The following is a 48846-nucleotide window of genomic DNA, read 5'->3' on the forward strand; positions in this document are numbered from 1 at the left end:
ATACTATCCCGCCCTGTTGTGAATGCAGATCTTCAGCAGTTCAGACAGGAGTTTTACCAACGATACGGAGATGCAGAGGTACCGCTGGCCCTTGCGCTGGACCCCGACTGGGGAATCGGGTATGCCAGTCCGGGCGGACAATCGGCAGAAAGCAGCGTGTTCATCGACGACCTGCATGCCGGTAAACGCAAGTCTGCTCCGAAATTACAGGCAGATGCCATTCAGGAGCTGGTGCTCCGCAAATACATCGCCTGCCTGGAAAATGGGGAAGATTGTATTACATTATCGGTTACAGATCTGCAATCAGCGGCAGGGTTGTCTAAAGAAGCCGTTTATTCCCAGAGCATGTACGTAATAGGCAGCCTGCTGAAAAATGGACCGGGAGAACAAGATTACTGCTTTGATCTGCAAAACCTGTGGGGTCCGTCTGCCGCGAATCTTTTCAGCCGCTTCACTTACAGGAATGAGGAGCTGCACCGTCTTACCACAGCGATGTTGCAGGCAGAAGAAGAGCGTTCTCCGGATACTATCTTTGCGGAGATTGTTCACCTGCCGGAGGCGCGTGTTGGCAATATATTACTACGGCCGCATCTGAGAAGATATGAAATACCTTACATGGGCAAATCCGGTCTTGATGACGCGCATCAGTTACCATTGGATGATCTTCTGGTAAGTGTGCATCACAATGAAATTATATTGCGCAGTAAGAAACATGGCAAACGCGTTATTCCCAGGCTTGCATCTGCCCATAACTTTGATACGCCCAGGAGTTTGCCCCTCTATCGTTTTCTCTGCGACCTGCAAACGCAAGGACTATACGGCCCGGCCTTCTGGGACTGGGGACTCCTCTCCCAGGTGAAACATCTTCCAAGGGTGGTATTCAAAAAACTATTGCTGAAAAAAGCCTGCTGGCAATTTGATGAAAAAGACCTTGCCATATTAGGAAAGGATCAGCAGCGGATAAAGTCACAACTGCCGGCATTCAGGGCAAAGTGGAAGCTCCCCCGTAAGATCTCCGTGGTAGAAAGAGAAGACCATGAATTGTACATCGATCTGGAATCTTCCGCAGGATTGGATTTACTCGCGGATCTGCTCAAAAAAAGCAAGTCGTTGCATATAGAAGAATTCCTATTCAACGAAGAACATGCTTTTGTGAAAGACGTGAACGGAGATCCGTATTCCAATGAGGTTATCATCCCTGTAACGGTATCTGCCGCGATGCAGTACAACAGCGATCTTACAGCTACGCCTTCGGTATCCGGTATCAAGCGTAATTTCTTTCCTGGTAGCGAGTGGCTGTACTTCAAAATATACTGCGGTACAAAATACGCGGAAAAGATCCTGAGAAACCTTATCCTTGATTTTGTTGAGGAAGCGTCACAACAAGCCGGATTCGATAAATTCTTCTTTATCAGGTATCACGATACTGCTTCTCATATCCGGATCAGGTTTTATAATGAAGATATCAGCAGGCAAGTCACTTTACAACAGCGCTTTCTGTCGTTACTCGAGACACAGCGGCAAACCGGGTTAATACATGACATGTCTATTCATGCTTATACCAGGGAGTTGGAGCGGTACGGCGAAAAAACCATGTCTCATATAGAAAGCCTGTTCTATCACGACAGCCTGACAGTGCTGAGACTACTCAGGTTACTGGGAGAAGTAGAAGATGCCGAAGAATACAGGATGCTGTTTGCACTGCGCGGTATCCATATGTTTCTGGATGATTTCGGCTTATCTCTTACGGATAAATATGCACTGATAAAGGAAATGCAGTTGAACTACTTCCGGGAATTTGGAGGAAAGCCCGCATTGCAAAAACAACTGAATGATAAGTACCGAACATGGCAGCGGAAAATAGCTTCTCATATGAACCCCGATGAAGATGAAGACAACGGCATTGAAGAAGCAACCACTTTGTTTGCGGAGCGGTCTGTCTTAAGCCTCCCTGTGATCAATGATATTTATCACGTATATGCGGCTACACACCTTGACAGCAAGCAGGAAGTGATGAAAATTCTTGACAGCTGCATACATATGTTCCTGAACCGGTTGTTCGTAAGCCGGCAACGGAAGTTCGAACTTGTCGCGTATCATTTCATGGAGCGATATTATTACTCCAGGCAAGTGATTGAGAAGCAAAAGAAAGAAAAGGAACTCGTCAAACAATCTTAAATACGCCAATACAGAACCCGCTACCTCAGCGGGTTTTTCAACCCCACTTTATCATCCCCCGAAAAACCGGGGGATAAAAACCACTCCATTCAAGGATTGTCTCACTGTTGATTTAGATTTACCTTTGATTCCGTATAGCGATTAACCGGTAATCAATATATGTTTAATCTGAAAAACCATTTTTTAAAAAAGATTTAAAGCAGACGGGAAACTGCGTGTATTAAAGAACTGATAGCATTAACCAACAAGGCACAATGAGAAAGTAACCCAACACATTTGTTCACCCGAAATCAATCATTTTATGAAAAAACTGTTTATCGCTGGCATCAGCATGCTTGCCCTGTTTTCATTACAACCAATACAGGCGCGACCTAATCATCCAACTCCTGTCAAGAAAACGGAGTCTACCCGCAGGTTCAGTAACTACCTCTACACAACCAGTGATCGTTGCGGGTTCTGGTTTGGCAACAGTGTCAGGCTAAAGAATAATGATGCATCCAGAGGCTACCTCGTAACGATCCGTGCTGACTGGCGATCAGGTATCCAGTCAGGATCTCAACAGTGGGTAGTATATAACTATGCGGGCGGAGATGTATACATTGGATGTACACAGAATGGTCCTTCACCGGGAGCAGGCATACCAACTGACTGGACGTTTACGGTTGTTGGCGAACAATAAGGTTACTGTATTTAAAAAGTCAGATAGATTCTGATCATTCATCTCAACTGGATTTCAGCATATCCGTTACTGATTTATTACCTGAGCTGTTCATTCAACCCAACGATGATTCCTTCAGGACCGCGGAGATATGCGAGCTTGTATGTGTCCTCGTATTGCACCACTTCGCCAACCAGTTCGGCGCCATGGGATAGCATGTGTGCGACTACTTCATCGATACCCTCGACAGCCAACATGATGCGGCGGATTCCTAGTTCGTTCACCTGAGCCTTCTCTGGCCCGGTTCTGATCGGTTCCGGTGTGTGGAATTTATCCAGTTCAATCTGTCCGTGTCCATCCGGCGTGCGCATAAACACAAGGGTGGCACGGACATTCTGTAGGTCAATGAGACGATCTACTGTAGGCCCCTCGACGATCGTTTCACCTCCCAACCCGAATCCTAAATGGAGAAAGAAAGACTTCACGGCTTCAAGGTCGTTAACGACAATGAGGACATTATCCATTCGTAATAACCTGTTTTTTGTCATCGCTGTAAGTTTTTTTATCAGTGTAAAATGGGAAATATTACTATTAAAACATAGAAGATCAGGCAATAGCACATTTATTGATACCTTGATTTTTCTGCTACAAATATCTACAACAATTTCATACTAGTTGCTGTGCGTATACGACAATCATAGGGTTTAAAACGACACCTGAGTCTACAGGTAAGCGACTTTTATTTTTCGCCCTTCTTTTGTTCCACGCGGGCCTGGGCAATATTATATTCCAGTTCCGGGTCAATATTCAGTGTTTCCACTTTTCGCTCTCTTTCCGTCAGCAGTTCATGGTTGGCGGCAAGCCAAGCCAGTTTCTTTTTCCCATAGCTTAACCTGGTGAACCCGTCTATGTCAATACTTAACAAAATGACAAAGACCTGCTCCGCCAGCAGGTCTTGTCATTTTGTTGGTGATCCTTATAATTACCGGATATTTGTATCTATCCAGTTAAATATACGCGTATAAGAAACAGACAACGCACCGGGCTGACAATGCAGATAACCGGTATCTTCTTCTGTGAAGAGAATAAAGTCTTTAGGACAGGTAAGTGCATTGTACAACTTTTCCGCCTGCCCTCTTGAGAATTCTTCTCCGGTGCCATCCACTACCAGCGTATGACAGGTAATATTTTTGACACTGTTTTCAATGGTGTAATGTTGTAGCTTCAGCAGCAGCACAGATGGTTTATTGACGCCATGTTTCCACATCTCGTCAATGATGCCCCATCTCACAAAAGCATTTTCTTCCATGCAGGCTTTCATCTTCTCATCAAACAGATCGTAATCTCCTGCGTGGAATATGGGCATTAATCCGGGAATTAAGTAATTCAGCGAGGTGTATATACTCTCTGTCCAGCTTAGTACACCGGGGTTGGCTACACAGAGCTTAATTCTCTTCTCGGATGTCACGGCCCTAGGCGCCAAAAACCCACCCATACTGAACCCCATCAGCACGCTCCTGTTGATATCCACCTCCCGGTATCCTTCCAGGAAATCAAGTACCGGCGTGATTACATGTTCCCAATCCGGCCGGAAAGGGATGCCCTGCAAACGGATTACCTTCCCTTGTCCGGGCCCGTCAAAAAGCAGGCAATGGTATCCGCGTTTTACCGCATACGTTGCAATCCATAAATTATCTTCTGCCCAGGCATCGCGTCCTGAATGAAAAATTATAACAGGCGCCTTCTTATGGTGCTTTACGGGCGCGCGCAGAAAATAACCGGGCAGACATGTACCCTCATAAGGTATTGATACGGATTCATAAGGCACGGCCAGGAGCGTCAGCGCCTTATTGTAATGTTCTATCACCTTATGTGACAGCTGCTTAACAATAACAGCAGCGGGATCGGGATAACGGTGGAGCGCTGCCCGGTAATATGTAGAGGCTCTTAAGTAGGACTCTCCAGCTGTAAGCTGATGATGACTGCTCAGACAGCTATCGCCCAAAGCACTTAATCTGTCCGCCGTTTGGGTCCATTCATCAGACCAGCTGTATTCGTTTTTTTCATCGATGCGGGAGGCCGTATCAAAACATTCCCCTATATCAGACAACTTTTGCCAGGTGCCTCCCAGGTAAAAAAGAAATACACTTTCAAGTACCGGGTCATTGAAAAGGCCCAGTGGATACCACGATTTTTTGGGGGTTGCTACTTTAGTTTCCATATAAAATGTTTTATAAAAATGTATGGCACGGCCAGGTATGCAGCATACCATGTGGGTCATAACTAAATAAATCTGGTTATTTTTTGCTTAATGCATAGGCTTGTATAAACCCGGATCCTTCACATGTGTAAAGCTCCTGTTCTTTGGGGAAAGCAGGAACAAATATCTGATGAGCTGACTACATTCAGCCATGAGTTGTTAAATAAAAAGGTCAGCACGGTTGTTACCTTGCTGACCCTGAAAAGTAGAATGAGTATGAAGTCACTGCGGAAAACGCAGGAACGTTGATGCCTGTCTAAGGCTATATTGAGGGAAAGTAAGAGATGGTTATCTGAAAATGAATCCTTCCTTAAACGGATCTTCCGGATCAAAATAAAAGGTATGCTGTCCTGTCACAAAAGCCGTTCCGCTCACTTCCGGTATTACAGCCTGATGGTTGCCGAAGGTGGTGAGCTCTCTCACTGCTACGCCCATTGTGCTGCCTGTGATACTTTCAATTACGATTGTTTCATCAGGCTTTAATTCGCCTTTCGCATGATGTAATGCAGCACGCGCACTGACACCGGAACCGGTAGCAGAGCGGTCTACCTCTCCTTCCGCGAAGATGCATACATTACGGCTATGGTGTCCTTCCTGTGAGGCTTTCCCGGTGAAAATGGTACCGTACAGAAAGCTCAGGTCATTTTCAAACGGATGCCTGATATCAAAATTGTTCATGACGGCGTATTTAATCCTGCGGCCATAATCAATCAGCTGATTATAGTACGAAGCATCCAGGCCGAGCTGCAGACTCTCTGCCGCTACAAATGCATAGAACGCGCCGCCATAGGCCACATCAAACTTTACGTTACCGATACCTGGCACCATTACTTCCTGATCAGACAAATACAGAAAGGAAGGCACGTTGCGGAAGGCGACGTTACTTACTTTCCCGTTCTCCATGGTGGCATGTGCGGATATTTTACCGGCAGGCACGTTGATCGTCAGTGCCGGGTTCAGTCCTTCTTTTCTCACCATACCTGTTTCCAGCGCCAGTTTTGTCAGCGCAATGATGGCGTGCCCGCACATGGTGCTGTATCCTTCATTGTGCAGGAAGAAAACATCCATATCCGCGTCGGCGGAATCAGTGATCACAGCGCCATACATATCTGCATGTCCGCGTGGTTCCCACATGGTACCGGTACGGATGAAGTCAAGGTGTTCTTTGAAGTATCTCCTCTTTTCCAGGACGGTTGCACCTTCTATAGCAGGCAGACCGGAAACAAAAACACGTAAGGGTTCGCCACCGGTGTGCATATCTATCGTACCTATCTTTAACCATTGGGCAGGCGCCTCCCAATGCAGATTATTCAGCAGCATTTGCATGGTATATGAAATTGATTGATTAAGGAGAAGGGATAAATAGAAATGATGCTGGTTAAAGACGGATGTTCGTTCCGATGTTTTGTACCAGGGCTGTTTCGTACAGGGCTCTTGCCATGAACAGGTCGAAAAGAGCCATGCCGGCAGATTTGTATGCAGTAGTACGGGTTACGTCTATCTTAACTTCCCCGGTTAAAAGTTTACCGATAGTGAAAACATCCTCCTCCTGCAAAATTCCTTTGCTTAACGGATTAATAATATCGCCGGTTTCAACTTTAGCAAATGCCGAATCAATTGCCAGTTTCCCCGATAAACGAAAAACATTATCCGGCAACTCCTGCATATTGGGTTTATAAGAACCGATACTGATAAAATGTTTGTTCTCCAGCAGGTGTGCATCATCCGGCAAAACCGGGGTGGCAGCGCGGCTGGCGGCAACAATCACCGTTGTTTGTTGCAGGATGGTAACAGCATCACTACAAGGAATCACCTCTACAGACGGATGATATTTCCGGAGCTCCGAGATCAATGTGGCCATACCGGCTGCTGATCTCTGCAGGCAGTATATCTTTTTCACCGGGCGTACAACACAGGCGAAAATGGCCTGCTGTATACCCTGTACACCGTATCCGATTAGTCCGATGGAATCAACATCAGGAGGCGTCATGTACCTGATGCCAATTGCACCCAGCGCGCCGGTGCGCAACGCTGTCAGCTTTGCGGCATTCATAATGGCCACCGGGAAACCCGTACGTGCGTCATTCAGTAACATTGCGCCATTGGTTACTGCCAGTTGTTGTGTGCTGTTGCCAGGCACAACGGATACGAGTTTGGTACCAAAATAGGTATCGGAAAAAGAGGGCATAGACAAGAAAGTATTCTCTCCCCAGTCAATGTGCATACGTTTGGGGACTATACAGGCACCCTCCTCGATGGCTACCAGTGCAGTCTCCACTGTCGTTATTACCTTATCCGGTGAAAGAAGGTCCGCAATTTCATGATCGTTTAGTACCAGCATAGCAAATATATAAGGGGGAATCAGCTTCACAATGCTACACCTGATTCCGGCCGTGTAAATGTATTGACTATTGCCATCGGGTCCGGCATCAATGTTAACCACTTCTTTGCTAAAATTAACCCGCCGTGGCGGCACATCTCATGGTTGGCTATCCGGGAATAATAAAAGATATTTTTGTCTTTTATTATTCCCGACTTATCTTTGTGCCGTCATTAAATCATCAGGGGATATATGGCCATCTTTTCCAAGACATGCGAATATGCGATGCGCGCGGTTTTCTACGTTGCGCAGCGATCTCATGAAGGATACCGGGTAGGTATCAGGGAAATTGCGGAGCATATTAACTCTCCGGAACCCTTCCTCGCTAAAATCCTTCAGAAGCTTAGCCGGGAAGGGCTGATCCAGTCCGTCAAAGGGCCTAACGGTGGTTTTTACTTTGACACCGCCTCGCTGAACAGGCCACTGGCAGATATTGTGACAGCTGTTGATGGTGATGAAATATTCACCGGATGCGGATTAGGGCTCACCTACTGTTCCGAAAGCAATCCATGTCCACTGCATGACGAATTTAAGAAAGTCAGAAACCAGATCACGCACATGCTGAATAACACCTCTATCGGTAAATTCAATATGGGCCTGATTAAAGGAAAGTTCACCCTGAATAAGTAGTTTTTTTTACAACAATAAAGGATAAAAAAGTCTTTTATTATTCTAAATCAATATAAGATGACAAGGGAACAAATACAGCTTGTAACGGCTACGGTACCAGTGCTCAGAGAGCATGGCGTATTACTGACCACTCATTTCTATAACCGCATGTTTACCCATAACCCGGAGCTGAAACATGTATTCAACATGGGCAACCAGCAGAACGGAAAGCAACAGACAGCACTGGCCATGGCCGTACTCGCCTATGCAGCAAACATTGAAAATCCTGCCGTACTGATGCCGGTGGTGGACAGTATCGGACATAAACATACCAGCCTTGACATTCGTCCGGAACACTATGCTATTGTAGGCAAACATCTGCTGGCGTCTATCTCAGAAGTTCTTGGAGACGCAGCAACACCCCCGTTACTGGAGGCATGGGCAGCAGCCTACCAGCAGCTGGCAACGATCATGACCGGCCATGAGCAGGACCTCTATGCAAAACAAGTAAGCAAAAATGCGGGATGGACAGGCTGGAAACCTTTTCTCGTAAAACAGAAAGTAAGAGAGTCTTCCGAAATCACGTCCTTCTACCTCTATCCTGCTGATGGTGGCGCTGCAGCGGATTTTCTTCCTGGTCAGTATATCAGTCTGCGTCTGTTCCTGCCGGAACTGCGTCTGTTGCAACCCCGTCAGTATAGTATTTCCTGCGCCCCTAATGGTCAATATTACCGCATCTCAGTAAAAAGAGAAGCCGGCGCCAGTCATCCGGACGGGCTTATCTCTAACCACCTTCACGATCACATCCGGGAGGGAGACATGGTGGAATTATCAGCACCAGCGGGCACCTTTACACTGAAGGACGACACCTCCCGCCCTAAAGTATTTATCAGCGGCGGCGTAGGCCAGACACCCCTGATAGCTATGCTCGAAGCGCTTGCCGGCAAACAGGCAGATATACCTGTTACATGGGTACATGGATGCCGCAATGAGGCAGTGCATGCCTTCAAAGACCATCTGGCACAACTCGCCGGTTCCTACTCCCATCTTAACCACCATATTTTCTACGATCAACCGGAAATACAGACGCAGCACACCGGTTGGGTAGATCTTGCCAAAATTAAAACAGCCGTATTGCAGACAGATGCAGACTATTATATCTGCGGGCCTGCGCCATTTATCGCCACACATTACCGTTTCCTGGCAGAAAACGGCGTGGATACGGCGTTCATTCATTTCGAAGAATTCGGGCCAGCTTCCCTGCAATTAAACAACTAGTTACCCCCAATAGAGGAAGGGAGCCTTTTACTCCCTTCCGTTTATGCGTTTGCGTTACATGCTGTTCAATCAGATTTTAAAATGATTATGCCATACAGATGCCCTGCCGGACTATGTTGATACCTGTTTTATATATAAGCGAATCGTCGCAAACTACCTGTATATTGGCGCAATCCCCCCTAACGCAGGAAGCATACCTGTATTAACTTTGTTCAACCGCTCATTTAAAAGCGAACAGACATGAAGAATATCAACAGCACCGTTGCCGGACTTGAGCTGGCTCAAATCGGCTGGGTGGTTCCGGACATTTACGCCGCTGTAAAATTTCTTGGGGGCGCCCTGGGCATTGCCGGCTTTCCTGAACCAGCACACATCCGTGCACAGGATCTGGATATGACCTATCATGGTAAAGTCGTTGCTGCCGAATGGCTGACTACGCAGACATATAACGGAGGCGCCTTTATTGAACTCATTCAGCCACTTTCCGGTCAGAGTATGTTTCATGATTATCTCGCCAAATATCCCGCAGGCGGCACACAGCACCTTGCGTTCCGCCTGCCGGTCAGCGACTTTGAACGAATCACTAACGAACTGCGTGAACAAGGGTATGCCGTCATCAGCGAAGTGGACCATCCCATTGCACGGATGGCTTTCTTCGATACCTACCAGACGCTGGGTGTTGCCACCGAAATTATGGGCATTACACCGGAGGGATGGAATGCTATCAAACAAATGGAGAAGGGCGGATGAGCAAAAGATATCTTAGTTTATATGGATAATATATAGCCGCAGTCATCGAGGAAAAATATCCCCACAACATTACTTCCTGCAATAATTTTTCGCGTGGAAACACTTTATTTAAAGTAGTATCCAATAAAGATGTATTAATCACGTTTAAGAAACAAACCCGTGTAAATAACCTATTTGCTAATTGATTTTTGTATCCGATTGAGTGGGTCTTTTATTATGTATTGCAGGCATGCATATGCGAGTGTTGGTTTGCTGACCATTTTCTTCTTTAATTATCTCGTTATTGCGCAATAGCAAAGGCAGAGCCGAAAACCTTCATAAAAAAGTAGGCATCACGTTAACCATTTAATTGCTCTTTATGAAAAAGTATGCATTATTGAAAAACACTAAAGTACTTTCCCGTGAATCATTAAGAAGTATTGCCGGAGGCAGCAAGAAATTTGCTTATCCTTCCTGTATAGATATTCCATTCTGTTATGGTGATGCAGCCTGTGGTGATGGTTGTTTTTGTGTGCGCCAGGCTAACAGATGCTGGCCTAAAGGCTGATGCAAAATCTGGAACGGCTGTTGCACTATCAACAGCCGTTTTTATAATACATCCTTACTCCCCCGCCCTCATTTTTTAACACTAATTAAGATTGCATTAACCATTTTTAACTTAGCTCTTCCCATTTATTTCCTACATTTCGATCCGAAATACCAGTAGCATGAAGCCTTCTTTTTTCCTGTTTATCATAGCAACGCTGTTGGCCGTCAGTGCCATTGCACAAAAGCCGTTAACACTTACTCCGGGTGTTATAGACGGCTTCTCCAATCCTGAAAGTATCTGCCAGTCCGGAAGCAAGCTATATGTAGCAAGTATCAATGGACAGGGTAAACACGGTTTTATAAGCGAAGCAGATCTCACAACAAACAAAATATCCGCCCTACATCTGATTCCGGATACTGTATTCAACAGCAATACTCCTATGGGATTATTGGTGGTGCAGGATATGCTGTATGTAACCAACTATAATCATGTTTTCGGAATCCAGCTAAAAACAAAGCAACTGGTGTTCCAGGCAGCCGTCCCGGGGGCAACACGTCTGAACGACCTGGTATACAGGAAAGGCATGCTGCTGGTATCCGAAACTAACGGAGGCAATATATACGAGATAGACCTGGCAACTAAAGCAGTGCAACCTTTGATTACCAATCCGGATGATATACAAAAGCTGAGCGGCGTCAACGGATTAGTGCTGGACATGAAGAAAGACGTATTATATGCCACAGCAAACAAAGACAACCGTAGTCCCAACAGTATCCTGGCTATTGAGATGAAAACCAGCAAGCTGACCGTTTTATATCAGCAAACGCTGAAGGGCTCATTTTTCGATGGTCTTACAATCCGGCATCGCCAACTACTGGTAACTGACTGGGCACATAAGATATATACGCTACCGTTGTTCTGCGCACCTGTGCGTTCGCCCGAAACGCTGCATGTGAAAGCGCTCAGTAATAACCTCGACAATTGGGATGGTCCGCCTGACTTAATTATAAGTGCTGATGACCGATACTACATTATACCATTATTTCAAAGTGGTAAAGTAGTGATTGAGAAGATAGACAGGTAACTTCTTTGAAATCACCAATTACCACGAAGTCAAAATAACATGTCAGTTGACAGACCTGGCTGAGTACAGCTTCCAAAGTCTGCATCTTAATCTGTAACAACAGATTAACAGGTCCCAAACTTTTTGATCCACTGTATTTTTCTTTATCTATATTTACTATGGAGAAAGCGTTCCATCCATAGCAACAAGGCATTACCAGTACCAGCAGTCATATGAGCACAAAAGTCCTGAGCCAGGTCACATTTGAATATTTATTCACGGAATACTACGAAGTACTATGTCAGATGTCGTTCACCATTGTCAAAAACAATGATGCTGCAAAAGATATCGTACAGGATTTTTTTGTGAAGTACTGGGAAAAATATACGCTGGAGCCACAGCCGGATAATTTTCCAGCCTATGCCTATGTAGCCGTAAAAAACAGGAGTCTTAACTATCTGGCAAGTGAGCAGGTAAAGCACCGGCATGCCCCGGGTATTGAAGTATTACTATACAATGAGGAGCAACTGCCGCCGTCTCATTCCAATGATGAACATTACAGGGAAAAACTGATGAAGGCCATCAACCAGCTACCGGCACAACGCAGGAGAATTTTTACCATGAGTGCCGTGGAAGGGTTTAAATACGCAGAGATCTCTGCGCTGATGAACATTTCGGTTAATACTGTCAAAACACACATCAGAAAAGCATATTTAGCAGTAAGAAAGAGTTGCGGATCGCTGTTGTTACTGCTGATATAGTAAATTTTTGCCGGAGCAGTCACCCTTTTTTACTGGTAACCTGTCTTAATCTAATATAATGAATAAGAAAAAAAAGAATGAAGCTATTGATTGGGAGAAGATCCATCAGCACCTCGATGCGCAGGGAGGGAAACTACTGCCTGACGGGGAGCTGAATGACGAAGAACAGCAGCTACTGAAAGAACTCCTGGCGATCCGCTCACAGGCTGGTGAGCTGAAAGGCTGGGAAGGCGTCAATGTTTCCGAAGATCTGGCAAAGCTGAAAGCACGATTATCACTGTCTGCCCCCGCAACCCCTGTTGTGCCCGTATGGCGCAAAACGCTGCGCTATGCAGCTATCCTGGCTGTTGCAGCCGGTACGACCTGGTGGCTGTTCCAAACAAAACAGGCGCCTGATACCAACAGCGGCCCCGGTACGTTTGCCGCAGCGGCCCCAGGTAGTATAAGACAGGTTACACTACCTGATAACAGCAAAGTATGGCTGAATGCAGGGTCCCGTATCAATTACCCTACGGCATTCAATGGTAAGCAGCGGGCTGTGGAACTGAGCGGCGAGGCTTATTTCGAGGTAACGGCCGATGCGCATCAACCATTTGTAGTGAACACCGGTAAGCAGGTAGTACAGGTCCTGGGTACCGCTTTCAACATCAATGCCTACGGAAAACACGTCATCACCACACTGATAGCCGGCAGCGTATCCGTAGGAACATCAGGGCAGCCCGGCACCACACAGATCCTACTCCCCGGCCAGCAGGCTGTATTTGATAAACAAACAGCTGTACTCAATATCAGTAGCAGTACATCCGCCACAGTCACAACCTGGAAGTCCGGACAGCTGGCATTTAGAGACATCGCCCTGGATGATCTTATGGATCAACTGGGCCAGATGTATGGCTACAGCATTACCTATATCAATCCCCCATTCCGCAGGTTACACTATAATATACCATCCATGCCAAGGCCGGAAAAGATCGCTCCGCTACTGGATCTCCTGAAAGCTACTACCGCTGCTCCGGTAAATTTCAGTGTTGATACATTAAACCGTACCATCGAAATAAAATAGTGGTTATCTTTATCCTGATCGATACGATAGGAGAATTATGCCGAATGCCCATCTGACGCAACATTACTACTGGAATTAATTATTATTAATGGTATTTTTTTGTTATTTGTGAATCTTATGTCTGTTTGATGCACCGATACGATTGGCTTATCCGGACCTGGTTATGTTACACCCGGCCATTGTACCTGAAATATTCGTTTATCCTGATCCCCTGCTTTTTCACGTATATAACCAATGCCCAGTCACCCCGTATTTCGTTTCGGGTGAACAATAAATCTGTCAGAGAAGCATTGGCGTTGTTAAGTGAGAAAGCGCATATCTCTTTCTTTTACAATACCGAAGAGATAAATAAGCTTGGAACGGTAAGTCTGCATGTACGGCAAGAAACCGTTGACAATATATTACGCCTTCTGCTGAAAGATAAGGGCATGAAGGTGGAACATACGAATGGCATCATTGCCATTGTTCCGGCACATACCGCTTCCAATACGGCACCGCCCAACGAGTTTTCAGGCCGGATAACCGATGATAAAGGCATCCCGCTGCCATACGCCAGTGTTATTGAAAAAGGTAGTACCAATGGCACCTTCAGCGATGAAGACGGGAACTTCCACCTTAAAGTACAACCTAATGCCACGGTACAGGTTTCATATGTTGGTATGCAGACGAAACAGATACCGGCGGAACCTGCACATAATCTTACCGTTTCACTGTCTCCCGTAATGGCAGCCATTAATGAAGTGGTGGTCAACGGCTATTCAAGGGTAAAACAAAAATACTCGGCAGCTTCCGTGACTATTATTCCGATGACGGACCTGGACCGTAAAGACCAGCTGTCAGTGGATAATATGTTGGAGGGCAAAGTGCCGGGATTGAATATCAACATGAACAGCACCACTCCCGGCGCAGCACCCAAAATCAGGTTGCGTGGCACTTCCACTCTGCTTGGCAACAGAGAGCCTGTTTGGGTGATTGATGGTATTATCAGCAATCCGCCGGTGAAGACGGATGCCGCCACCATCAATGCCCTGGATGAAGTGAATATCATGACCAGTCCTGTTCTTGGCCTGAATCCTAAAGACATAGCGCAAATCACGGTACTGAAAGATGCCGCTGCTACCGCACTCTACGGTGTTAACAGCATGAACGGCGTAATTATGATTACAACCCGCAACGGTACATTGCATAAAGCGCCGGAGGTCACTTTCTCACAGATGTTCAATATCACCTCCAGGCCCAACTATCGCCACCTTGACCGGATGGATGCTTCCCAACGGATAGATCTGTCAAAAAAAATCATTGATAAAAAAATACGTTTCACTAACGGGATCCTCCCTCCGGGATTTGAACGTGATTATACCGTTTATCTGAATGGCAGTATGACCAAAGAAACATTTGAAGAACGGGAGCAGATGTACCGTTCTATGAATACCGACTGGTTTGATATTCTTTTCAATAATGGCGTTACACAAAACTATCATCTGTCAGTTAATGGCGGCGGGAAGAAAACATCTTACTATGCCTCGGTGGGATATACGGACCAGAAAGGTCCGGCCATCTTCACCCGAAGCAATCAGTATGCAGGCATACTCCGGGTAAATCATCAGTTCTCTTCTGCGCTGCAGACTGGCATCAAGGTATCCGGATCTTCTCAGCGCGGAGCCTATCCCTATCAGATCAATCCGTATCAGTATGCCTATAATACATCGCGGAGCCTGCCGTATATGTTGCATAATGAACGAGTTTATTACAATCCTTCCCCTTTTGCACCGGCCTGGTCTTTGAATAACTATGTACTGGATACTTCACAGGTATCACAGTTCAATATTATTACTGACATTGAAAACAGTGCTGCCTGCACAAAGATCAATACATTAAACGCGGTTGTCAATGCTGACTGGAAATTCCTCCGGTCATTCAAGCTGCACGGATTATACAGCGCAGGGATTTCCAACGCATATAACGACAGTTATGCAGGCGAATCAACTTATTACGTCGCCTCCACCTACCGGCTGGGGTTGGCGCCCGGTAAGCCATACAGTGATGCAGCCAAACAAAACATTGCCCTTCCTTCCGGTGGGGAGTACAAGGAAACCGGTACGGTTCAAAAGGACTACACCATCCGGCATTCGCTTGAGTATTGCTTTTCCTCGCCTGCTCATTATATACAGGTGCTGGCAGGCAATGAACTCCGGCAATTAAAATACGATATCAGCAAACTATTTTTGTTGGGCTACTATCCCGACAGCGGCAAAGTAGCCCATCCCCCACCATCGTCTGAATATCCGATGTACGATGTCCTGATGACGCGGCCCGCTTTTAATCCGCCATTGCAAACGATGAACAGGTTCCGGCAAATGAGCTGGTACGGCATGCTCGTATATTCGTATAAGGACCGCTATACGCTTAACTTTAACTACCGTACAGATGGCGCTAATTACTTTGAGCAATACGGGAGCAACACCTGGCAACAGACCTGGTCTGCTGCCGTGAAGTGGAATCTTCTTGATGAGCCCTGGATAAAAAAACAGGCGGGTGAAAATACACTGGCACTACGGTTTTCATATGGTTACAACATTGGGCTGCCTGAGATTAATTCGCCCCGCTTATCTGTTTCTAATGCCGTTACTGATCCCGTCTCCGGGGAAAGCCAGGCCACCGTGGCGTCCTTTCCTAATCCGGGATTGCGCTGGGAGAAGACCTATCAGTTCAATGCCGGTGCTGATTTTTCTTTTTTCCAAAACCGCCTGAATGGTGCTGTGGATATGTATCATAAGCGTAGCAACGACCTGCTGGCAGATATAAACCTGGCAGAAGAGAATGGTATCAGCTCTGGTATGATAAATAAAGCAGGGCTGATAAACGCCGGTGTTGAGACCAGTATCCAATGGCTGGCAGTGCGCCGCAGGCAATGGCAATGGACATTAGGGGCCAACATTTCCTTCAATACCAGTCGCATCCTTCAGACCAACTTTACCGACCCCGGCGTGATCGGCAACCAGCAACAGTACCTGAACGGAAACATTATCAAAGGAGGTGAAGACCCCAACACGATGTATGCCTATAAATACATGGGGCTTGACAAAAACGGACTACCGCAGTTCCGGGGCATCTATGATAAAGATTATACCGTTCAGCCGACAGTATCTGAATACTATAACAATGTATTCGTTCCCGTTGGAAACCGTATTCCGCGTGTGGATGGCAGTTTCACTACGAGTATCAGCTACAGGAACTGGAACCTGTCTGCCTGTTTCCTGATTAAGCTGGGATACAAACAACGGCTCATAAATTTATATGGTGAAGGGGGACTGGTACCCAACCCTGCAGAAAATGCGGCTACGGTACTCGACAAGCGCTGGAAACAACCCGGCGATGAAAATACAACAGACATACCCCGCCTGGGGCAACAACCTGGGATGTACCTGTTTGATCCTGTAACCATGTCCCGTGTACAGTATTATCCATTTAATACCGCTATGATGCAGATTATGACAGCCAGAACACCGCTTTATCTTATGTCGACACCACCATCGGAGATGTACAACAACAGCGATATACGCACGGTGGATGGCAGTCATGTCAGGCTTTCCACACTCTCGCTGCAATACACGGTTCCTGCGCAGCGCATGGGTAAACAACCCTTTAAACGCATCTCGTGTTATACACAGTTGCATGACGTGCTTTTAATTGCCAGTAAAGAGTTACATGGCCAGGATCCTGAACTGCCGCCAGGCACCATGCCCAGGCGGCCATCACTGACTATAGGCATTGACGTAAATTTCTAGCAGGATGAGAAGGATACAAATCATATATACTTTTGCGTTGCTGGCAGTTTCATTACTGCCCGTGTCCTGTAAGAAGTATCTGGACACACCGTCCGACAATCTCCGTACACCTAAGACAGTAGCTGATTATGCAGAAATGCTGAGAGGGGAAGGATGGGCTAAAATCATATCTCCGGACAATGATATATCACTTTATTTCCTGGATATGATGACAACAGATGTACAGGAATCTGCCGGCCAGATGCCTGCTGTGGATGAAAAGGCTGCCTACTCTGCATTCTACACATGGCAGAATGTTTATGACGCACAATACGATGAACGGCGTTCACCGTCTTCTCTCCTGAACAATACCTGGCTGGGACTATACAGAATCGTAAAAACATGTAACATCATCACTGATAAAGGGGACGATATACAGGGTGCAACAGCAGACAGGCAATTCCTGCTGGGTGAGGCCTGCTTTTCACGGGCACTGGCTTATTTCTACCTCGTGAATATTTGGGGCACCCCCTATGATCCTTCCACCACGGCTGATTCCATGGGAATTCCGCTCATTTCCGGCAATGTACCGGAAAACGCTGCATTCCCCAGGAGCAATGTACACGTGGTATATGATAAAATCCTGACAGATCTGAACGAAGCGCTTCGTTATGCAACAGCCTCCGGTAAAACGGAAAATATCTTCCATTACTCTCCGGCAGCTATATACCTGCTGCTGTCCAGAGTACATCTGTATCTTCAGCATTGGCAACAGGCGGCCGTTTTTGCGGATAAATGCCTGGCATTAAATTCAGCGCTGAAAAATGTTAGCAACAAAAAAACTTCGTTGGCAAGTAATTTCGTTAACTCTTCCGGGACAGATAACCGGGAAGTGATCTATACGTTTTACAATGACCTTAGTTCGCCCGTCCTAAATATTTTCGGCAATGGCAGTGATTACGGATTCACTGTTTCGGATGAGTTATTACAGCTTTATTCTCCGCAAGATTCCCGGACCGATGGTTGTTTCTTCACTGTCAACAATATCACTGTACCAAAAGCATTCCTCTTCTACAATAACACCTATATGTTTTCCTTCCGCACAGCGGAAGCATATCTGAACAGGGCGGAAGCCAATGCGCATCTCGGACTTACAGGCAGCGCATTAACGGACATTAATTTACTGCAAAGCCATCGCGCGGGAGATGCCACACCGGTTAATATAACAGATCAACAAAAACTGTTGGAAGAAATATTGCTGCAGCGTAGAAAGGAGCTGGCATTTCAGCTGCACAACTGGTTTGATCTCCGGCGTACAGACAAACCCCGGATGGCACATTATTTTACACCGGTTATAAAAGGGCAGGTACAACCAAAACAGCTGTTTGTGCTGGAGAAAGATGATCCGGGTTATACCCTGGAGATACCTGCCAGGGCACTACAGGCCAACCCGGTATTAAGGCCGCTGGGATTGCAGAACAGAATACCCCGGTAAATGTCTTGCTACAATAAAAAAGGTGGCAGTAAGAATACCACCACCGTCTGTTTTTAGTGCTCCGAATAAGTTTACTGTTACTGGCGTATGAATGTTTCTTCTGTAACACGCTCAGCACCAGCAGAATTAGTATAAAATGTTTTCAGGTAAATACGACCAGACACCGGATCATAAGATTTTTCCAGTATTTTAAAAGAGCCTTGTTTAATCCCACTCTTCATCACCGGGTTAATATCTACAGCTATATCCGTATCCGTTATATTCTTTAAAGTCAGGTAGTACTTCCAGACAGAGGCGCCCAGATCGCTGTAGTCTATGCTCACGGTAGCGTCATACTTCAGGGGCGGGGCTGTTTTTACGCCGTTAGTACGGGAGACGCTGGCCACCACTCCGGCAGCTTGTGTGGTGGTATAAAGCGTACGTACTGAAGTATATTTAAAATTGCCGGCCAGCGGGTAGCCAGGTAATACAACATTACCAGTAGTATCTTTTGCGGCAGCTTTGAGCAGCTTTGCGTCTATCCCGTTGTATTTTCCTTTTAAGACAAAGCTGTCTGCAGTTCCGGAGAGAATTTCAAATTCAAAATCTGATTGCAACCCCACTCCTGTCTTTGCTCCAGGCACTTTCCCTTCTGCATCGGCCAACAGATGCAGGTAAGTGTAAGTATCAAATATCAACTCCGGTTGCTGCAATGCCTTCAGCCGGTAGCTGCTGCCAACAGCTGGTTTATCCAGCCACCGGGATGACACCCGGTTACTGTCATTGAATTTGAACCAGTAGGTATACACCTCATCGCCCGCAGCGGGTGCCACTGCTGCCACCCAGCCATAGGGAGCAGCTACCAGGGTAGATTGATATTTTGCCAGTATTGCATTCAGCCGCTGATCTGTCGACTCATCAAAAACAGAGGAGTGCAGATCCTTCTTGCAGGAAGGCGCCATCATTGCAATGAGTAATGTATATGCCAGGTATTTTTTCATTTTCTGTTAGATTTAAATGGTTATCACATCGCCACTATTGATGTAACGTTTTATAGATCTGTTGCTGCACCTTGGTTTGCAGATCATAGAAATCAATGTTGTAAGATTCCCTGAAGTAGTCAACCACGATCTTTTCCTTTGTTCTCAGTAACTGAATGGCATTGGGGTCATTCCATGCCTGACGATCGCCCGGAAACGGGTGATAGAGTGTTGAATCATATCGGGTGCGCCCCATCACCAGCATCGTTGATACCAATTCTGCAATATCTTCACCGGGTTCTTTTCTGGCGTAATTGGTTACAAAACCCAGTGTCCAGGGATTTTCTTCAGCTACGGTCCAGTTACCAGTATAACCATCCGGCGTTACCTTGTTGAACTCAATCGGGTAATTTTTCTTCTGATTGAGGATATGTGTGTATTCATGGTGTATCAGATGGGCCATATCAGCCACCCTGAAGCTGTCTTTACTACTATATGAATTGATACCAAAGAGTAGAATTTTCAGCCCGCCTTCCGCCAGTCCTGCTACTGCGTTGCCATTAGTCTGTAAGGCAATACTTCCTGACAGCATAATCTGTTTAGGTGTATTCCTTTTCATGAAGGTAGTGTCGCCGGAGGCCTGGTTATAAGGCGTAATCCACATACTGATGATATCACGCGTGACAGGAACCACGGTGTTCTCGTAGGGAGGTACCAGTACCAGGTCCATGGCAAACTCCGACTGGTCCCATTTGTATTTCATTTCTATATTGTATGGCTTTACGATGGAATCGTACAACCATTTATCAACGGCAGTCGGTACCCAGGAATCACCACCCAGGCCCGTAATATTTGGATCCAGTTTTTCCTTGTTATTACAGGAAATAATACCAGCAATAATTACAGTAGTTAATATGAATAATTTCAGGTGTTTCATTCTTCAGAATTTAAGTCAGCTTGATCAAATGATTTCAGGCACATTCTCCAGCAACAGCATCAGCGCGGATTCGCGGGAAGCCCGTAAGCCTGTGCTGCCTGCGGAATCTGTAACTGCCTTCTGGGATCGTCTGCACCAATGGTAAGGGATGTACCATCATTTTCTTTGTGTGTCACAGGTAGTTTGTTTCTCAGCATGTCCATCCAGCGCATGCCTTCCTGCATGAATTCTGCTCTCCGTGCATCCAGGATTGCCTTGATCACAGCTCCCTGCGGATCAGCAGTCATTTTATAAAAGTTGGTGACCTTATCTAAGGTGACTGCATGTTTTGCTGGATCGTAGCTCACTACTCTTGTCCGGTAATAGGTATTCAGGTCAGCGATAGCATCATCTAATTTTGTCAGTCGCGCACTGGCCTCTGCATGGTTGAACAGTACTTCTTCTGCCGTAAAGAGTGGTACATAGATATATGGGTTACCTATATCAGCACTGGTATAGACAAAATTCTCTTTCCATTTTTCTATTCCCTGATCATTGTTGTTACTCCCGTAGTAAAAAACATTGTAGGCACAGGAACCTCCGGAAACATTTCCTGAGAAAAAGACACCCAGGGAGATTACCCGGTTTAATCCGAACTGGTACCCCAGCCATGCCCTGGCCCAGATTGAGTTGGCAGTAGCCAGCAGCAGGTTCGCTTTGGTATCCGGGCTGGTAAATGCAGCGTTCCGCTCACTACGGGTAGCCGTGTTCATGGTGGTATTGAGTGGCCTGAGATAATCCTTGAAATTACCTCCGGGGAAAGCTTGACTGGCATACATAGTGGCTTTCGCATAATCTTTCTTAAACAAATAAAACCTGGCTGCGAATGCGGTTACAGCTGCTTTATTAAAATGAAAGGAAGGCACTTTATAAGCGCTGTTGCTAATAAGCGGGAGGCCGTCTGTCAGATCTTTTTCGATCATGTCATATACATACTTTACCGTTTTTCTTTCGTACTTCGGATTCAATGTGGTTTCTGGTTTCAGCACATATGGGATACCCGGATCACTGGCGGACGTAACGGAATCATACGGCTTCGCGAAAAAGGTAACCAGCATAAAATGAGCATACGCCCGCGCTACTAATCCCTCTCCTTTGTAAGGAGCATAGGCTGCCGGAGCGCCAGCCTTATCAATAGCATCCAGCGCCTGATTGGCAGCTGCGATGGCTTTATAGCAACCTTGCCAGTAAACATCCGGCGAACCTCCTGCGGTACTTGCATAATCGACAAAGCGGTATGCATTGATATTCACACGCAGATCACCACTGTATTGATCTCCTGAATGACCTCTGTCGCCTGCATTATCGGACATGGACTCACTGAAACAGATATAGTCCTGGTCAGGATATGCCGAAGTGAGCATCTGTGCAATCTTCTCCGGTGAGTCCAGTGTTGTTCTGTTATCCGGATCAACTTCCAGATACTTATTACAGGCTGCCAGGAACAGCGAACCTGCTAATATGAATATGTTGACTTTAATATTGTGCTTCATCATATCGTTCTTATTAAGTACACTTACAAACCAACTTTTAATGACATTACCATCTGGCGCTGAAGTGGCTGTGCCACACCACCGGCATTGAAAAATTCAGGATCCTGTCCTCTGAGTTTACTGTCGGAATACAGGAGCCACAGGTTAGTTGCCGACGCTGTGAGGGAGACACTATTCAGTCCTATGTTTTTGATCATCTGAGACGGCAGCAGATAACTGAGCGCGACATACTTCAATCGTATAAAACCGCCATCAGCTATTCTTGCAGAAGAATAATTGTAATTATTGTAAGGGTATGCGTCCGTCATACGGTAATTGGTGAGCGCATCAATAACAGCCGGCACCTGTGTTTTCTTCTCATCTCCGGCCAGCGTCCATCTGTCGAGAAACTCACGGGGAAATGCATCGAGGTCAGAATAGGTGGATTTGAATACCGGATTCAGTCTGATCTTATTTCCTGCCTGATAGGTCAGCAATACATTTAATGATAAGTTTTTGTACCTGAAAGTATTGGAGAAGCCTCCTGAGATGGGCGGATCAACGGGTCCTTCGTATTTGAGATATTTTGTTTCAATATCCTGCAAGCTTACTTTACGGGATACCGCTCCTTTCTCATTCACAAACAAAGGAATACCGGTACTACTCTCCAGTCCTTTATAATCGAGTGAGAACAGGCTGCTAACCGGGTAGCCCTGTTTGTTGCCACCTTCTGGTACTATCAGGTCAAATATGATAGGTACGTTTTTGGCATTGGTAATTTCATTTTTATTGTACCCGAAAGTCAGGTTCGCTTTCCAGCCCAGATCTTTACTACGGATGATCTCTCCGCCAATCGTCAGTTCAGCTCCTCTTGAACTCAGGTCAGCATAGTTGGCGACTCTTACATCCTGGCCGCCGATACCCGCTGTTTTAATACCAGCAATCAGATCGAAACCGTTTTTCTTATAGAGGTCAATAGTAGCCGTTAACCTGCTGTTAAAAAATGCGGCATCCATTCCGACGTTGAGTGAATACTGTTTTTCCCAGGTAAGGTCAGCATTTTCGAGGTCGATGATATTGATCCCTGACTCAATAACTCTCGCGTACTGACGGTAGGTGTTCTGCGCTTTTAACACCGCGCTTGAATTGGTAGCAGAACCCATATCTGCTGTCAGACCGTAGCTGGCTCTCAGTTTCAGCATGTTGATGCCTGGCGCCCCCTTCATGAAATTTTCCTGGTCGATATTCCATGCACCGCTGATACTCCATGTAGGCAACCATCTGGCGGAAGGAGATTTGCCTAGTTTGTTTGAACCATCGGTACGGATGGCGCCTGTGAAGTTATAGCGGCCATTATAGGTGTATCCTGCTGTTGCAAAGAACGCCGCATAGCGATCGTAGGTACGCTGCATGCCAAAGTAAGGCAGATTGGCTTCGGACGCCTGTTTGAAGATCATGTAGTAAGGGAGCACACTGCCGCCATAATCATACTGATAGCCGTAACCAGTGTTCAGTGCATTTTGTCTGTCTGCATATTTTACCTCCTGTCCTACCAGTACATTCAGGTCATGCAGACCGAATGTCTGTGTATAATTCAGGCTGTTCCTGAAATTGTAGTTGGTCAATGCATTTTCATTCCGGTTGTACAATCCTCCTGATGGCAGAACGGTGACAGGAAATGCATTGGGATTATCGGGGTCCTTGTACAGGAAGCGGTTGGAGTTGGCAATGGTAGAATTGGGCGCTGCCCGGTATGCCTGGGCTTTATTGGAATTCTCCTTCGTCATATCTTCCTGGGTGGTCTTGGCATAGCGGATCGCACCGATAAAATCGTACCTGAGATGCCTGGTAATCTTGTAAGACAAATTAGCCTGTAGTTTCAGGTCGATAACAGAAAGATGCAGGGTATTATTCTGCAGCTCATTCAGGATGTTAAAGGGTGCGTAGTTTCTGGTGAAGTATTCCAGGTTTCCTTTATCATCATAGGGGGTTAATGCCCGGCTGGTGTTCAGCGCGTACTGATAAGGATTGATATCGAAATCGCGGCTCATCTTTCCGTAGAAAGCATCGGTTGTCCGGGCTACAGTGCCGGGTGCATCCTGTTGTCTGACAGAGCCGGTGGCGATGAATCCACCGGATAACTTGTCAGAGAATGTATAGTTGGTTTGTGAGTTAAACGTAAAACGCTTCACTTTATCGGCAACGGTCCAGCCATTATCATTATAGAAACCGGCTGAAAAATAAGACTGTATTTTTTCAGAACCGCCGGAGAGACTGATGGTGTGTTCCTGAATCAGGGAATTACGGAAGAGAATGTGGAACCAATCCGTATTCGCCAGTGCATAACGCCGCAAAAACTTCTCTCTTCCTTCCTGTGTATTTTCCAGGAGAAACTTTCCGGTAGCAGGATCATAGGTCTGCAGCTCATCATACATTTTCCCGTATACACCCTTATCCGGTCTGTTTCCGATATCGGCCAGATTAAACAGGCCCTTCCTGGCGATTTCAGCATCTACAGACATCTGTTCGGCAGAGTTCATGATGTTGAAATTATTATAGCTGGGCCTTAGCTGCGTGCTGAAGTTACCCGTGTAATTGGTCACCATTTTTCCGGAACGGCCTTTCCTGGTATTGATTACCACTACCCCGTTCATAGCCCTGGCGCCATATAGCGACGTTGCTGCCGCATCTTTCAACACGTAGATATCCTCCACATCATTCATATTCAGTCCGGCTACAGAAGATGCCAGCAAGGTAGAGGGATCTCCGCTCGACAACTGATCATTGCTAACATCAATCACATCTTCCAGTACGATACCATCTACCACCCATAGTGGTTTGTTTTCACCAGTGAGAGAGGTAACACCCCTGATACGTACCTTTGGCGCCGAACCGAAGGTGGCAGATACGCTCTGGATACTTACCCCCGCAGCCTTTCCCTCCAGCGCACGGCTGATATCCGTTGTACCATCCATCCGGATATCCTCTGCTTTCAGTCTGGTTGAAGCACCCGCGAATTTCTTTTTGTCTATCTCCTGGAATCCCGTTATCACTACCTCATTCAAGCCTTTGGAACCGGGCTTCATTGTTACATCCATTCGTTTATTCGTTCCTGTACTTTTTACTACGGCGTCGTAACCGATAAATGTAAAGGCCAGTTTATCATCAGGTCTGGCCGCGATGGTATATTCGCCAGCACCGCCGGTCACAGCGGCTTTTCCACTTCCGGAAGCTCTTACTACCACTCCTGGCAATGGATTACCTTTGTCATCCGTCACCTTACCCGAAATCGTTATCAACGAGTCGGCGCCCTTCATTGCGGGCGTTTTCTGTATCTGTTGTGCTGTTACAGTATTGATAGCTGCAACCATTATTAAAAGACCAAAACTTATTATTATTGGCAGCCGCATAGTAAAGCAGGTTTGTGCGGCCCGCCCAGCAAATGATTTTGTTGGCAGACATACGTCCCCGGTACGGAGCATTCTGGTAGCGTCCATATTTATACAGTTATAAATTAGTAAATCCTCCCCCTTGACGTTCAGGAGCCATTTTAATTTTGGTTGTAGTCATTCCCTGTGACAGTGGGCCCACTACACGGTTCATTGCACTCCTACATGATTTGGCATCTTTCAATCAACTTGTTAGTGTTTATATGACAGGCGGGAATTGAAAAAGGGTGACTGGGGAGAAAAAAAATTTTGTATCAGGGAAAACGCGTTGCCTGAGACTGCTCACTCACCGTCTCACCAAAGACGGGCGTCAGCTTTTCTGCGGGAAGCGCTGATTATATTATGGGGCAGACAGGCACAATGCAGTGTTAATACCACCAAAGCCAAAGCCTAATTTCAACGCCTTCCGGATATGACAGGATTCTGCCTCCTGTCATATCCAGTTGAGATCCGGCCTCAGCGGATCATCCAGATTTCTGGACGGATGCAACCAACCAGTTTGCATTTGTAACAAAACGGCTGCCACCTCCACAACACCTGCAGCACTCAGGCCATGACCAATGATCGATTTGGTGGTATTCCCGCTGTTGCAAATTAGATCCTCCGGCAATAAGTCCGATACGATCAGGGGAGACAGCATCCAGGCCGGCATCCTGCCAGGCTTCCTGCAAAGTAACTAATGCCGTTTGTGTAGTAAGAGATGCGCTTCGCAGTATTTTTGCGGAGAAACGCCCCGGAAATACCAATGGCGGAATCTCTGCGCCAATAAAAAAAGATTCCTTCTGCCGGCCAGGGCGTTGCAAAATGCCGAAGGCAGATTGTCCATACTGCAATGCAGTTTTCATCGTCTCTTTTCCTTGTCCTACTGAAGTCGTAATACCTATACCTGTGATAGTATACATACTATGTTTTTAATATAATGAGGGCAGATTAAAAGCTTCCGGCATTCTGTGCGGGTAAGTTTATGATAACGTTATTATTAAGATCAATGGCTATTGTGTGATTCATTGATTCAAATAAAATTACCATATTGCTGGTATGCAAGCGTCTTATCACGCTGCCATTCAATCCTTTCATAATACCATTAAGCACCATAATTGTTTCACCCTCCTCCACTTGTTTACCGGATGCCAGGAGACTATGCTGCAGGTCCATCAGGGACCGGATAAAACCAATTTCCTTATCAGATACCGTTACCTTACGGCCATCGAAGGCAATGTATTTAACAATGCCTCCGATATGTAATATCTCATACTTCCGCTCCTGTACTGGACGCACAAACAAATAATTAGGGAAAAAAGGTTTCTCCAACAGTTTAATTCTGTCACTCCATTTCCTCTTTACATGATACAGAGGCAGATAAACTTCTACATTACGTTTTGCGAGTTCGGAATAAATTTTCTTTTCAAAGTTCGGATAAGTGTAAATGACGTGCCAGTTATCATTATTACTATGAGGCATAAAAATAGTAGTTGAGGGTTATCTTAATTATTCATCAAAAGATGCCTTACTATTGTATATTTTCGCACCTCCGCTTCAGCCTGACAATACTGTGTGCTTAATGTTGCCAAGGCAGCAATCCTGTTTTAACGTATCTGTCAATATTACTTCTATTATCGTCATCTCTAAATGCCTTCTCACTGGTAGTTACAGCCATCTGCCTTACTGCCTTCAGATCGTACAAATCTTTTGTATACGATTTAAAGGCGCTGATAGCCGTCTTCGATAAGTTCTTTAGTCGTAACAGATGTGTGTGTAGCAGCGCTCCGTCATTGGCGGCATAGGCATCCACCATGCCCCATTCGCACGCTGTTTGCACCATCACAGGTCTGGTTGTCAGCGCAAGGTACCTCGCCCGGTGAAGCCCTACTTTCCCGATAAGAAATGGCATAACGCATGCAGGCAGTACGCCGAGTAAAAGCTCGGATAAGCTGAAGCTGGCATTTGCACCGGCAATTACCATATCGCAGGCAGCCACAAATCCTATTCCGCCGGCATTTGCCTTTCCATGGACATGAGCAATGGTAATGTAAGGGCCAGTAGCTAGTTTATACCAAAGGTCGTACAACGACGAAGCACTGAGTGACTCTATTTGACTAAGATCTGCTCCCATGCAGAATATATCCGGCAACCCTTCCAATATCAGGATGGTGATATTTCTTTCGCATTGCAGCAATACGTCATAACATTCGCTTATCATAAGCGAGTTGATCGAGTTATTGTTTTCAGGACGATATAACTGAAGATAGCAGCATGGTTCCTGAAAGCGCACTTTTATTGTTTGATAGCTATTCATGTGTAAAGGCATTCAGGCGTGACGACAAAATATCCGCTGCGTCGGTCAGAATTTTCAACGCAATTTCATCTACATGACGGTTTCGCCAGTTTTCTAACGGCGTGCCTTTTACCCATTGATTAAAAGCACCCAGCGCCGGGCCGGTATGAACCTGAAAATCTGTTCTACATTCGGCCACACCTTTAATGGCCAACCGGTTGGTATAACCGAAATACCATCTGAAAATATAGGCCATTCTTTGTTTGGGGTTATGTATTGCGTGCTGTAGTTCTCCCGGAGAATAATAAGACTCTACGTCTTTGTATATTTCAGCGAAAGTACGTTTAAAATACTTTTCCTGGATTTGTATCTTTATTGCTTCATCAATGTCGTCGAGAGAATTGTGGTAACGGTACAGATCATATAATTTATTGGCTCTGGCCGGGAAAAAGACGCCTTTCTTCAGCACCTGCACTTTAGCACCTATTTCAAACATGTCTCCGGCAGGTGCGTAGGTAGTATCCTGCACATTGATGTCCTGCAACATATCCTTTACAATATCACTCATGCCTGATTCCACAGTGCATTGATTTATTGAGCCGGTAAGAATAAAATCCGCACCCAGTATGAAAGCCGCAGCGGCAGCTTCCGGTACGCCAATTCCTCCGGCGGCTCCAACTCTGACATAACGGGAGTACCGGTACTTTTTCATGCAGTTATCCCGCTGTCGCATAATAGTAGGGATCAGCGCAAACGAAACGCCCTGGTCTGTATGCCCACCAGAATCAGCTTCTACACAAATATCATCCGCCATAGGTATCAGTTTCCCCAACGCTGCTTCTTCCGTTGTAATTATATTCTCAGCAAGGAGGCTTTCAACGATTTTTTCCGGTGGGGGAGTTAAAAAGGCTTCTGCTACTTCCGGTCGCGAGATCTTCGCCATAATTCTTCCTGGTATATGCACAGAGCCATCCAGGTTCCTGGTCAGTCCTTTTAACCGAAGCCTTACCAACTCCGGGCTTATCGTCAGATAAGCGGCGGCTTCTACATTCCTGACTTTATGTTTCAACAACAGATCGACCATGTCATGCTCTCTGGATCCGTTGAGCAGGTTCATGCCATAAGCTTCTCCTTTACTTAATTGCCGCTGTATATCAATAATAGCAGCCTCTATATCATCTTTCCTCATGCCACCTGTACCAAAGTAGCCGATCATACCTGCCTGCCCCATCTTTACCACCAGTTTGCGGGAGGCAATACCATGTACCATTGCACCAGTGACGTATGCAAACTTCACATTGTAATCTTTGCGGTATGCAGCAGACCCGAGCTGTTCGGGTCTTATTCGTCCGGTGAATGAGACTTCCTTTCCATTATCATTACCAGCGAGACCTCTGCTTCTTGTATTGTGATCCACCGGAATGGTCGTTTTCATCGCTTCTACCCCTGTTTCTATTACCGCGTCGGAGGCAGGCATTGGCGCTTCCTCTATGAAGTGCTGCATTTTGGTAAGTACGTCCCCCGGCCCTGCTTCGCAAAATGTCCTGCATCCCTGGTGAATAAGCCGGCTTATACTTTCATACCATTTCACCTGATGAGTGAGCTGCCTGACCAGCATGTCTCCAACCGTGTTATCAGTGTATCTTCTGGCTGTGGCATTAGCGATCACGGGTATCCGTAACGGCGAAAAGGAAAAAGATTCCAGATAGGTACTGAACTCATCAGCCAATGGTTTCATGTACCTGGAATGAAAAGCACCACTTACATTAAGCGGATAATAAAGGCTTGCGCCTTCCGCTGTAAAAATCTTCCGGGCGGAGGTGATTTCTTCCAACGGCCCTGTAATCACAATCTGCCTGGCCGAATTATAGTTGGCAATATCCAGCGCAGGCAACTGCTGTAACAAAATTTGCCCGACCTGTTCTATAGTAAGTCCAAGTACTGCCGCCATGGTACCATTTTTTACGCGGGCCATCAGCTCTCCCCTTTTTTTAACCAGTCTGAGACCCGTTTCAAAGGAGTAAGCGCCGGCAGCAAACAAGGCCACATATTCTCCCAAACTATGTCCCAATACACAATCAGGTTCCGGCTCTTTTTCTGTTTTATCGAGGTACGTTAATGCATTTGTCAGATATAGCGCCGGCTGGGTGAATTGTGTTTGATTAAGTAATCTTTCAGGGTCTTTAACACAAAGTAGCCCCATATCATATCCCATTATATTACTGGCGGATTCTGTAAGATGCGCATATTTGGCCAACAGTTTTTCCCCCATTCCTCTTGTCTGGGAGCCCTGACCGGGAAATAGAAAAGCTTTCATAAACAAAATTTTCCGGTAAAGAAATAATGAATCTGACGGAGCTACAGCTATTTACCGCCATGGTGTATGTTAACTTTTGTTTTAAATGCTCTGAAGGCATCCATTGTCAACCCCTGCTCACTGTACAACAGATTACAAAATGTGGAGATAGTGTCTACCGACTGCTGGTCGTACAATAACTGTATGTGATTGGGGGCAATCAGATTTATGAGATGAAAATCCGGGATCAACTCCTTCCACTTATTCCTGTGAATATTATTTTCATGCTTATCTGAACGTGTTGCCAGGCAGAAATAAGGCTCCATATCCCCATAGAACAGTCCATTCTTGTTATGGAAATAGTAACAGCTGACATTTTCAGGGTATGGAAGAGGTGACAATACATACCGATGGATATCATAAGCCATTATAACCTGCGCTCTCTGACATACCAGCTCTTTAAATAATGATTCTTTTCTCTTCAGTCCTTTTTTCAGCGCCAGATCTGTCAGTTGTTGCAGAAAGGATTCTTCATCAGATCTGGTATCAAGTTCATTACTATGTACAAGCAGTTCCTCCAGTTTGCCCTGCTTTCCAACGGCTCCTGGCAGCAATAAGGTATTTACGGTTTTCAGCAACATATCTTTGTAGTCACCCTGGCACCAGATATGATCGAAAGAGGCCGGTGTGTCAATCATTACTATCGTATTTACAGTTTCTCCGCTTTCCTGCAGTTGTTTTGTTATTTCATAGGCCAATGAGCCTCCCATGGAATATCCTCCGAGTTCATAAGGGCCTTCCGGTTGCACCGTTCGTATTATCTCCACATAATAAGCTGCCATCTCAGGTATTCCTCTCAGAAAGGATGTTCCCGGCGACATCCAACCTTTCGACTGTATACCCCAGAAAGGTCTTTGTACGGTTAGTGCCAGCTTTAAATAAGGCTGTACATTCCCCACCCCACCATGCAACCAGAATATGTGGCGTCCTTTAACGATCCTGTTCAAGCGAAACAATTCCGGGAAACGTGGCCAGTTTGTCACAACATGTACGTCTTCATCCCCCAGGCCCGTTATATCCAGTATTTCCTTCATAGCTCTTTCATGATCTATCTCACCTTCCTGCAGTGACTGCAGAATAAACTTTGTATCCATGGATATTTATCTTTTTTGTTGTCCAAATAATGAAATGATCCGTTCCCTTACTTCGGGGAGGTGAAAAGTAATCGCATGCATTTCCATTTCCCTGCTGATACACTGAGCCAGTTTTGCCTTCAGATCACCATTCAGATGGGTTTTCAGCAAAATCAGTGATGCTAATGGCATATCCACCATTTCAGATGCCAGCTGATATGCATGAGCCAGTACCTCTGCACGAGGCAATACGGAGAAAGGAATACCCCTCTTTTCCAGATCTGAGCCACGATATTTTCCGGCGCTCATGAGCATCTCAGTAGCCAGGCCCCATCCCAGCTTATGAGGCAGGATGCAGGTTACACCCATACCTGGCGTGAATCCATATTTCATAAAATTGGCTGTGTAAACGCTTTCTTTTCCCAGGATAACAAAATCTGCATACATACCAAAAGCCAATCCTCCTCCCATTGCATGCCCCTGCATTGCTGCTATTACAGGCAATCTGCATTCTATCAAAAGCCGGTGCAGATTAACATCCGCAAACGATGCTTCATTTCTATAAATAGCTAACAGCGATTCTTCTGTGCCTCCTGAAGCAAAGTAATTACCGTATCCTGTGATGATTACTACCTTATAACTGTTATTGGTGTGAATAGCGTTAAATGCCTGCTCAAGCGCCGTCAGCAACCGTGGCGTAAAAAGATTCCTGTGCTCTTTTTCCTGCATAGTTATCTGTACTATGCCGGGTTTCACTTCCGTTAAATCGATAACAGGTTCCATAGATCGTGGGTTAAGAGTTGTTATCTATCTCCACTCATATTTCCGGTGGAAGTCGCGTATTTCTTTCAGGTAGAGTTGTGGTGTGTTATTCATCTTGTCCCATGCTTCCGGAATCAAATGAAAATCGGGAGTAACGTCGCGCATACCAAACCGCAGGTTGGTGTTATTGACAACAATGCGTTCGTAGTCTGCTACGGACATGCGATAACGTCTATCCAGTTGTTCCCGGATTCGAAGGCGCTGCTGCTGCTTCTGCCCCTCTCCGGTGACCATACCACTGTAAAATTCTGAGCAACAACCGGAGCCATAGGAGAAGCAGCCAATGCGGCGCGGCGCATCAAAATTTCCGTTATCGATGATACTGGCCAGCGACATAAAAACAGTGCCCCCCATAATGTTGCCAACACGCTGGCAATAATTCAACCCTGGCGCTACTCTTTGCATGAAATCCAGTTCAATTTCGTCAGGCGATGCCTTTACTATTTTTCGCATAATGGTGCGATGCGCGCCTTTCACCATCCCGCCAAATGGTGTATGAAAAGCAAGATACTGGAAAGAACTCCGGTAGTCAGCTTCCGTTACACGCTTCCTGTATTCCAGGTAGGCCTGCTGACTGCATTCCATATAAGTCATCAATGACAAGTCAACATTACCTGCTTCACTGTCAGGCAAGGGTCTGCATGCATCCATTACTTCATGACCATAGTATCCGTTGGCTCCTACATCTGCACGAAACACAGTGGGTTCTCCGCTCACCAGCATAGCCACACCTCCCGCACCACTGCTTGGTTCTGCAAAAGACCAGTCCTCTGCAGGCGCTTCATTTCTGCCGGCAACTGTAAAACGGCTGATATCAGTGGTAACTACCAATGCTCTGGCCCCAGGAGAAACCCCTGAAAGAATAAAATTTAAAGCCATCTGAAAACCCGCAGTACCGGAGTAGCATGCCTGCTTTATTTCGAACAGCCGGCAGTTACGGCTCAGGCCAAGATAGTGGTGCACATAAGTGCTGAGTGATTTACCAAAATCAATTCCGGACTCAGTACAGGTGATCAATAATTCAATCCTGTTTTTTTCCGCGTCGGAAAGCATATCCACGATAGGTTTGGCTGCATTAACAGCAAATGTTACAGGATCCTCCCAAGGTAAAGCAACTGTTTTTTGCTTTATAAGAAGATTTTCAAATCTGGCATTGTCCAGCTGACGATGCCTGGCCAGTTCTGTCACATCGAGATAAGCGGCACCACCGTAGATGTACATGGCTTGAATTCCCGCTGTTGTCATAGCTGATTCTGTTTTCCGGTGATCAGTTGCTGTTGTTCTTTGATCAGCGCCGCCAGCTCCCCGATATTATGCGCACCTTGTAATGCTGTCAATGGTATGTCCAGTGAGAGTACCTCTACAGTAAGTGCTAAAATTTCCACCCTGTCTATTGAATTAGCCCCTAGTTCTTTTAGTTGATCTTCTTCCTGAAACTGATGCTCTCTGAGTTCGGGTAATACTTCCCGGATACTCCTGATAAGGGTCTGAAAAATCTCATCCATTTCCATGATGTTTTTTTTCTGAGATTAATTGATGTAATGTCTGATCGGCAATGTCAATATCCACTATCCCCCATTGTACTTTCAACAACAGATCGCCTACAAAATCAAGTTTGGATAGCTGTCTGTCACCTATTCTCCTTTCTTCTTCCATCCTGATCATCTCTCTTTCCAAAAAGCCGGCAAACTCGCGGATAGTAGGATAATCAAATACCCTGGGGGCCATTATATCGGTGCCATAATTTTTGTTGATACCCTGTAACCATTGCATCGCCATAATTGAATCGAATCCGATATTGAGGAAATTTTCATCTATATCGATTTCCTCTGCTGAAAGAGACAGGATACCGGCCAGCCCTTCGCGTAATTCCAGGTATAATTTTTCAACTGATGGAGTCCGGTCAGGAATGGTTTCCGGTGTAATTTTTTCTTCTTTCCGGACAGGTGGGAGTATTATTTTTATCCGGCTGATTTTTTGTATGATCTCCTTTTTGTCCCCGCACAATACCATTATCTGTGTCAGACCAGTATTCATAGCCTGATAAAGTGCTTTCACGCCGGAGGTTGATGGTAAAGGCAAGAAACCGGAGCGCTGACGCCACCACTCTTTTATCTGTTCATTCATCTGCATACCACCATCTTCCCATAGCGGCCAGTTAACAGAAAGTGTTTTACCTTTTACGTCTCCTCTTACTATCAGATTATTACGATATGCCGCGTAGGTATCCATGAATGCATTTCCCATAGCATAGTCGGCCTGGCCTTCGTTCCCCAGAGCTCCGGCTACAGAGGAGAAGAGTATCAGAAAATCCGGATTCAGCCACCGGCTTGCTTCATCAATATTAATAAGGCCAGTTACCTTAGGCTCCAGTACCTGTTGTAGTTCTCTAGTTGTTTTTTTGCTGAGGAAGTTATCTTTTTTGACTCCTGCCGTGTGTAATATGCCGTTTAATTTTCCATACGTATTGTGTATACTGCTGAACATTATTTCAACAGCCTGACGATCGCAAACATCCACCTGTTTATACACCACAGTGGCGCCGGTCGCCTGTAATTCCTGGAGATAGCGTTGTTGTTCTTCACGCAGCGGGGTTCTTCCAATAAGAATAACGACCGGCTTTTCGACGCGTTGTACAATCTCCCTGACGAATATTACCGCCAATCCGCCCGCCCCTCCGGTAATCAGATATACACCATTGTCTTTCCAGCAATGTTCAGGTGAACCGGACAAACCAGTTATTTCTTCCCACTGTCTGATTTCTGTTTGTCTGTGGTGACAGCGCATGTATAGATTTTCAGGATATTCCCGGCCCTCTTTCAATTTATCAATAATTTCATCAGTGCTTTCATTTGATGAAATTTCAAGCAATTGTCCACAACATAGTGGCTGTTCCTTCGTCATTGTTGACAACAGAGCTGCCAGAGCAGGAGATAATAAAGAAGACGTCTCAGTCATGAATTGTATCAGCATCCGCTTTTCGGGTCTGCCTTTTAAGATCTGCTGTACTGTGTCCAACGCCCATTCAGCATAAGCCACAAAGGTATCCTGTGCTGTTCCCTGGTACAACGGTCCCGTTATAAAACGAATACCAGTCAATTCCTTTTCTATCGCTGTGGCAATGCCTGCACTCAAACCGCAGCTTATTACAATGTGCTCATGATAAACAGGCATCGTGTTACTACCGGTTAGCAGTTTTGTCCAACCGGGGCACATCAGGAAGGTATCATCCTTCGGTATCCCAACTTCCATTATAGATAGGCCGGTGATGGACACCTGTATGGTTCCATTTTCATCGTAGAGATCAATATCGAACCGTAATGATTTATCAGACAAACTAATGTTATGGCTGTGCCTTACCACCGCCCACATTGCAGAAGAGCACCCGCCGAATACTTTCACTTTCTCCGCAGCTACCGGCACCATCGCCTTATGTGATGCAGGCACCAAACCAATCAGCGATTGAAATGCGGCATCCAGTAACGCTGGGTGTAATATGAAGGAAGTCAGGCTGTCTTTCATCGTGGCCGGAAGTTCCAGCCTCGCCACCGCTTCGCGCTCTCCGATAAAAATTTCCTTCACTACCCGGAATGACGCCCCATAATTCAGGCCAACATTACTGAACAAACTATAACAGGCTTCCGCAGTCATGTACCCGCTATTACAACCATTCAACCTTGTTTCCGGCTTAAGCCTCACCGGTTGTATCTCAGCAGATCCGGCAATGAATCCGCTGTTGTAAACAAGTGGGTTTCCGGTTGTACTTTCACCATACATTTCATATTTTACGCGCCCACCTTCCGCATGTAAACATACATGTACCGTTTCCGCTCTTCCATCCACGACCAGCGGACGAAGCCATACTATCTCCTCCACACAGATACTGCTATGCTCCGGTATGCTTTCCACAGATTGCCGATATGCAGTCAGCACCATTTCAATACAAGCTGCACCCGGTAATGTCTTTCTTCCCGACACCATATGGTCTTTCAGGAAAAATTCAGTTCCATTGAAAACACTGCTGAAGCGTTGTTTTCCAAATACAGAAGTGTTGGTATGTAACAGTTGATGTAACTGCCCCGAAACACCTGCCCTGATTTCATTGGGAATGGTGGCAGATGGTATCCAGTAACTTTCGCGGGCAAAAGGATAACCAGGCAGATGTAAGCGGGCGGGTTGATGTTCTTTGTACAGCTGGCGCCAGTCAATATCCAATCCGTTCACCCACAGTCTTCCTATTTTATCCAGTTTGCCTTTTTCTATCCAGGTACGAAAAAGAATACCCGCGTCTTCATCATGCATCAGTAGGTTTGTTTCCTCTTGTTGATTCTTCGCATTGCCTGTCATGATACCTGCGCCTTCCGGGAATTGATCGCTTGTTGCTACTCTGTTGAACATTTCTACTATCTCATCACAAGTAGCCGCAACAAATGCCAACCTGTACTCCATCTCTTCCCGGCCTATCTGCAAGGTATACGCAATGTCCTGCACCGACAACTCCCTATGCGTTTTAATATATCCGGCCATCGCGGTAACATAGGCCTTCAGGCGGTCTTCATTTCTGGCAGACAATACTATCAATACCGGTGTTACAGACATTGAAGAACGTATTCTCTCTGTTCTAAATTCTTCGATTACGATATGCGCATTTGTGCCGCTGAATCCAAACGAACTGACCGCGGCTCTTCGCAGGCATCCCTCAGGCACACTCCAGGGAAGCGCTTTTGTATTGATATAAAACGGACTTCCTTCCAGCCGGATATGCTCATTCAGCTTTTGGAACTGGGAATTAGGCGGCAATATCTGTTCGTTCAGTGCCAGTAATATTTTCAGTACCCCCGCCACACCTGCGGCAGCCAACAGATGCCCTACGTTACTTTTAACGGAGCCTAATACACAATAACGCTGCTTCTCCGTGAAGCTCCTGAATGCAGTGGTCAACGCTTCCACTTCAATCGGATCACCCAATCTGGTAGCCGTTCCATGTGTTTCCACCATGGTAATAGTTTCAGGATCGATGCCAAATTTTTTATAAATCTCCGCTTCCAGCGCCGCCTGTGATTTAACGCCGGGAGCGGTAATACCATTTGTCTTACCATCCTGATTAATACCCCATCCTCTGATCACCCCATGAACAGGATCTCCATCACGCAGTGCATCCTGTAAGCGTTTCAGCAGTAGCACACCTACGCCTTCTCCTGGCACAAAGCCATCTGCGCTTTGATCAAAAGTATGGCACCGGCCACTCGTGGATAACATTCCGGCGTGACCGGCCATTAAATGCAGAGAAGGACCAGCGAGAACGCTTACGCCTCCTGCCAATGCCAGCTCAACTGTATGAGAGGCAAGATTGGTACAGGCTTCTGTTATGGCCACAAGAGAAGAAGAACAGGCAGTATCTATAGAAAGACTCGGGCCTTTGAGATTAAGCAGATAGGAAATGCGGGCACTCAGTATTGCAAGCGAGCTGCCCAATAATTCCTGTGCACTCAGCTCCCTGCTGGTATTACCCGCATAGTAATCACTCGCACTACATCCTACATAAACGCCGCAACGGTTGCCAGACAGCGACGCAGGATTTATTCCCGCATCTTCAATGCAATGCCAGCAAGCGGCCAGGAACAAACGTTGCTGAGGATCCATCCGTAGCGCATCAGCGGGAGATATATTGAAAAATCTCGGGTCGAATTTGTCCGCATCTTGCAGTACGCCCATCCATTGGCAATTTGTTTTACCCGGAACACCTGGAACCGGATCATAATATGCTTCAACTGACCAACGGTTTTCCGGTACTTTAGAGATACAGTCTTTTCCCTGTAACAGGTTACTCCAGAATATACCGGGTGTCGGAGATTCAGGCAACTGACCTGAATATCCAATAATAGCAATGCCTTCCACTGCCGGCAAAGCCGCTGTTTTTTCTATGACCGTTCTTTCTGCCTCCACAACCGGTGACAATTCGACTACCGGTAAGGAGGGAATAACTGACACTTCCTGTTCTTTCCGCACAGATACAGGGTTATTATGTTTTTGCCGCAAAGCCGTCTCCAGAAAGGCTGCCAGGTCAATCACAGAAGTATGATCATATAGCACCGTTGCAGGCAACGATAATTCATACTGTTTGTTGATCTGCATAATCCACTCTACCCCCAGTACAGAGTCCAGGCCAAGATTAAGAAAGCACTCTTTGGTATCAATATCCTGCCCCGGCAGATATAAAACTGCACCCAGGCTTTCTGCAAGCTCCTGTTGCAGCTGGCGGATTGAAAAATTAGTCTCAGCGGAAAAATCACCTGATAGCATCGCAACGATGTCAGGTGCAACACCTATAGTTTCCCTGGCCATGTCAGCCGGTGAAGATTCATCAGTTTTTCCTGCCAGTTCTGTATTCAGCATTTCAGCCATTTCCCGTAAGGTAGGATAGTCATAGATCCTGGTAGCTGGCAGAGACAGGTTATACTTTTTGTTGATCATTTCAATCCATTCCACCCCCAGAATAGAGTCCAGTCCGAGGTTAAGGAAATTCTCATTTACATCTATGCCTGATGCAGGAATAAACAAGATTTCACCAAGGCATACAGCCAGTTCGTTCTGAAGTGTTTTCATACTAATGTTTCCGGCGCCTATTCTTTCTGCTGAAACAGTTACATTTTTATTAACTGGAATATTATGTATGGCTGCCATCATTTTCTCAGTCTGCCTGTTCAGGAAGGATAAGGGTTGGATATGTGTCAGCTGGTAATGCTCACCGGAAAAGGGATAAACAGGTAAACTGATACGGCGCATTTTGCGATTGATATATAATTGCTGCCAGTCTACAGAATAACCATCTGTCCAAAGTTTCAGCAACTCCGTGTATCGCCGCTGCTGTATACAGTCATATATCAACGTTGTTTCGTTATCGACATCGGATTCAGTTTTCTGACATACCGGATTATAAAAAAAGTTCTGATGCGCAGATACGATACCATTAATAAATTCTTTCAGCTTTTCCGACAGTTCACGCCTGGTATCTATAATAAAGGCAATACGCGCCGCCATTTGCCGGCGCCCCACCTGTAGTGTATAGGCGAGATGCGGGAGTATACCAACATTCAAATCCTGCTCTTCGACAAACAATAACAATCGTTCTGCCTGTTGCTGCAATTGTTCTTTGCTCCCTGCAGATAATATCACCATGACCGGCATTTCACCATAGTAATCTGAGGGTACAGGTGATTGGATAAATTCCTGCAGGACGATATGCGCATTAGATCCGCCGCCACCAAACGAAGAGACACCTGCGCACAGGGGGACTTCCTGTAAAATACCATTAACAGTAATCTTTCTCCTCTCCCAGGTGGTTAACTGGCGCTGAACCTTAAAGGGACTGTCAGTAAAGTCAATAAAGGGATTTAATGTTTCCGCATGTAAAGAAGGCACCAACTGCCGGTGACGTAACTGCAACAGCACTTTGGTCAGCCCCGCGATCCCGGCTGCGCTTTCACAATGCCCTATATTGGATTTGACAGACCCTATAGTGCAGAACTGCTTATCATCTGTATAATCCCTGAAGGCACGGCTGAGCCCTTCAATTTCAACAGGATCACCTAACTCTGTACCTGTTCCATGTGCTTCCACATAGCTTATGTTGCGGGCATCTATCCCGGATGTTCTCAATGTTTGCAGGATGATCTCCTGCTGGCTTGCAGGATTGGGAACGGTATACCCATTTGTTTTTCCTCCATGGCTGATGCAGGTTCCTTTTATAACACCATAAATATTGTCTCCATCCTCAATTGCTTTGGATAAAGGCTTCAGCAGCACTCCCCCGACTCCTTCAGCAGGCACCATGCCATCCCCCCCCTTTCCAAAACTTCTGCAGCGCCCTTTGAAGGAAAGGAGACCTTTCTCGCGCAGTATCAAAAATTTGTTGGGATGTAATGAAACATTTACGCCCCCCGCTATCGCTACTTCGCAATCTCCCTGATATATACTGTTACACGCGAGATGCAACGCCGTCAGCGAAGAGGAGCACATGGTATCGACGCCCATACTCGGCCCTTTAAAATCAAAATAATAGGATACCCTGTTGGCAATAGAGGCAATAAGATTCAACATTGGACGTGGCGTTCCATGTAGCGTGACCTCCATCGCCAACAACTGATATTCAAGATAGGACGCACCAACAAAAACACCTACCCTACCATTGGTCTGTATATTCAGTGTTTCACGCGTATATCCTGCATCTTCCAACGTTTCATAGGCACATTGCAGGAATAATCTTTCCTGCGGTTCCATATTTTCTGCTTCACGAGGTGAAATATTGAAAAACAACGGGTCAAATTTGTTAACATTCTCCAGAAAGCCGCCATATTTGCAGCCGGCCTTTCCCGAAGATGCTTTCGCTTCGTCAAAATGCAGATGATAGTCCCACCGGTTTGAAGGTATCTCAATAACGCTGTCTTTTTCATTCTTCAGGTTATCCCATAGCTGATAAATATTCTCTGCACCAGGATAACTTCCAGCAACACCTATAATCGCAATATCTGTTCTGCCTGACAATGTATTGGAGGGTGCCGTAACTGGCTGAGATACCTCTGCAATGAATTCAGGTTTCGTTAGTCCTTCAGTGTTCTGGCTTCCCGGATCATCAGTAACCGCGCCGTTATTTGTTATACTTTCTACCGATAACAACCGCGATAGCAATTCAGGATACCTATTGATAAAATACCCGCTCACCTCTTTTAGATTAGGGTATTCCAAAAAGAGGGTATGTGGCAGGGGGCCGAAGGTCTGCTGTAACTGATTGGTCAATTGAATCATCATCAGAGAGTCTATACCATATTCCTCCATCGGCGTCTCATTCTGCACGCTTTCTATTGGTAAACGCAGGGCTGCGCTGAGGAAAGAACGGAAATAGTCCGTTACTTTTTCTTCAGTAATGAGCCTATCTGTAATAGGGCCTACAGGTTCCGTTTCGGGCACGCTGCTTTCTTCAGGACTGTTAATAAATATTGTCTTTATTTTACCCATATTTCCATGCATCACTGCTACCTGTGGTTCACCAGAAGCAACAGCGCGATAGAATGCCTGTATACCACTCCGTGCGTCCATCGGGAGCAAGCCGAACTGATGAAGCAGTTTCTGTTGTACTTGCTCGTCAACAAGTGTTTTACCCTCTTTCCAATAAGGCCAATTAACAGAGAGCATGCGTGTTTCAGGAACCGTCTGCCGGCAGCGGCAGTAATCATTGTACACCGCAGAGAAGGGGGGCACCGGCGTAGCAGCTGCCTTCTGTGCCGTTATCACCTGCATTTCCATCCGGTTCGCAGGGAAGCATACGTCGCAGCATCCTTCTTCCTCCAATACCCGCTTCCATGTTTCCGGATACAAACCGGGGCTTCCCGGTATACGCAAGGTTGTATCCTGATGAAGCCACCATCCTTCCAGAAGGCCGAACGTTAAATGCTGATACACTGTTTTATCGCGCAATTCAATAAGCAGTAACAACCCTCCTTCTTTTAAAGTGCTGCAACAGTTTCTTATTGCCAGTTGTATATCGCTGGTAGCGTGGAGTACATTTGCTGCAATAACAATATCATATGTCTCTACCCCGATGGATTGCGCATTGACCGGCTCTTCAACATTAAACAAATGATAGGTCAGGTAAGGATAATCCGGGCCATACTCATTTTCCGCATGGAGCAAAAATGCCCTCGAAATATCTGTAAAACAGTATTCGGCAATATGCTGACTATATGGTTGTAGCTTTTTAAAAATGTAGGCGCTTGTTGCTCCTGTCCCGGCGCCAATTTCAAGTATACGCAACTTTTGTCTGGGTTTTTGCCGCATAAAATCATTAACATACGCGACCACATAGTTGCCAACAAGGCTATTAAAATAGTCGAATACGCAGTTATTTTTATAAACCCCTTCAGCAAGCACCATGGAAGAACCGGGGAATATTATCTGTACTGCCGGCCTTCTCGCGGTGAGTATTTCCGGTAATGCGCGCAAGGTTATACTTACAAAACGCGCCCATGCATCCAGATCGGGGTCAGCTACCCAGACAGCGCACTGCTCTTCCCATTCCTTCCATAATACTTCTGCGCCGGGTAATTGTTTCAACAATGTGTACCGTTCGCCGTTACTACGCAGTAGTCCTGCATTCACCAATATACGCAGGGTTTCCCGCATCCAGCGATGATACAGCGGACTCAATCCAATATGCACCTTCAATTCTTCGATCGTACAGCCGGTATGTACATCCAGAAATAACTGCATGGACTGCAGCTGCCGGAGTAACAAAGCCGGCAGGCGGTTTTCTATTTCCGTCATCTCTGCTAATACAGCGTCATCATGCTGTTGAAGTAATTGCTGATGTTGCTCACCATAATGGGAAACATATTCATCCATGAAGGCGTTGGCCATAGCATGATCTGCCTGACCTGCATTTCCAAGTGCGCCGGTAACAGAAGAAAAGACAACAAATATATCCAGGTCGAAATCACGGCTTTCTCTATCCAGAAGCACCAAGCCAGATACTTTTGTTGCCAACACCTGTTGTAATTCCCAAGCTGTCTTTCTTATGATAAAGCTGTCTTTTATAACACCCGCGCTATGCAGAATTCCATTCAGGCGGCCATAATTTTTCCGGATGTGATCGAACAGGGTGGCGACCGCTGTTTCATTGCCTATATCGCCCAGTCTGTATTCCACCGTTGCTCCCAACTGTTGCAGGCTCATCATTTTCTGTTGTGCATAATCATCAGGGGCTGACCTGGCAACCAGGATAAGTGAAACATTTGCAGCATGATGCGCAATTTCCTCCGCAAAAAGCAGCCCTATACCGCTCAGGCCACCGATGATAAGATAAACGCCATCGTTCTTCCAGGGAAGAGTTCCGGAAGTAGTTTCCTCTATTTGCTTCCACCTTTTTACTTGCCGTTCTCCACCCCGGTAGCGAATATGTTTATCTTCCGGGTATACGCTGTTTTCGTCCAGTATTTTTGATAATGATATTTCATGTTCCTTATCGTAGATCTCTATAAGCTGACATTGCAGACCTGGATGCTCCCGCTCTGCTGTCTTTAAGAGCCCGGACAAACCTGAAAATCCGATATTTATCAGATCGTGGGTTATCAACAGCTGAACCAAAACTGCATTTTCAGCATACGTTTTTATCAAATCCTGAAAGGCAAGGAGCGCCTGCCCGGCATATGCTTTAAATTTCTTGTCGATGCTTTCTTCTGCTGACCACAATGTTATATAAGAGCATCCAGCCTGTGCTGTTAATGAATCAGAGGGCTCTTTTTCGCATAACATAATCAGCCGGTGTTTATAAGTATGCGGAAGCTTTGATACTATTGCAGCGGCTTCCCAGAATGGGTGGAAACACAATGTCCCTGTACCGGAATCTGCTACGTTGATGGCAAGGGCAGAAAACCCTTTAATAGATACAAGTACGTTACCTTGTTCATTTATCAGGCTGATATCGAGCTTAGGCACTTTATCTGTCGCACTGCTGCCAGTGCTGAAGCGAGCCGTCAGCCAGACATCTGTATTAACGTTTCCGTATACAATCAATTCTTCCAGCGAAAACGGCAGCTGCAAGGTTATTCTTTGATATGGCAAGTAATCAATCAGCAGCATCATGGCCCCCTGGAGCGCTGCATCCATTAATGCCGGATGCATAATATAAGTGTGTGCCTCTTCCTTTAATGGTGTTGGTAACATTATATGGGCCAATACTTCATTCTCAGCTACAGAGAGCGTATCAAGACATTTATGAGATGCCCCCAACGCAAGACCGGCCTTCTCAAGCGCTCTGTAGTACTCTTCTTTACTGACAGTAAATCCACTGCAATGTTTTGCTTGCAGGGCCGGAAGATCAAATATTGGCGCCGCGGACAGATTACCCGTTACGATTACTCCCTGATGGTATTTATGTTTGTTGCCAGCTTTATCTTCACTGTATACCAGATACGGGATGTTTTGAGATACGCCGGCAGCCAGTTCTACGAATACTTTTCCTGCCACGGAATTAAAGAAGAATGGTTGTATCCATGCTACATTTTTTATGGCGACGTATGTTCCTTTATTTATTATTTCCACAGCTGACAACTGCGCTGCAGCTCTTGCCATTTCAAGATAGGCAACACCTGGCAAAACACTTTTACCATTAATAATATGGTCTTTCAGATAAAATTCCTCCCCGGTAAATGTGGTACAGAAACGCTGTAGGCCATCGGTAGAAATATCCTCATGTAACAGTGGATGTAACCGGCTTGCAGGAATTAACTTTCTGTCTTCAGGTACAATTGAATTATCTTGTATCCAGCAATACTCTTCTGCAAAAGGATATCCGGGCAGACTGATACGTTGCGGATGTTCTGTCGGATATAACCTGTGCCATGACAGGTTTGCTCCCTTGCTCCAAAGCTCCAGCAGCTTACTGTACTTTCCCCGGCTTATCCAGGTATCCACTATTACATCCCAATCATCATCTGTATGCAGGAAATGTATTTGTTTATGATCTCCCGTTTGGCCGCAGTATATCCCATTTCCTTCGCCAACACCGCTTATCAGCCATTCCAGTTTCTTTTTTAAATTGCTCAGGCTATCGGCGATGAAAGCAACCCGCTGTTTCAATGCAGGTCGCCCTGTCTGTAAAGTATACGCGATACGTGGCAGATCCCTTTCTTTTACGCTTCCTTCTTCCACCATTTCTATCAGTAGTGCCGCGTATGCGTGCAGACAGGTTTGTGTTTCTGCCGACAAGACAATCACGAAGGGTATATCTGGTCTCACCTCACGGGGTGTGGCGGTATACTCTTCCAGCACTATATGGGCATTTACGCCACCGAAACCAAAAGAGCTAATACCTGCCCTCCTGGGCAATGCATTTCCATTTCCATCGCTGATCGGCTTCCACTCTACGTTTTGATGAACAATATAAAACGGACTGTTTTGCAAGGAAATGAGGGGGTTTACAGACTCCGCATGAAGCGATTTCACCAGTGTCTTATGTTGTAGTTGTAGTAACACTTTCACTATCCCTGCTATACCTGCTGCCAGTTCAAGATGCCCTATATTACTTTTCACAGCACCTATTCCACAGTGAGCTGCAGTAACCGCGGCATCGCCGCCTTCTGCATACAACTCCTGGAATGCGGCTTTTAGTGCATTTATTTCTATCGGGTCCCCCAATTTGGTTCCCGTACCATGCGCTTCTATATAACCCACCGTGCGAGGATCTATGCCTGCGCGTTTATATGCGTCCCTGATAACTTCAGATTGTGCATTTACACTGGGAGCAGTAAGCGAATTGGTATGGCCACCGTGGCTCACAGTGGAACCACGAATAATGCCATAGATATGATCTCCGTCGCGTTCGGCGTCTTCCAGCCGTTTCAATACTATTACAGCTACCCCTTCACCTCTCACGTACCCATTGGCAGAGCTGGAAAACGTTTTACAACGGCCATCCGGACTGGTCATACCTCCTTTCCAGAAGCTGAGCGATAGTTCGGGCGACAACAACGTGTTAACGCCGCCAGCCAGCGCCAGATCGCAGCTGCCGCTGACGAGTACCTCCGCTGCTTTGTGAACGGCTACCAGAGAACTGGAGCATGCAGTTTCAACCGGTTCGCTGGGTCCGTGTAAATCAAGCAGATAACTAATTCTGTTTGGGCCGATGGATGATACCAGCCCTGTAGAATAATAACCTTTTATCTCAGCCCCGGCATCTGTCACCAATTTCCTATAGTCATGCAGTGCCGTGCCGGCGAAAACAGCTGTTTTACTACCGGCAAGGCTGTATGGAGAATACCCGGCATCTTCAATAGCTTTCCAGGTATACATCAAAAGCAACCTTTGTTGTGGGTCCATATAAGATGCTTCTTCAGGAGATATATTGAAAAACAACGGATCAAATTCTTTTACGCCTTTCATATAGCCTCCCCAACGCAACCCACTTTTTAAAGTATCAGCATATGTGCGCCAATCCCAGCGATCAGCCGGAGTTTCGCTGATACAGTCTTTTCCCGCCCGGATGTTCTCCCAGTATTCATTGAGATCATCTGCCATCGGGAAGCGGCCAGCCATTCCGATGATCGCTACCGGGACGTTACCGGTTTGAGAAGATCCAGTTGCCAATCGTACCTGTTTTTTCTTCTGTAACCGGGAATCTGTCATGCCGGCAGAAGGACTGGATACAGGTACAGGTCCCCTCTGTGATATTGGGGAGGGAGGTAGGAGCGAAATAAAATGGTGGTGATATTCTGCTGCGAGAAATTTGGTCAGATTACCTAATGACCTGTACTCATAAAATATAACAGGTGTGATTTCGAGGTTCCATATTTCATTCATTCTGTTGGCAAACGCACTGAAAAGCATAGAGTCCAATCCACACTCACTGAAATGGGCATCCGGGTCCAGGTCACTGACATTCACTTTAAGTATGCCAGCCAGCTCTTTCGTGAGCAGCCGGAGTATTTCAGCTGTCAGCAAATTACGCTGCCATTCTCCATCTGCGGGTTTTGTGACAGGAGAATCAACAGCAACAATATGAGGTGATGCACTATCAGCCCAATGAGAGACATCTTTCAGATGGCAACCACGGAGGGTAATACACACATAGCCGCTTTCTTCGCATATATCAATGTTAACCTTATACTGCGAAATGTCCGGATCATTAGTGTCATCCGGACGTATGACCGCCCACATAACAGGGCTGCATTTTTTATATATCAGCAACTGATCCAGCTTATAAGGAACAGCAGTCCCTGGTAAAGGAACTCCCGTCTCTTCTCCCGTCAAACCAAGCCCTATTATTGCCTGTAATGCCGCATCCATTAAAGAGGGATGCAGCGTATGCCTATTTATATCCTGCCGTAAGGACTCAGGTAATACAAGCTTTGCCAGTACAAACTTCTGCCCGGCAAACAGCATTTCCATCGCCTGAAGAGCCGGTCCATATTCGAACCCTCCTTCCCTGTACAACTGGTAACATGTATCTGATGGGAAACAACCCTTTTTACAAGTTGTCTGCAATGCCGCTATGTTATGCATAGGTGCAGACTGCAACTCCTGTCGCGCGGCACTACCTGTTACATATATTATCTGCCCCCTATTTTCCAGTTCCTGGTATACTTCAAATGTTATGTCATTCTCCCGAACAGGCTTCAATTCAATAAATACCTCCCTCATCACACCATCGGCAATCAATGGGCGCTGCCAGCTGATATGCACGATGCTTATTTCATCGCCCCATCCAGTTGATTGCCGTACGGCCTCGTATACCATTTCCAGATAAGCAACACCAGGAAGTATCCGTCTATTGTGTATTATATGATCGCAGAAGAAGAGCTCTTCACCTGTAAAGATTGTTCTGAAACGTTGTCTATTTAAGGTAGAAACATTCTGGTGTAGCAATGGATGTAGTTGAGCATATCCGTCTGATTGCTGATCAGCGTTTGTATGGACATCGTCCGGCAGGAACACCTGATAATGTTCTTTCCGGAAAGGATCAAGCGGCAGACTGACTCTGAATGGTAATGATTCTCTGTTATAAAGCAGTGTCCAGTCTACTGCAAATCCTTTTATCCAGAGCTCTAATAGCTTGTTGTAGTTCTTTTGAACTGTCCATTCCTGCATTAACACCTTCAACTCTTCATTCGCCTGGAATGCATGCTGTGACTGGCTATGCCGCTCTGTCCGACCAGTAAATATGTCAGGTACCGGCTTATTATCAGTAACAAACGCTGTTAGTTTATCCAGCAACTCACTCCGGTCGGCAGCTATAAATCCTACTCTTTCTGCCAGATCATCTCTACCCGTCTGTAGTGTAAATGCGATGTCTTCCATAGGAAGTACATCCCTTTCAAGCAGAAAATTTCTGATTTCAGATACATACTGCTTTAACTGTTCTGCGTTCTGGGCAGAGAGTACAATTACTACCGGTGCGGGCAGTGTTATCCGATGCTGTTCCGGATAGCTCTCGATGACCAAATGCGCATTGGTGCCACTGAAACCAAAAGAACTGACTGCAGCCCTGAGTGGGATATCAGCTTCAGATTTCCATGAACGTAATTGTGTATTGATATAAAACGGGGACGTTTCAAAATTGAAGTTCTTATTAGGAGTATTCATGTTGATTGTTGGCGGAAGCTGTTTGTGAAGCATCCCAAGCAACACTTTCTGTACACCTGCAACTCCTGCGGCAGCTATAGCATGGCCTATATTACTTTTTACGGAACCGATAGCACAATATTGCTGTTTGTTACTTTTTTCCCGATAGACCGCCGACAACGCCTCCAATTCTATTGGGTCGCCCAACTTTGTGCCAGTGCCGTGCATTTCAACATTGGAGATACTACCGGGCTGAATATGGAATCTCTCGTACACTTCCCTCTCCACTTCCATCTGACTTTCCTGACTGGGTGCTGTAATGCCTTGTGTCTTGCCGTCCTGGTTAATACCCGATCCCGCAATTACTCCGTAAATATGATCATGGTCAGCCTCAGCGTCTTGCAAGCGTTTCAACACAACCCAACCAACACCCTCTCCTGGAACAAATCCGTTGGCACTATCATCAAAGACCTTGCATAAACCATCCGGAGATAACATTCCGGCACTGCACACTTGTACAAATAGTCCGGGATTCAGGCATAATGTTATGCCGCCTGCCA

General features: G+C 46.0%; 29 protein-coding genes and 2 pseudogenes. 11 read left to right on the forward strand and 20 right to left on the reverse strand.

Features of this window, described 5'->3' with window-relative positions:
* The coding region (locus tag VM802_RS16550) for a lantibiotic dehydratase (protein WP_325532453.1) at nucleotides 1-2178 on the forward strand (2178 nt) is incomplete at its 5' end.
* A 301-nt stretch (nucleotides 2179-2479) separates the two neighbouring features.
* Nucleotides 2480-2857, forward strand: coding sequence for a hypothetical protein (locus VM802_RS16555; RefSeq protein WP_325532455.1), 378 nt, complete (start codon nucleotides 2480-2482; stop codon nucleotides 2855-2857).
* Between the two features lie 77 nt (nucleotides 2858-2934).
* Here VM802_RS16555 and VM802_RS16560 read toward each other — a convergent pair whose 3' ends face one another.
* The 5 genes from VM802_RS16560 to VM802_RS16580 all read right to left on the reverse strand — a co-directional run bounded on the left by VM802_RS16560 (nucleotide 2935) and on the right by VM802_RS16580 (nucleotide 7437).
* Complete coding sequence (locus VM802_RS16560) at nucleotides 2935-3384, reverse strand: VOC family protein (protein ID WP_325532457.1); 450 nt, start codon at nucleotides 3382-3384, stop codon at nucleotides 2935-2937.
* A gap of 191 nt (nucleotides 3385-3575) precedes the next feature.
* Nucleotides 3576-3761: a hypothetical protein gene (locus tag VM802_RS16565; RefSeq protein WP_325532459.1), complete on the reverse strand. Its 186-nt coding sequence runs from the start codon at nucleotides 3759-3761 to the stop codon at nucleotides 3576-3578.
* 57 nt (nucleotides 3762-3818) lie between these two features.
* Nucleotides 3819-5057 carry an alpha/beta hydrolase family protein gene (locus VM802_RS16570; protein WP_325532461.1) on the reverse strand — a complete coding sequence of 413 codons (1239 nt, stop codon included), beginning with the start codon at nucleotides 5055-5057 and terminating at the stop codon, nucleotides 3819-3821.
* 327 nt (nucleotides 5058-5384) lie between these two features.
* Nucleotides 5385-6422 carry a proline racemase family protein gene (locus tag VM802_RS16575; protein ID WP_325532463.1) on the reverse strand — a complete coding sequence of 346 codons (1038 nt, stop codon included), beginning with the start codon at nucleotides 6420-6422 and terminating at the stop codon, nucleotides 5385-5387.
* A gap of 52 nt (nucleotides 6423-6474) precedes the next feature.
* Nucleotides 6475-7437, reverse strand: coding sequence for an ornithine cyclodeaminase family protein (locus tag VM802_RS16580; RefSeq protein WP_325532465.1), 963 nt, complete (start codon nucleotides 7435-7437; stop codon nucleotides 6475-6477).
* A 231-nt stretch (nucleotides 7438-7668) separates the two neighbouring features.
* On the opposite strand from VM802_RS16580, the gene VM802_RS16585 reads away from it, so the two are divergent.
* The 9 genes from VM802_RS16585 (at nucleotide 7669) to VM802_RS16625 (ending at nucleotide 18791) form a co-directional block, all read left to right on the forward strand.
* Nucleotides 7669-8106 carry an RrF2 family transcriptional regulator gene (locus VM802_RS16585; RefSeq protein WP_325532467.1) on the forward strand — a complete coding sequence of 146 codons (438 nt, stop codon included), beginning with the start codon at nucleotides 7669-7671 and terminating at the stop codon, nucleotides 8104-8106.
* Nucleotides 8107-8163: 57 nt separating this feature from the next.
* Nucleotides 8164-9363 (forward strand): NO-inducible flavohemoprotein, encoded by a 1200-nt coding sequence (gene hmpA, locus VM802_RS16590; RefSeq protein WP_325532469.1) that lies wholly within the window; start codon nucleotides 8164-8166, stop codon nucleotides 9361-9363.
* A gap of 240 nt (nucleotides 9364-9603) precedes the next feature.
* On the forward strand, nucleotides 9604-10113 hold the full coding sequence (locus VM802_RS16595) for a VOC family protein (RefSeq protein WP_325532471.1): 510 nt from the start codon (nucleotides 9604-9606) through the stop codon (nucleotides 10111-10113).
* A gap of 358 nt (nucleotides 10114-10471) precedes the next feature.
* Nucleotides 10472-10660 (forward strand): hypothetical protein, encoded by a 189-nt coding sequence (locus VM802_RS16600; RefSeq protein WP_325532473.1) that lies wholly within the window; start codon nucleotides 10472-10474, stop codon nucleotides 10658-10660.
* Between the two features lie 160 nt (nucleotides 10661-10820).
* On the forward strand, nucleotides 10821-11726 hold the full coding sequence (locus VM802_RS16605; protein ID WP_325532475.1) for a hypothetical protein: 906 nt from the start codon (nucleotides 10821-10823) through the stop codon (nucleotides 11724-11726).
* A gap of 212 nt (nucleotides 11727-11938) precedes the next feature.
* Nucleotides 11939-12466 (forward strand): RNA polymerase sigma-70 factor, encoded by a 528-nt coding sequence (locus VM802_RS16610; RefSeq protein WP_325532477.1) that lies wholly within the window; start codon nucleotides 11939-11941, stop codon nucleotides 12464-12466.
* A gap of 58 nt (nucleotides 12467-12524) precedes the next feature.
* Nucleotides 12525-13529 carry a FecR family protein gene (locus tag VM802_RS16615; protein WP_325532479.1) on the forward strand — a complete coding sequence of 335 codons (1005 nt, stop codon included), beginning with the start codon at nucleotides 12525-12527 and terminating at the stop codon, nucleotides 13527-13529.
* 263 nt (nucleotides 13530-13792) lie between these two features.
* Entirely contained in the window at nucleotides 13793-17317 is a 3525-nt protein-coding gene (locus VM802_RS16620; protein ID WP_325532481.1) for a SusC/RagA family TonB-linked outer membrane protein, read from the forward strand.
* Nucleotides 17318-17321: 4 nt separating this feature from the next.
* Nucleotides 17322-18791: a RagB/SusD family nutrient uptake outer membrane protein gene (locus VM802_RS16625; RefSeq protein WP_325532483.1), complete on the forward strand. Its 1470-nt coding sequence runs from the start codon at nucleotides 17322-17324 to the stop codon at nucleotides 18789-18791.
* A 77-nt stretch (nucleotides 18792-18868) separates the two neighbouring features.
* Here the strand turns inward: VM802_RS16625 and VM802_RS16630 are convergent, their stop codons facing one another.
* The 15 genes and pseudogenes from VM802_RS16630 to VM802_RS32370 form a co-directional block, all read right to left on the reverse strand.
* The gene (locus tag VM802_RS16630) at nucleotides 18869-19771 is read right to left on the reverse strand and encodes a DUF4302 domain-containing protein (protein ID WP_325532485.1); all 903 of its coding nucleotides are present in this window, start codon (nucleotides 19769-19771) and stop codon (nucleotides 18869-18871) included.
* Nucleotides 19772-19805: 34 nt separating this feature from the next.
* Nucleotides 19806-20687, reverse strand: a complete 882-nt coding sequence (locus VM802_RS16635) for a substrate import-associated zinc metallohydrolase lipoprotein (RefSeq protein ID WP_325532487.1) — start codon at nucleotides 20685-20687, stop codon at nucleotides 19806-19808.
* Between the two features lie 59 nt (nucleotides 20688-20746).
* On the reverse strand, nucleotides 20747-22222 hold the full coding sequence (locus VM802_RS16640; RefSeq protein ID WP_325532489.1) for a RagB/SusD family nutrient uptake outer membrane protein: 1476 nt from the start codon (nucleotides 22220-22222) through the stop codon (nucleotides 20747-20749).
* Between the two features lie 20 nt (nucleotides 22223-22242).
* Entirely contained in the window at nucleotides 22243-25569 is a 3327-nt protein-coding gene (locus VM802_RS16645; protein ID WP_325532491.1) for a SusC/RagA family TonB-linked outer membrane protein, read from the reverse strand.
* 511 nt (nucleotides 25570-26080) lie between these two features.
* Nucleotides 26081-26299 (reverse strand): hypothetical protein, encoded by a 219-nt coding sequence (locus tag VM802_RS32260; protein ID WP_349255625.1) that lies wholly within the window; start codon nucleotides 26297-26299, stop codon nucleotides 26081-26083.
* Nucleotides 26232-26549 (reverse strand): annotated as a pseudogene (locus VM802_RS32265) (beta-ketoacyl synthase N-terminal-like domain-containing protein); the annotation flags it as partial. The gene VM802_RS32260 and the pseudogene VM802_RS32265, both read right to left, overlap by 68 nt.
* Nucleotides 26550-26577: 28 nt before the next feature.
* Nucleotides 26578-27108: a transcription termination/antitermination protein NusG gene (gene nusG / locus VM802_RS16655; protein ID WP_325532495.1), complete on the reverse strand. Its 531-nt coding sequence runs from the start codon at nucleotides 27106-27108 to the stop codon at nucleotides 26578-26580.
* A 97-nt stretch (nucleotides 27109-27205) separates the two neighbouring features.
* Entirely contained in the window at nucleotides 27206-27955 is a 750-nt protein-coding gene (locus tag VM802_RS16660; RefSeq protein ID WP_325532497.1) for an enoyl-CoA hydratase/isomerase, read from the reverse strand.
* The gene (fabD, locus tag VM802_RS16665) at nucleotides 27936-30239 is read right to left on the reverse strand and encodes an ACP S-malonyltransferase (protein ID WP_325532499.1); all 2304 of its coding nucleotides are present in this window, start codon (nucleotides 30237-30239) and stop codon (nucleotides 27936-27938) included. The genes VM802_RS16660 and fabD overlap by 20 nt, the downstream gene beginning before the upstream one ends.
* A 47-nt stretch (nucleotides 30240-30286) precedes the next feature.
* The gene (locus VM802_RS16670) at nucleotides 30287-31372 is read right to left on the reverse strand and encodes a thioesterase domain-containing protein (protein ID WP_325532500.1); all 1086 of its coding nucleotides are present in this window, start codon (nucleotides 31370-31372) and stop codon (nucleotides 30287-30289) included.
* Between the two features lie 6 nt (nucleotides 31373-31378).
* Nucleotides 31379-32134, reverse strand: a complete 756-nt coding sequence (locus tag VM802_RS16675) for a polyketide synthase (RefSeq protein ID WP_325532502.1) — start codon at nucleotides 32132-32134, stop codon at nucleotides 31379-31381.
* A gap of 24 nt (nucleotides 32135-32158) precedes the next feature.
* A complete protein-coding gene (locus VM802_RS16680; RefSeq protein ID WP_325532505.1) occupies nucleotides 32159-33418 on the reverse strand; it encodes a hydroxymethylglutaryl-CoA synthase family protein in 1260 nt (419 codons plus the stop codon).
* Nucleotides 33415-33678 (reverse strand): acyl carrier protein, encoded by a 264-nt coding sequence (locus VM802_RS16685; protein ID WP_325532507.1) that lies wholly within the window; start codon nucleotides 33676-33678, stop codon nucleotides 33415-33417. The genes VM802_RS16680 and VM802_RS16685 overlap by 4 nt, the downstream gene beginning before the upstream one ends.
* Entirely contained in the window at nucleotides 33671-48691 is a 15021-nt protein-coding gene (locus VM802_RS16690; protein WP_325532509.1) for an SDR family NAD(P)-dependent oxidoreductase, read from the reverse strand. The genes VM802_RS16685 and VM802_RS16690 overlap by 8 nt, the downstream gene beginning before the upstream one ends.
* Nucleotides 48692-48835 (reverse strand): annotated as a pseudogene (locus VM802_RS32370) (beta-ketoacyl synthase N-terminal-like domain-containing protein); the annotation flags it as partial. It lies immediately after the preceding gene.
* Nucleotides 48836-48846 lie beyond the last annotated feature (11 nt).

Source organism: Chitinophaga sp. (assembly GCF_035538455.1).
Taxonomy (GTDB): Bacteria; Bacteroidota; Bacteroidia; order Chitinophagales; family Chitinophagaceae; genus Chitinophaga.

Coding starts and splice junctions, on each gene's coding strand:
- VM802_RS16625 (WP_325532483.1), top strand. CDS start 17,322: ATGAGAAGGATACAAATCATATATACTTTTGCGTTGCTGGCAGTTTCA.
- VM802_RS16600 (WP_325532473.1), top strand. CDS start 10,472: ATGAAAAAGTATGCATTATTGAAAAACACTAAAGTACTTTCCCGTGAA.
- VM802_RS16585 (WP_325532467.1), top strand. CDS start 7,669: ATGGCCATCTTTTCCAAGACATGCGAATATGCGATGCGCGCGGTTTTC.
- VM802_RS16575 (WP_325532463.1), bottom strand. CDS start 6,422: ATGCAAATGCTGCTGAATAATCTGCATTGGGAGGCGCCTGCCCAATGG.
- VM802_RS16640 (WP_325532489.1), bottom strand. CDS start 22,222: ATGATGAAGCACAATATTAAAGTCAACATATTCATATTAGCAGGTTCG.
- VM802_RS16685 (WP_325532507.1), bottom strand. CDS start 33,678: ATGGATGAGATTTTTCAGACCCTTATCAGGAGTATCCGGGAAGTATTA.
- VM802_RS16630 (WP_325532485.1), bottom strand. CDS start 19,771: ATGAAAAAATACCTGGCATATACATTACTCATTGCAATGATGGCGCCT.
- VM802_RS16570 (WP_325532461.1), bottom strand. CDS start 5,057: ATGGAAACTAAAGTAGCAACCCCCAAAAAATCGTGGTATCCACTGGGC.
- VM802_RS16675 (WP_325532502.1), bottom strand. CDS start 32,134: ATGGAACCTGTTATCGATTTAACGGAAGTGAAACCCGGCATAGTACAG.
- nusG (WP_325532495.1), bottom strand. CDS start 27,108: ATGCCTCATAGTAATAATGATAACTGGCACGTCATTTACACTTATCCG.
- VM802_RS16680 (WP_325532505.1), bottom strand. CDS start 33,418: ATGACAACAGCGGGAATTCAAGCCATGTACATCTACGGTGGTGCCGCT.
- VM802_RS16610 (WP_325532477.1), top strand. CDS start 11,939: ATGAGCACAAAAGTCCTGAGCCAGGTCACATTTGAATATTTATTCACG.
- VM802_RS16595 (WP_325532471.1), top strand. CDS start 9,604: ATGAAGAATATCAACAGCACCGTTGCCGGACTTGAGCTGGCTCAAATC.
- VM802_RS16605 (WP_325532475.1), top strand. CDS start 10,821: ATGAAGCCTTCTTTTTTCCTGTTTATCATAGCAACGCTGTTGGCCGTC.
- VM802_RS16645 (WP_325532491.1), bottom strand. CDS start 25,569: ATGGTTGCAGCTATCAATACTGTAACAGCACAACAGATACAGAAAACG.
- VM802_RS16560 (WP_325532457.1), bottom strand. CDS start 3,384: ATGACAAAAAACAGGTTATTACGAATGGATAATGTCCTCATTGTCGTT.
- VM802_RS16615 (WP_325532479.1), top strand. CDS start 12,525: ATGAATAAGAAAAAAAAGAATGAAGCTATTGATTGGGAGAAGATCCAT.
- VM802_RS16580 (WP_325532465.1), bottom strand. CDS start 7,437: ATGCTGGTACTAAACGATCATGAAATTGCGGACCTTCTTTCACCGGAT.
- VM802_RS16670 (WP_325532500.1), bottom strand. CDS start 31,372: ATGGATACAAAGTTTATTCTGCAGTCACTGCAGGAAGGTGAGATAGAT.
- VM802_RS16635 (WP_325532487.1), bottom strand. CDS start 20,687: ATGAAACACCTGAAATTATTCATATTAACTACTGTAATTATTGCTGGT.
- fabD (WP_325532499.1), bottom strand. CDS start 30,239: ATGAAAGCTTTTCTATTTCCCGGTCAGGGCTCCCAGACAAGAGGAATG.
- VM802_RS16660 (WP_325532497.1), bottom strand. CDS start 27,955: ATGCCTTTACACATGAATAGCTATCAAACAATAAAAGTGCGCTTTCAG.
- VM802_RS16555 (WP_325532455.1), top strand. CDS start 2,480: ATGAAAAAACTGTTTATCGCTGGCATCAGCATGCTTGCCCTGTTTTCA.
- VM802_RS32260 (WP_349255625.1), bottom strand. CDS start 26,299: ATGCCGGCCTGGATGCTGTCTCCCCTGATCGTATCGGACTTATTGCCG.
- hmpA (WP_325532469.1), top strand. CDS start 8,164: ATGACAAGGGAACAAATACAGCTTGTAACGGCTACGGTACCAGTGCTC.